The organism is Rufibacter sp. JT3400010, assembly GCF_054956755.1.
Genome location: NZ_JBUDXA010000031.1, coordinates 1 through 56,157, shown reverse-complemented (window position 1 = coordinate 56,157; position 56,157 = coordinate 1). Strand labels below are relative to the sequence as shown.

General features: G+C 51.0%; 30 protein-coding genes. 11 read left to right on the top strand and 19 right to left on the bottom strand.

Translation table 11 applies throughout. The annotated features are described in order from the left end of the window. Nucleotides 1-41 precede the first annotated feature (41 nt). A complete protein-coding gene (locus tag ACY0JR_RS20025) occupies nt 42-575 on the top strand; it encodes a toxin-antitoxin system YwqK family antitoxin (RefSeq protein ID WP_462635945.1) in 534 nt (177 codons plus the stop codon). A gap of 90 nt (nt 576-665) precedes the next feature. Here ACY0JR_RS20025 and ACY0JR_RS20020 read toward each other — a convergent pair whose 3' ends face one another. Further along, complete coding sequence (locus ACY0JR_RS20020) at nt 666-2,174, bottom strand: IS1182 family transposase (protein ID WP_462635944.1); 1,509 nt, start codon at nt 2,172-2,174, stop codon at nt 666-668. Between the two features lie 150 nt (nt 2,175-2,324). Between ACY0JR_RS20020 and ACY0JR_RS20015 the strand changes: the two genes are divergently transcribed. The 3 genes from ACY0JR_RS20015 to ACY0JR_RS20005 all read left to right on the top strand — a co-directional run bounded on the left by ACY0JR_RS20015 (nt 2,325) and on the right by ACY0JR_RS20005 (nt 9,519). Further along, nucleotides 2,325-2,648: a hypothetical protein gene (locus ACY0JR_RS20015; protein WP_462635943.1), complete on the top strand. Its 324-nt coding sequence runs from the start codon at nt 2,325-2,327 to the stop codon at nt 2,646-2,648. Nucleotides 2,649-3,432: 784 nt separating this feature from the next. Then, nucleotides 3,433-6,498, top strand: coding sequence for a beta-L-arabinofuranosidase domain-containing protein (locus tag ACY0JR_RS20010; protein WP_462635942.1), 3,066 nt, complete (start codon nt 3,433-3,435; stop codon nt 6,496-6,498). A 447-nt stretch (nt 6,499-6,945) separates the two neighbouring features. Then, complete coding sequence (locus tag ACY0JR_RS20005; protein ID WP_462635941.1) at nt 6,946-9,519, top strand: DUF5695 domain-containing protein; 2,574 nt, start codon at nt 6,946-6,948, stop codon at nt 9,517-9,519. Between the two features lie 306 nt (nt 9,520-9,825). On the opposite strand, the gene ACY0JR_RS20000 is transcribed toward ACY0JR_RS20005, so the two are convergent. From ACY0JR_RS20000 to ACY0JR_RS19945, 12 genes are all read right to left on the bottom strand, one after another. Beyond that, nucleotides 9,826-10,320, bottom strand: a complete 495-nt coding sequence (locus ACY0JR_RS20000; RefSeq protein ID WP_462635940.1) for a hypothetical protein — start codon at nt 10,318-10,320, stop codon at nt 9,826-9,828. Between the two features lie 141 nt (nt 10,321-10,461). Beyond that, nucleotides 10,462-13,029: an alpha-L-arabinofuranosidase C-terminal domain-containing protein gene (locus tag ACY0JR_RS19995; RefSeq protein WP_462635939.1), complete on the bottom strand. Its 2,568-nt coding sequence runs from the start codon at nt 13,027-13,029 to the stop codon at nt 10,462-10,464. A 135-nt stretch (nt 13,030-13,164) separates the two neighbouring features. Then, a complete protein-coding gene (locus tag ACY0JR_RS19990; RefSeq protein ID WP_462635938.1) occupies nt 13,165-15,570 on the bottom strand; it encodes a glycoside hydrolase family 127 protein in 2,406 nt (801 codons plus the stop codon). A gap of 337 nt (nt 15,571-15,907) precedes the next feature. Next, entirely contained in the window at nt 15,908-17,293 is a 1,386-nt protein-coding gene (locus tag ACY0JR_RS19985) for an aminopeptidase P family protein (RefSeq protein ID WP_462635937.1), read from the bottom strand. A 174-nt stretch (nt 17,294-17,467) separates the two neighbouring features. Further along, nucleotides 17,468-20,659 (bottom strand): beta-galactosidase, LacZ type, encoded by a 3,192-nt coding sequence (gene lacZ / locus ACY0JR_RS19980; RefSeq protein ID WP_462635936.1) that lies wholly within the window; start codon nt 20,657-20,659, stop codon nt 17,468-17,470. Nucleotides 20,660-21,001: 342 nt separating this feature from the next. Next, nucleotides 21,002-22,984: a glycoside hydrolase family 97 protein gene (locus tag ACY0JR_RS19975; protein ID WP_462635935.1), complete on the bottom strand. Its 1,983-nt coding sequence runs from the start codon at nt 22,982-22,984 to the stop codon at nt 21,002-21,004. A 110-nt stretch (nt 22,985-23,094) separates the two neighbouring features. Continuing rightward, nucleotides 23,095-25,311: a S9 family peptidase gene (locus ACY0JR_RS19970; protein ID WP_462635934.1), complete on the bottom strand. Its 2,217-nt coding sequence runs from the start codon at nt 25,309-25,311 to the stop codon at nt 23,095-23,097. 161 nt (nt 25,312-25,472) lie between these two features. Then, nucleotides 25,473-27,245, bottom strand: a complete 1,773-nt coding sequence (locus ACY0JR_RS19965; RefSeq protein WP_462635933.1) for a DUF885 family protein — start codon at nt 27,243-27,245, stop codon at nt 25,473-25,475. A gap of 85 nt (nt 27,246-27,330) precedes the next feature. After that, nucleotides 27,331-28,578 carry an NAD(P)/FAD-dependent oxidoreductase gene (locus ACY0JR_RS19960; protein ID WP_462635932.1) on the bottom strand — a complete coding sequence of 416 codons (1,248 nt, stop codon included), beginning with the start codon at nt 28,576-28,578 and terminating at the stop codon, nt 27,331-27,333. A gap of 1 nt (nt 28,579) precedes the next feature. Further along, nucleotides 28,580-29,581: a 4-hydroxyproline epimerase gene (locus ACY0JR_RS19955; protein WP_462635931.1), complete on the bottom strand. Its 1,002-nt coding sequence runs from the start codon at nt 29,579-29,581 to the stop codon at nt 28,580-28,582. Nucleotides 29,582-29,587: 6 nt separating this feature from the next. Next, nucleotides 29,588-31,051: an aldehyde dehydrogenase (NADP(+)) gene (locus ACY0JR_RS19950; RefSeq protein WP_462635930.1), complete on the bottom strand. Its 1,464-nt coding sequence runs from the start codon at nt 31,049-31,051 to the stop codon at nt 29,588-29,590. A gap of 106 nt (nt 31,052-31,157) precedes the next feature. Continuing rightward, nucleotides 31,158-32,090, bottom strand: a complete 933-nt coding sequence (locus ACY0JR_RS19945; RefSeq protein ID WP_462635929.1) for a dihydrodipicolinate synthase family protein — start codon at nt 32,088-32,090, stop codon at nt 31,158-31,160. 209 nt (nt 32,091-32,299) lie between these two features. On the opposite strand from ACY0JR_RS19945, the gene ACY0JR_RS19940 reads away from it, so the two are divergent. Further along, nucleotides 32,300-33,208 (top strand): AraC family transcriptional regulator, encoded by a 909-nt coding sequence (locus ACY0JR_RS19940; protein ID WP_462635928.1) that lies wholly within the window; start codon nt 32,300-32,302, stop codon nt 33,206-33,208. 70 nt (nt 33,209-33,278) lie between these two features. On the opposite strand, the gene ACY0JR_RS19935 is transcribed toward ACY0JR_RS19940, so the two are convergent. The 6 genes from ACY0JR_RS19935 to ACY0JR_RS19910 form a co-directional block, all read right to left on the bottom strand. After that, nucleotides 33,279-35,594: a S9 family peptidase gene (locus ACY0JR_RS19935; RefSeq protein WP_462635927.1), complete on the bottom strand. Its 2,316-nt coding sequence runs from the start codon at nt 35,592-35,594 to the stop codon at nt 33,279-33,281. 109 nt (nt 35,595-35,703) lie between these two features. After that, nucleotides 35,704-37,332 carry a M1 family metallopeptidase gene (locus tag ACY0JR_RS19930; RefSeq protein WP_462635926.1) on the bottom strand — a complete coding sequence of 543 codons (1,629 nt, stop codon included), beginning with the start codon at nt 37,330-37,332 and terminating at the stop codon, nt 35,704-35,706. 171 nt (nt 37,333-37,503) lie between these two features. After that, nucleotides 37,504-39,474 (bottom strand): glycoside hydrolase family 127 protein, encoded by a 1,971-nt coding sequence (locus tag ACY0JR_RS19925; RefSeq protein ID WP_462635925.1) that lies wholly within the window; start codon nt 39,472-39,474, stop codon nt 37,504-37,506. A gap of 91 nt (nt 39,475-39,565) precedes the next feature. Then, entirely contained in the window at nt 39,566-41,965 is a 2,400-nt protein-coding gene (locus tag ACY0JR_RS19920; protein ID WP_462635924.1) for a beta-L-arabinofuranosidase domain-containing protein, read from the bottom strand. Nucleotides 41,966-42,326: 361 nt separating this feature from the next. After that, nucleotides 42,327-43,919: a RagB/SusD family nutrient uptake outer membrane protein gene (locus ACY0JR_RS19915; protein ID WP_462635923.1), complete on the bottom strand. Its 1,593-nt coding sequence runs from the start codon at nt 43,917-43,919 to the stop codon at nt 42,327-42,329. Nucleotides 43,920-43,937: 18 nt separating this feature from the next. Continuing rightward, a complete protein-coding gene (locus ACY0JR_RS19910) occupies nt 43,938-46,937 on the bottom strand; it encodes a SusC/RagA family TonB-linked outer membrane protein (protein WP_462635922.1) in 3,000 nt (999 codons plus the stop codon). Nucleotides 46,938-48,422: 1,485 nt separating this feature from the next. Between ACY0JR_RS19910 and ACY0JR_RS19905 the strand changes: the two genes are divergently transcribed. The 6 genes from ACY0JR_RS19905 to rlmF all read left to right on the top strand — a co-directional run bounded on the left by ACY0JR_RS19905 (nt 48,423) and on the right by rlmF (nt 56,078). Continuing rightward, complete coding sequence (locus tag ACY0JR_RS19905) at nt 48,423-49,781, top strand: rhamnogalacturonidase (RefSeq protein ID WP_462635921.1); 1,359 nt, start codon at nt 48,423-48,425, stop codon at nt 49,779-49,781. 79 nt (nt 49,782-49,860) lie between these two features. Next, entirely contained in the window at nt 49,861-51,741 is a 1,881-nt protein-coding gene (locus ACY0JR_RS19900; RefSeq protein ID WP_462635920.1) for a rhamnogalacturonan lyase, read from the top strand. 181 nt (nt 51,742-51,922) lie between these two features. After that, nucleotides 51,923-52,654 carry a class I SAM-dependent methyltransferase gene (locus tag ACY0JR_RS19895; protein ID WP_462635919.1) on the top strand — a complete coding sequence of 244 codons (732 nt, stop codon included), beginning with the start codon at nt 51,923-51,925 and terminating at the stop codon, nt 52,652-52,654. Nucleotides 52,655-52,822: 168 nt separating this feature from the next. After that, a complete protein-coding gene (locus ACY0JR_RS19890) occupies nt 52,823-53,902 on the top strand; it encodes an AAA family ATPase (RefSeq protein ID WP_462635918.1) in 1,080 nt (359 codons plus the stop codon). Nucleotides 53,903-54,159: 257 nt separating this feature from the next. Continuing rightward, on the top strand, nt 54,160-54,576 hold the full coding sequence (locus ACY0JR_RS19885; protein WP_462635917.1) for an SRPBCC family protein: 417 nt from the start codon (nt 54,160-54,162) through the stop codon (nt 54,574-54,576). A gap of 482 nt (nt 54,577-55,058) precedes the next feature. Then, on the top strand, nt 55,059-56,078 hold the full coding sequence (gene rlmF / locus ACY0JR_RS19880; RefSeq protein ID WP_462635916.1) for a 23S rRNA (adenine(1618)-N(6))-methyltransferase RlmF: 1,020 nt from the start codon (nt 55,059-55,061) through the stop codon (nt 56,076-56,078). Nucleotides 56,079-56,157: the final 79 nt, after the last annotated feature.

Sequence of the window (56,157 nt, the reverse complement as noted above, 5' to 3'; positions counted from 1 at the left end):
CGGCCGTCGTTTATACGAGGCCGTTGTAGGTAATTTTAAATATGAGAATCTTACTCTTTGCCTTAGGCTTGCTTTGCTTTTTAAGCTGTAAATCTGCCGTTGAAGTTTCCAATTCGTCAAAAACAGCTCCTTTCTCCGAGCCCTACGAAAATGGGAATTTGAAAAGAGTGGGTACAATAGATGTGAGCAATGAGAACTATAGAGATTCTAAATTGAGGACAGGCAACTGGAATGAATATTTTGAGAACGGACAGCTAAAAGAGACTGGCAACTACGCATTAGACACTTACACGACTTGCTGCACCGCTGGTCCCTGTCCAATGTACTACAGTTATAAGATTGGTGAATGGACATACTTTCACGACAACGGCCAGTTAAAAGCAAAAGGAACCTACAGGATTGGCAAAAAGAACATAAAAACCTCTTGTGAGCGTGGCGACAAAATCCATTTCGGCTACCTTACAGATAAATGGAAGTTCTATGACAAGGACGGCAAAGAAATCAAACCAACAGGGGCGCAGATAAAAGAGATTGAAGCAACAAGCTATTTAGATGAGTTCGCTTTGAGAAAATAAAAACTACCTACAACACTGGTAGCTGTTGCACAACTCCTGCTTGAAGGAGAGCGTCTTTTTTGCTTCCGTCTATTTCCCGAATTATTTCCGTTAAAAGTGCCCAAGAAAGGCAGCTGCAAAAGTTCTGGGCAGTGCCATCGCCGCTGAGTGACTTGTTTTTGGCGTAAAACGCAGCAGTTTCCTCAAGTTATAGGCCGTAGCAGCTAAAAGCATTCCTTTCAGGGCCAGTCTAATGCCTCTGGTATTGATCTTCCTCATGCCCATGAAGTTGATGAGTGTGCCCAGCACGGGTTCCACCGTCGCCTGCCTGAGCCCTTTCATCTTTCGCCCATAGCAGCTTTTCAGGCGGGCAATCACCCGTTCGTACTCATCGCGGTAGTAGGTGATCTCCACCTTCTTCTCATGCCCCTTGCCAATGCAGTTTTCTTTGTAAGGGCAAGCCTTACAGTCCCTGCGGGTAGTAAAGTAAATTTTCTTTCTGATGTTGTTTTTCGGTTCTACTTTCACTTTTCTGAACGTGGCTTTCTTTTCCCAGGGGCAGAGCCAGCAGTCCTCTTCTTTGTTATAGGTAAAGCCTTCCGGCCCTCCCTTGTAGGTGCCGTGCGGGGGAATAAATGCCGTAATATGCTGCTCTTCCAACAAGGCATAGTTCTCCCCCGAAGAGTAGCCGGCATCCGCCAATAAGCTGCTGCAGCTCAGGTTTACCTGTCTCAGCCGACGGGTGAGGCCATTGAGCAACTTCGGTAGGCACTGGTTATCTTTCCTGTCGGCCAGGTCCGCCTGCACATGGGTGATGGTGTGGTGGGCGGTATCCACCGAGAGTTGCGCCAGATAGCAGAGTTTGCGGGCCTTGCCGGGCTTCACGGCGATGCGCGCGTCCGGGTCCACCGGTGAGTAATGGGTCTTGTTGCTGGTGTATTTGCTGCCTTTGTTGTGGGCTCCCGGCCGCAGGTCCTGCTTCAGGCTCCAGTTGCGGTTACGGGCCTTGATCTGCTGCAGCTCATCGTGGCTGGCGGATATAGCCTGCTGGTCCGCCGTGGCCTTGTTTTCTTTTGCCTTGCGGTCGGCGCGGCTGATGGCCCTGACCCGCCCCAAATGGGCGTCCAGATCCCGTTGGGGCACTTTGAGTTCCAGAGAGTCCATAGAAGCGTTGGCCTTGATCAGGGCCGAGTCCACCACCTGGGTATGCCCGGCCACCATGCCCTCCTCCACGCACAGGGAGAGCACGCGGGTGAAGACTTCCTCAAAGAGAGACTCAGGCAATAGCTGGCGGGTGCGCGAGACGGTGGAGTGCCAGGGCAAGGGCTCGTCAAGTTGGTAATCCAGAAAATAGAGAAGGTCCAGCCTGAGACCGCAGTGCTCGACGAGCTTGCGGTCGGAGATGATGTTCTCCAAGTAGCCCACCAGGCAGAGCTTAAAGAACACCACCGGGTCAATGGACTGATGGCCGCAGGTGCCATAGTGATGGGTCGTCAGCCCGTAGAGGAACGAGAGGTCGAGCCTGTCCTTGAGCCGCCGGTAGAAGTTCCGCTCCGGCACGTGCGCCGACAGGGAGAAGCGCAGCTCCTTCTCGTCGGCAAAGTGCTTCCTGCCCTGCATCGCGTCAAGGATTTGGTACTACCTCCTTTTACGGCTATATTCAACCAGTTGTGCAACATGCACATTGTGTAAAAATCATGCGTCGGCCTACGGCCTCGCCGTCGTTTATACTAACCGTTGTATGGCATGGGAGTTAAAAGGAAAAACCAGATGACAGCTAAAGAAGTAAATGAAATAATACTAAGCTATTCACTATTGATAACCTTATTTACTTCAATAAGCTGGTACGGCATTCACTACTTGGTACAGGATTGGGAAAAGAAGAAAGCATTTTTCATCATCAATGGTCTAATACTTCTTCTTTATGCTATCTACTTTATCAACGGCAGAATCTATCATTCCGAATATGGAGGTGCTTTAATTTGGGAGTTTTATTTGGCTCTCATATTCCTAGTGCATAATGTAGTACTTCTCATAGTTGCAACAGTTATCAGGACTAAGCTAAGGAAGAAAGGAAATTTTGCCCGATTTTAAACAGCAGAATTAGCAAAAGAGGAATTGACCCAAAACTCGTGCAAACCTACGGACGGACTAAACTGCGTTTTCGACCTGATTTTCGTAAATCAGTTTAAAAACAGAAGAACAAAAACAGAAAAAATCAACGCCCGTGGCAAGCGCAGAAGAACAACGCCATACAACAAAAGTGGCTGTTGCACAACCTTGTTTATATACTAAGGTCTATATATTTGAGGTGATGATTTCGGCGAAACAAGCCAATAATGAGCAATTTTCAAGATCAAATTGAGAGAAATATTGATTTTAGGGGCCTATATATCCTCATAAAGTCACTTCCGTATCTAACTCCTGAGTTGTGCAACAGCCACAAAACCTAAACGCCAGCCTCGGCCGACGGCCTCCGCCGCCGTTTAGCCGAGACGTTAGGCTTATTTGACCACTCTAGTATCACCATGCCCACAGGAAGATTGAACGGACGCAGTTCTTTGATTCTGGAGTTAAGCTTTTGTTAATATTATATGATTATTAGCTAAAATAAGCTTATACAAACATAGTAACAGTCGGTACTTTTAAAAAGAATTATCAAACAAGGCACTCCTTCATGGAATAAGCTGATTTATAGCAGCTTATATCTTTGTTTGTTTTCGGTTGTAAGTGGAAACTTCAACTGGTGTACACTAGGAAAGCACTGTTTCTTAAGGGGAGTGGGTAGAGCAGGAAAGACTTCTTGTACAAGGCCCGTTACATTCATCTCTTCCTACCCAAGTAGATAATTAAGCTTAATTGTGTTTTAGATATGAAAATGAATAAAGTATTCTTGCGTGCCGTCCTGTTTGTCTTAGTTCTGGCCCGGGGAGTGAACATCACTCAGGCTCAGAATGGGGATCAGATACTGGATGGAATTGGGGAAACGGGGATGATTGCCCGCTATGTGTTCAACGGAGACCTCAAGGACTGGTCCCGGAATACGCTGCACGCCAAATTCCAAGGCTCCCAACTAACCTTTGTCAATGACAATAGGTTTGGGAAGGTTTTATCACTTTCCGGTGATAACAATGCTTTTGTCACCCTCCCGGGAGACGCGTTAACTGATTTGGAATCGATCAGTATCTCTGGATGGATCAATGTGCGCTCCAAGCAGCCCGGCCAACGTTTCTTTGACTTCGGGAAGGACGCTACCCGGCATTTCTATGCGGCCCCCGTTGGGACAAAAGACCAGGAAGGCTTTCAGGCATTGATCACCGCGCAAAAAAGCAGTAAGAAAGGAGCTGTTTCCCCCGCTATGGAAGCAAACAAGTGGGTGCATCTTGCCATAGTGGTAGACATTCCTTCCAGGTCTCTGATTACCTATGCCGATGGCAAGCAAGTGGGCGAATTTAAGGACATACCGCGGGAACTGACGGAGGTATTCGGTCGGCAACCACAGCTTTACATAGGAAAATCTCTCTTGCCGGGAGAACCCAACCTGAATGCCTTGGTACATGATTTCCGTATTTACCGGGTTGCCTTGAGCGGCAGACAGGTGGCCACCATCTATAACAATGCCCGCAGAGGCCAGGGCCTCAATGAAGGCTTAGTAAATACCACGGGTAAGAAAGTGGAGGATGACCTGCCCAGTTTCTCCCCCACTGAGGCGCAACTCTACAACAAGTATTTGGTGCAGGTAGCTGATGTGGAGGTAGAGACAGAAGTAGGGAATCTGCCCCGGCTACCGAGCCACGTTCAGGGAACCTACAAGAATGAAATGCAAGGCAAGGGCCCCAAGGTACGGGTGGTCTGGCCAGCCCCCATTGACAATAGTCCTGTTCTTCAGCCCGGCCGCTATACGATTACAGGACGTGTTGCCGGAACAGCTTTTCAACCCAAGGCAGTTGTCACAGTAAAAGCGTCTGCAAAATCAAACAAGCCAGAGTTAAAGCTGGCAGCCTTTGATCTGGGGAAGGTAACCCTGAAAACCGATGCACAGGGCCAGCAAACCCAATTCACTGAGAACCGTGATAAGTTTATCAACACCTTAGCCAAAACGGATCCCAACTCCTTCCTCTATATGTTCCGCCATGCCTTCGGCCAGAAACAACCCGAAGGAGCAAAGCCCTTGGGTGTCTGGGATAGCCAGGAAACCAAGTTAAGGGGGCACGCTACCGGCCATTACCTCACGGCCATTGCACAGGCCTATGCCGGCACGGGGTATGACAAGGCGCTTCAGGCCAATTTCTCCAAAAAGATGGAGGATATGGTGAATACCCTTCACGAGTTATCCCTTCTATCTGGCCAGCCGAAGCAATCTGGTGGCAAGCACGTGCCAGATCCTTCAGCCGTACCCCACGGTCCCGGGAAGTCAGCGTATGACTCAGACCTCAGCGATGAGGGCATCCGGACCGACTATTGGAACTGGGGCGTAGGGTACATCAGCGCCTATCCGCCAGACCAATTCATCATGCTGGAAAACGGGGCCAAATACGGCGGGCAGAAAAACCAGGTCTGGGCACCGTATTATACCCTGCATAAAATCTTGGCCGGTCTGATGGATGTATACGAGGTCAGCGGCAATAAAAAGGCCCTTGCCACTGCCTCGGGCATGGGAGATTGGGTATATGCCCGTCTGAGCAAGGTACCCACCGATACGCTTATCAAGATGTGGAACACGTACATAGCCGGGGAGTTTGGGGGCATGAACGAGGCCATGGCCCGTATGTACCGGCTTACCGGGAAACCCAATCACCTCAAAACGGCGCAGTTATTTGATAACATCAGGGTGTTCTTCGGCGATACCGCCCATTCGCATGGCTTGGCGAAGAACGTAGATCTTTTCAGAGGGCTGCATGCCAACCAGCATATACCACAGGTGGTAGGAAGTATTGAGACGTACCGTGCCACCAACAATCCGGAGTACTACAACATAGCCGATAACTTCTGGTACAAGATGGTCAATGACTATATGTACAGCATTGGCGGAGTAGCCGGTGCGCGTAACCCCAACAACGCGGAATGTTTCGTGGCACAGCCCGGAACTTTGTATGAGAATGGCTTCGCGGCGGGAGGACAGAACGAAACCTGCGCCACCTACAATATGCTTAAACTCACCAGCGACCTGTTTCTCTTTGATCAGCGGGGCGAGTACATGGACTATTACGAGCGTGCCTTGTACAACCATATCCTGGCTTCCGTAGCCGAGGACAGCCCTGCCAATACGTACCACGTTCCGCTCAGGCCAGGGTCTACAAAGCAATTCGGCAATCCCAACATGACCGGTTTTACTTGCTGCAACGGAACCGCCATAGAGAGCAGCACCAAACTGCAGAACTCCATCTACTTTAAGAGCAAAGACAACCAGGCGCTTTATGTCAACCTATTCGTTCCCTCCACCCTGGATTGGACCGAGCGAAAAGTTAAAGTGGAGCAAACCACTAATTTTCCAAAGGAAGACCAGACCCGCCTGACTATTAAGGGCAATGGGAAGTTTGATGTCAATGTGCGGGTACCGGGCTGGGCTACCAAAGGGTTCCTTTTGAAGATCAACGGCAAAGAGCAAAAGCTTGACGCGAAGCCAGGCAGTTACGTAACACTAAGCCGGAAATGGAAAGACGGGGATGTGATTGACTTGAAGATGCCTTTCCAGTTTCACCTGGACCCCGTGATGGATCAGCAGAATATAGCCAGTCTGTTTTACGGACCTATCTTGCTGGCCGCCCAGGAGCCCGAGGCAAGGAAAGAATGGCGCAAGGTAACCCTAGACGCGGAAGACCTGGGCAAGTCCATCAAAGGTGATCCCAAGCAGTTGCAGTTCACGATTGATGGAGTTATGTATAAACCCTTCTATGAATCGTACGGCCGTCATTCTGTTTACCTGGATGTTGAGCTGAAATAGGCCATAAACGTCAATGCGAATGGGGTTGTCACTTCGTGCTAAGCGACGTACCCCTTCGTATTTTCAACTTCCTGTTTCATGGAACCTGGGATAGCTTATCTCTTTCAAGCTAATCAGCACACCTGGACTTAGGAACAGCAGATAGGTCTTGCCATTGCCGCTCCTTAACGGTTTTCAAGCTACGCATCCATTTGTTCTTCTACCGCAGACTTAGTACCGACACCTCCCTACTAACCTTCAACTCTACCCTTCATGACGTTGTTTACGCATAAGACAATGATTGCTTTTAAAAGGCTGTTGATCCAATCAATTCCTGGATGGCTGTTACTACTTGTTCCGTTGCAACCTTTTGCACAGTCATGGAAGGACCTTGCCCAACGGCCATCAACCCTGGATTTAGCACAGGGTACTGTTTCCTTTCAAACGCCTTCTTTTCAGGTTGCGCTGGTGAAGTCCTCCCAAACGGTATCAGCCTTGCACCCCAAGGCAGAACCCGCTTTTGATTTTACCCCAGGTGATAGATTGAACGTGCGCAGCAGCAACGGCATGTACCAACTGGGTGATCTGAATGTACGGCTCCGCCAGGGGCAGTCGGGCCAATGGAAATCTTTCTCCACCGCTTCGCAACGAAAGCCTGTTCAGGCACTAGCTGCGAATGGCGCGGTTCTGGCGGCCGCTGATTTGGCCAATACCCTGCCAACTGACATACCCCTCCAGGTAAAACGGTTCTGGCAGTCAGAGAAGGGACAGTTGGTGCTCCGTTTTGAACTCACCAACCGGACAACTGAACCCGTAGAAATTGGGGCGCTGGGCATTCCTATGATCTTCAACAACATTCTGGAAGGGAAAAACTTAGTGCAGGCGCATGCGCAGAACGTTCTCTATGATCCTTACATTGGGCAAGATGCTGGTTATTTACAGGTAACCCGTCTGCACGGAAAGGACTCCACCCTGTTGGTGCTTCCGTACGGGCAAACTCCTTTTGAGGCGTATAATCCTTTGAATGATGATCCTACCCCCAGAGGGATAGCCTTTGAAGGCTTTTATGAGTGGATGGTGCACAGCAAGGCGTATGCCGAAAATGAATGGGAAAAAGCAGAACCCTGGAATAAACCAACCTCTGCCATTCTGCAACCGGGCGAAACCAAAAGCTACGGAGTTCGCTTTGTGCTGGCTGGCACCCCAGAGACTATTGAGAAGAAACTGGTGCAAAACAACCACCCCGTAGCCGTTGGCATACCGGGGTACGTATTGCCGCAGGATGTGAACGGCAAGCTGTTTATCAACCATAAGAGCAAAGTCCAGAGCATCAAGACGGAACCAGAAGGTGCTTTGGTCATCAGTCCTGCGCCCTCTACTAAAAACGGCTGGAGGGCCTATGCCATCAAAGGTAAGAAATGGGGAAGAGCCAGGCTTACCATCCAGTACGAAGACGGCCTGGTACAAACCGTACACTACAAGGTGATCAAACCCGAGAAGGAAACCGTAGCTGATTTTGGAAACTTCTTAACCACCAAACAATGGTTTGAAAAAGAAGGCGACCGCTTTGGCCGAAGCCCTTCGGTGATCAGCTACGACAATGAGAAAAAGCAGCAGGTGCTGGAGGATAACCGTGTCTGGATAGCTGGTCTTAGTGATGAAGCAGGCGCCGGCAGTTGGTTGGGAGCCATTATGAAGCAATCTGTACTGCCCAAAAAGGCAGAAGTAGACAAACTCCAGCGCTTTGTAAATGAAACTCTGTGGGGCCGCATACAGGTAGCAGAAGGCCCTAATAAATTTGGGGTACGCAAAAGCCTGTTCTATTATGCGCCTGATTCCATGCCCGCGGGCACCTACAATATTCCTCCAAACCTTAAGGTATGGTCCCTATGGCCCAAGAAGGAAGCGTATTCATTGGGGCGTTCCTATAACTATCCTCATGTGGCAGCGGCTCATTGGGTACTGTACCGTTTGGCCCGAAACCACAAAGGGTTGGTCACTGCTCAAAACTGGAACTGGTACCTAAGCAACGCCTATGAAACGGCCATGGCGATGGTTAACTTTGCACCACATTATGCTGAGTTCGGGCAAATGGAAGGAACCATCTTTTACATGATTCTGAAGGATTTAAAGGCCGAGGGGATGCGTGAGATGGCCGGTAAATTGGAAGCAGAAATGAAGAAGCGGGCCATTCACTGGGCTTCGCTTCCCTATCCTTTCGGGAGCGAAATGCCCTGGGACTCCACTGGGCAGGAAGAGGTGTACATTTGGTCGCTCTTTTTTGGTTACGAGGACAAAGCCGATGTTACCCTCAACGCTATTCTTGCCTACATGCCTACCGTGCCCCACTGGGCTTACAACGGCAACGCCAGACGTTACTGGGACTTTTTATATGCGGGTGGTTTGCCCCGGGTAGAGCGGATGATTCACCATTATGGTTCTGGCCTGAATGCTATTCCTGTGCTGACCGAATACCGCAGGCAACCTGACAACTTCTATCTGCTGCGGGTTGGCTACGGTGGCGTTTTGGGAACGCTCTCCAACATCACGGAAGAGGGTTTTGCCCCTGCGGCCTTCCACAGTAATCCAGCCACCCTGCACAACGACAGTTACTCCGGAGATTACGGCCCAGGCTTCTTTGGTTATGCGGTAAACTCCGCTACTTATTTAACGCAACATCCTGACTTTGGGTGGGTGGCTTTTGGCGGCAATGAAAGCGTGAAGAACCAATGGGTAGAAGTGCAACCTACCACCGCTGGCAGGTCAGCGGCATTTATTGCACCTGCCGGTTTGTGGGTTGATTTACAGGCTGGAAAGATGAAAAAGATAGCGTATCATCCAACTACGGGCCAGGTAAACATAACGCTTGATGCAGCAGATCAATTTACCCCGAAGGCGTTTCTGACCATTGAGCAGCCAAGCCGCGCAAAAGAGGGAACGGCCTATAGTGTAAGAACAAAAGCAGCTAAGCTAAGAGGTGGCTATGAGATCGCCCTTTCCAATAAAGAGACAGAAGTGATTTTTGACCGTCCTAAAAAATAAAGATCTATTCAAAAGGTGAACTGAGCTGACAGCCGAATGCATACTACTGGCTCGCAAAAGCTGAATGATTAATTGGGCAGATAGCTGTCGCACAACCCAAGGCAAATGGCGAGTAGCAACAACGCTTGTTTCAAAACGGCACCAAAGGCTTGAAAGAGGCAGGCACAGGGGAAGGAAAAGGAAATAGAGACCAATTGTCTGGTCGGCTTACTGTAGGTAATTACCAAGGAACTGATGTTTCTAGCCTTCAAGGTATCTACTGTTGAAGGTTAATTCGAACCCTTTGTAAAAGGTGGTTTGGGTTCTTTATTCCAAGTTCATTAAAAATGGCATAATGTTCTCGTTGGTGATCAATAAGAAAGTTTCGCCACCCATCACATGATCTTCTGGAGTAAAGTTGGAAAATGAACCAGATGTAATTACTTCACCTTCCTTTGCTCCAGCGTTTTCCTTGTTTTTTGATTCTGCTTCTGATTTCTTTCTTTTTAAAACCAAAGCAACCACCTCGGCAGAGTTAGCCAACCGTCTACCTATGGCAATGCAATCATTGAAAAGATTCTGTTCTTCTGGTTTCAATACCCCGCCCTTTCTGCCTGTCAGATCTTTGTGGTATTGACACAAATCAAAGATCAGTTTAGCCACCAAAAAGTCAGTTTCTACCTTCCAGAACTCCCGCATCCGGTTAGCCTTTGAACCAGTGCCTTTCCTATACTTCTCATGGTTGAAATCCAGTCCCACACTCCTAAGCACAAATGCCTGTAAAGAAGCATCTGTGAAGTTCAGGAGAAAACCTTGCTTCATTCTGAGAAGCTTCTCCAGTTTCTGCTTTTCCTGTGAGGTTAGATTTGCCATATTTTATAGATGTTGGGGGAATCTATTAAATGTAAGTACTCTTCGTTTTGAGCCAGTTTTACAAATAGAGGCGCTAAACGCTCCTTCTTCTCACTTTTTTGCTTTGAGCCGGTAAACCGAAATGGAATATGGCTTCACGCCCACCTCAAAGGAAGAAGAAACATTTAGAAGGCTAGTGGTCTGAGGCACATACTTTTTAGGAGCATTAAAAGAATTCTCCGCCTGGTAATTCTCTGCGGATAAGGTCACCACCTCTCCTACCGGAGAAAGGCCAATTGCCCCTTTCAGGTTGAGGCTGGTCTGGAAAGTCTCGGGGGAGCCATTGACCACTTTCACAATGATGTCACCGGTTTTCTCGTCTACCCCAGAGATACTGTAGAACATATCTGGGATGGTATAGCTCATGAGGAATTTATCATTCAGGTAGCAGTCCACTTTATTGAGGCCCACTTCCAGCCGGATGTCATACCACTTGCCGGTCTCAATTTTCTCGGGCAGTTTGGTGGAGGAAGACAGGTTGGCTACTTCTGTGCCTTCGGTGACCTGTTCAAAGACGCCATACTGGTTCCAATAAGAGCCAATGTGCGCCCGCACCTGCGTTTTGCCATCATCTTTCACCGCAAACGGAATGATGAACGCATTGTACCCGCTCAGTTTACGGCCCTTCAGTTTAAGCGTGTAGGTGTCATAGGATTTATCTTTCAGCATAGCGAAAAGCTGGGCTCCTTCGGCGGTTTGGCCCATAGCACCTTCTTTCACACCCCAGGTGCCCCGCACCTTCTCCCACTCATCTTCGGCTTTCTCAAAGTTGCTGCTGTAGACTATTTTCCCCTTTTGAATCACCTGGATGTCTTTGTACTCCGTCTGCGTATCCCAGGTACTGAGGCCGATACCTCCGGCAAAAGCAGGTTTGGTCACCTTGGCGGGCTGCACCTGAACCGTGGTCGCCAGGTTTTGGTTAGCGCGGTTTTGGTTCATCATCTGGATGGCGTAGTAAGAGATCCGCGCGAAACTTTGCGAGTTGTTGAAGTTGATCAGGTTGACCGGCCAGTCCACATCATTGGTATTGACCAGCAGCGGAGCGTAACTGGACATAGTGACCAGGTCACCGTTACGCTCCATGGCCAGAATGTACACCGCATCGTTAAGCGCCGCTAGCATGTTCCCGCTGCCTACGCCGGCATTGGTGGCGTACTCGCCCACGTACAGGTCCCAGTCGCCTCGTTTGTAGCTGTCAAAGTGATCGTAGTTGTTCATGGCCCAATACGCCGATTTGTAGGCATGTTCATCAGCAATATCCACCTTCTTCATCTCATCCAGGGTATGCCGGTTTACATCACCGATGCCCATGCTGGCAATCACTTTCAGGTCTGGGTATTTGACTTTGATGGCGTCGTAGAAAAGGTTAAACCGGTTGGCGTACCAAGGGCCGTGCTGCTCGTTGCCTACCTCCACGTACTTCAGCGGAAATGGTGCCGGGTGCCCGTTGGCGGCCCGTACTTTCCCCCACTTGGAGTCAGCGGGCCCCACGGCGTATTCAATGGCGTCCAGCACATCGGCAATCACCTCGGGCAATTGGGCATCTGGCAGGAAGGTCCCGCTCCTGAACTCGCAAGCCACGCCGGCATTGAAGACGTACATGGCATCGGCGCCGGTATCTTCGCAGAATTGCAGGAACTCATGGTACCCCAGGCCGTCGCTAGACCAATAGCCCCACGGGCTGAAAGTGCCCGGTCTTTTCTCCACCGGTCCGATGCTCTCTTTCCAGTTGGGAGCACTTTCCACGGTAATTCCTTCCACAAAACAGCCTCCCGGCCACCGGATGAAAGATGGCTTGAGGTCGGCCAGGTACTGCGCCAGATCAGGCCGCAAGCCATTCTCCCGGTTCTTGAAAGTTTCAGCGGGGAAAAGCGAAACGAAGTCCAGAAACAGCGTCCCGGCACTGCCAAAAGAGATGACGAATTTGGCCTTGGGGTCCGAGGCTTTGGCTACCAAGTCACCGCTCAACTTTTGCCAGTTTCCGGCTCTAAAGGAGTTTTCAAATACGTGGCTGGCTAGCACTTTTCCATCTTCGCTCTGCAGCGTTACCGTCAGCGGCCCTTTGTATTTCTTCTCCGCGCGGGCGTAGAAATTGAGCTTGTAGGTTTTACCCTGGTCTACCTTTATGCCCCAGAACCCTTCGTTGACCAGACAGGCTTTACCTGATTTGTCAAGCTCAGCAACGGTTACCTTCAGCGAGTTGGGTGAGGCATCGTTCAAGGGTTTTTCCTGCGTTAGGGCAAGCGTCATATTAGCTCCACCACTGGTTTGCACAGACCAGGCCGGCCAATCAGACTTTAACGTCCAGGGCATTTTCCAGTCGCTGGCTTGTCCGTTGGGCAGGTTGTAGTGCGGCGCCGGGTTAGGGACCAGAAACCCGTTTTGCAAAGTGGTTCCCTTGGGAATTCTAACTTCCTCAAACCCCCGGTTCTGGATCAGCTCGCCGTATAACCCTCCCTCGCCACCATGGCTTATTTCCTCAAAGAAGATCCCATGCAGGGTTGGTGAGACTTTGTTCCCCGGCTTCTGGGCATCCACGGTGATGGTGGCCTGCCTTTGCCCAAAACAGACAGAAAATGTAATGCCCCACAGCAGCAGCGCTCCTACCTTAGCCTTCATGGGAAAACAACTTGTCAGATTTCATTACTTTATGCGTTTTGCGTTCTCGGTCTGTTTTTGAGAAAACTGCTTTAAACCTGGCGCAGGAAACCCAAAGGCATTCGGAGTTTCCTAACCAGCAACAAGTGGAAGTAATTACTTCACAGCCCATTCATGGATACCAGTCGCCGCTTCTTTGGGTAGCTGGATTTCCATCCGCAAGGCGGTGGTTTTCACCGGGGCGAACTTGACCATGTTGTACTTGTCTTTGGCTACCTCGTAAGCCGTGGTGTTTTTCACCGGTACCCACTTATCGCCTTGCTTGTAGAAGATCTGGTACGAGGCCGGGATGGTGCAACCGCCCCACGGACTGTCATCAAACCAATACACCTGCGACTCAGATACCGTATGCTCCCCGTCAAAGTCCAGTTGCACGAACTCCTTGGTGTTTTTGTTCGGCCACCAATGCAGGTAAGGGTAGTTGGAATCTCTGGAATCCTGGGGATCATACTGGTCTACCAGAGAGGCCAGGGTTCTGCTGTTCTTGATGGAGGAAGAGATTTTGCTGGTGGATGCGATGGTAGGCGCCGGCTGCGGCTTGGCGGCCGAGGCTTCATAGGGAACCCACACGGTCATGTCCACTGAGCCGCGGTTGGCCCAAGAAAAGTACGGGATGGCTTTCACCGCCTGCTTTGTTTGCAGCAACGCGGTGGTATTGGCCTGCCGTTTGGTACCAACGCCGTTGGTGTTGATCACCTGCACACCCTTCAGCAGACTCGCCTCAAAGGTTTCCTCCACGGGAGCGTTTTTATCCACCAGAATGTTGTGCACCAAATTGTCTTTGTTATCGGGTCCTTCCAGGCAGTACACCAGGGGGCCACGCTGGAATGAGAACTTCCCGATGTCGTCTTTCACGTTTTTGTTCGCCAGCACCTTCTCGGTTTCCATGGGCAGGTCTAAGGTGATTTTGTCGCCTTTTTTCCATTTTCGCTTCAAAACAGCGTAGCCTTTCTCGGTGCTGTATTGGATGGGTTTACCGTTCAGCTTCAAGACAATCGGCTTCTTGGTGGCATCAGCGAAGGTGTACAGGTCGCCGGGCACCGGCTGTTGCTGGGCCCAACAGGGAATCCGTACCCTAAGGGTAAAGTCCTTGTTTTTCTGCGGGTCTACCTCCAGGTCAACGGTGCCGTTCCAGGGGTAATTAGTGGTCTGTTTCACTTTTACCTGACCCGCGGGCAGGCTGATGTCGCTGGCGCTGGTCATGAATAGGTTCACGTAAAGGTCATTGTTGTTCTGAGCGTACACATACCCAGGCACCGAGGGCAGAAACCGCGTCATGTTGGAGATACAGCAGGCGCAGCTGAACCACTCGCCCCGTTGGTGTTGCCCCATGGAAGCCAGCGGATTGGGATAGAAGAAACGGTTTCCTGTGAGGGAAATGCCAGACAACAGACCGTTATACAAGGTTCTCTCCAGCACGTCTATGTATTTGGAATCGCCGTGCAGCAGGAACATGCGGTTGTTCCAATACACGTTGGCAATAGAGGCACACGTCTCGGCGTAGGCCGACATGTTGGGCAAATCATACGCCTTCCCGAAGGCCTCTCCGGCCCCTGTTGCCCCGATGCCGCCGGTAATGTACAGTTTCTTGTTCACCACATCGTTCCAGATAGCATCAATGGCTTTCAGGTAGCTTTTGTCCCCGGTGAGTGCGGCAATATCGGCCATGGCGGTGTACATATAGGTGGCCCGCACCGCGTGCCCTACCGCTTCCTGCTGATCCACCACGCGGGCGTGCGCCTGGTTGTACTCGGTTCCTTTGGGTCCGCGCACATCCAGAAAGAACTTGGCCAGATCTAAATACTCTTTCTTGCCGGTGATTCTGTAAAGTCTCGCTAACCCGATCTCCACCACCTGGTGGCCCGGATACTTTTCTTCTTTGCCGTAACCGAAGTCCTTCACCAACAGATCAGCATTTTTCAAGGCGATGTTCAGCAGGGTCTTCTTACCGGTGGCCTGGTAATGGGCTACCGCCGCCTCAAACAGGTGACCCGAGTTGTACAACTCATGGCTGAGTTCCTCCTCTTTCTCCCACCGCTTGCTCCCGATCCACTCATGGGGCTTGGCCGCTTTCACCGTCCGGAAGGTGAACAGGTACCCATCCGGTTCCTGCGCATCCCCGATGATGGTGATCAGGGAATCCACGTAAGCGTCCAGCTTGGGATTTTTCTGCACCTGCATGGCGTAAGAAGCGCCCTCTATGACCTTGTAAATATCGGTATCATCGAAGGTGAACTGGCTGAGCTTGTCGCCTTCCATTTTCCCCGCCGCCCGCAGAAAATTGTCGATGCGGCCCTGTTCCCGGCTTTTCTCCAAAGTATGCGGAATGGTCACCGTGGCGTTGACCAGCATCTTGGGCGCCCAGAACTCATCGTGCACATGCACGTGTGTGAACGGCACCGGCTGGATGGGATAATCATTGTGCTGGTGCTGCGCCACTGCGGGTTTGGCGATAATCACAAACCCGGTGAGGGCAATGGCCATGAATCTGTTGAAGAACATAGTGTCAAACGTTAAGGCTTTGGATACTGGGGGAAGAATGGAAAACCAGCACTGGTCTGCCAGTGAAAATGCGTGTCAAGAAGACACCTTTTATACAACCAAATATAGTTTTCCTAAACCACTTCCCCTGACCGGATATTAGCCGATGCTTCCACCATATTAACATAGAGTTAACATCAATCTCTGTCAAATACCTATCAACGGTTTTTTGCCTACTTTCCTAAAAACACCTTGAAAACACAACTGAGCAAAAAGCTGAAAAGCAAAACGGCCACTTACGCGTATGTAAGTGGCCGTTTTTATATCTATGTAGATGTTCCGGTAACTGAAATTGCTCTCAACCCGCAGAACTCCTGAATTCTTCCATATTTCTTGGAACAGGATTTCCCAAGAGCCTGCTTCCCTCCGAGGTGATGAGAAAGTCCTCTTCAATCCTGATACCGCCGAAATCTTTGTAGCCTGCGACCTTGTCATAGTTGATGAAGTCAGCGTGCATCTTCTCCGCCGCCCACAGATCGATCAGATCAGGGTTAAAGTAAAGGCCGGGTTCCACCGTCAAAACGAAGCCGGGCTCCAAGGCGCGGGCCAGTCGCAGAGACTTTAACCCGAATTGGGTACTTTTTTTCTGGTTCTCGGCGTAGCCTACATATTCCTCTCCCAAGTCTTCCATGTCATGGGTATCCAGGCCCAGCATGTGGCCCAAGCCGCAGGGAAAAAACAACGCGTGGGCCCCTTGCGCCACGGCTTCCTGTGTATCGCCTTTCATGAGGCCGAATTGTTTGAGTCCGTCTACGAGCGAGGCACAGGCCTGCAGGTGCACGTCTTTGTATTGCACGCCGGGTTTCAGCATGGCAACGGCTTGCTCGTAGGCCGTCAGCACCACTTGGAACATTTCCTTTTGCAGGGCCGAAAAGGTTTGGTTCACGGGGAAAGTACGGGTCATGTCGCCGGAGTAATGCATGGCCGAGGCCGCGCCGCAGTCTACCAGTACCAATTGCCCTTCCTGCAGTTGGGTAGGGCTGTAATGGTTGTGCAGAATCTGGCCATTCACCGTCAAGATGGTGGGGAAAGCCAGGTTCCCGCCGTCCCTGATAGCGATGGCCTGCAGTTGGCCCGCCAGCTCGGCCTCGGTCATTCCGGCCCGGGCCAGAAGGGCGGCCGTTTTCAGCATCTCGCCGGTGGTGTTGATGCCTTTCTCAATTTCCACCACCTCTTCCGGAGTTTTGATGGACCGCTGGGCCACGATGGCTTTGATCAACGGCACCGATACCATGGACTTAATAGAAGCCGGTGAGGTTTGCAGCCAGGCACTTAGTTTCAATAGGTTCTCCGGCCGGTAAGGCGGCAGAAAGTGGATTTCGCGCTTTTTCGCCAAAGCTTCCGGGAAAAAGGATTCCAGGGAAGACAGCGGATTGGTCGCGAAAACCCCTACTTCGCTGGCTTGCTCCCGGATGGATTTCTGCGGACCCATCCAGACAATATCATCCGGCGTTAGCTCATCCCCGAACATGATTTCAGCATCCGCTTCTACATCCAGCACCGCTACTAATCCGGCACGATCAATCCCGAAGAAGTATAGGAAGGTACTGTCCTGCCGGAAAGGATACCAATTGTCTTTGTAGTTCATGCTGCTCTGCTCGTTGCCCAGCAACACAATCACCCCACTTCCTACTTGCTTTTTCAGCCGTTCTCTCCGGCTTACATACGTTTCTTTGTTGAACATACTTATATCTCATGTCAGATGCCCGAACCTCACCGAAAAGCGCTTCCGATTGGTAGGATTGGGAACACCCTGGTTCTTTAAATTCCTGTTGAACCCCGCTGCCGCTGCAGGCCGTTGATGCGGAGTCGTTTAAGGGCAATTTTACAAAAAACACCTCTAAAACGACCTCTAATGCTATTTACTTTTAAACTGAGCCTGCGGCTGGGCAGATCCCGAGATGGGCTTTATCATGAACTGCATTTCATAGGAGGCGTACGGCAGGCGGTACTTCTCCAAGGGCCAGGAACGCCAGCTGTCTACCCCACCAACGCCCATTTGGGCGAGATCTATATTTAGCTGGGTTTGGGGTCTGGGCTTCAACTCCCCGGCGTGCCGTTGCTGTTTCTCATCTCCATCATCCAAATCCTGGTCGAAGTAATGCAGGGCACTCATGCTGAGGGGCTGGTCTGAGGTCACCAGCAAACCGTTTCCGGCGTTATTTGTGACTTTGTACCAACGGATGTCGGTTTTGTTTCCGGTCTCCTGCGGACGCACATAGGGGAAATACTGCTCCGCTACGGTTTGCTTGTACACACCCAAATGCGCGCTGAAATTCCGGTCCTGGTAGTTCTCGTGCGGACCCCGGCCGTAGAATTCCACAGCGTTGAAACCGGCCGGCAGAATCCACTGCATCCCGAAACGGGGCAGCATCACAACATTTTTGGAAGTATCAGCTTGCAGGTGCTGCCGTACCAGCATCTCGCCGGCATTGTTCAATTGGTACTGCACCGATAGCTGGCCTGACCCTTCCGGAAGGGTGTACACGGCCTCCACCGTTACCACCTTGTCCTTTTCTGAGGACGTAAGTTTCTGCAGTTGAGCCTGCTGCGAAGCGTTTTTCCAGACCTTCAGCTTCGTTTGCAGCCCGGCCCCGAAGTCATTGTCATTGGGCGCCCGCCAGAAGTTGTTTTTCAGGGCAGTACCAGCCTCTAGGTAATTCACACCCTCCACCACGTACTGACTTAACCAACCGGTTTTCTTGTCAAAGCTGATAGAACCAGATGCGAGCGGAATGGTAAGGGTATTGGCCGATTCTTTCACTTGCACGGCTGCTTGTCCTTTCAAGGTCAGTTGTTGCGGGCTGCTCTTGCGCAAGGTCAACTGCTCTGTGGCAATGATATGGCCGGCAGGTACCAATGGCTCGGCGTTCTTGAGTTTGTAGGTTAGATTCAGGAAAACCTCGCCAGAGTTGGGAAGTTTAACGGGCACTTTCACCTGAGCGGTTTTCTGCGGGCCTACTTTCAGATTAGCGATTTCGCCCGATTTCTTTTTGACGCCGTCCACCACTAGTTCCCATTCCAGCTTTACGTTCTCCAGCTGGGTGAACAGCTTCTCGTTGTACACCGCAATGGTGGTGGGGTTCACCAACGAAGAGTGGATGTCCTGGTACACTTTCTTCATTTCCCAGGCATGCGGATACGGTTCCCGGTTGGCGTAAAAAATCCCGTTGCAAAGGAAGTTCTTATCTGAGGGTACTCCTCGGTCCTTTGGACCGTAGTCACCGCCATAGGTGTAAATGGTGTCGCCGGCGGCGTTCACCTCCTGAAAGGCTTGGTCCACGAAATCCCAGATAAAACCTCCTTGAAATGCGTGCTTGTTCTCTCTAATTAGCTTCCAGTAATCGGTGAAATTGCCTAGGGAGTTGCCCATGGCGTGGGCGTACTCACACATGATGAAGGGCCGCTCTGGCACGGGGTTAGCCTTGGCGTAGGCTGCCATCCCCTCGGGGGTGGGGTACATGGGCACAATCGCGTCTGAGTTCCACTCCCAGGTAAAGGTCCTGTAATCCGCTACGGCGCGCTCATATTGGACCGGACGGGAAGCATCACGGGCTTTCATCCAGAGGTAAGACCGGTAGAAGTTGTACCCGTTTCCGGCCTCGTTTCCCATACTCCAGACAATAATAGACGGATGGTTTTTGTCCCGCTCCATCATGCGTTGTACCCGCATCAGGTGCGCGTCTTCCCAGGAGGGTTTGTTGGCCACGGTTTTGGTGATGTCATAGCCCATGCCGTGCGATTCAATGTTGGCCTCGTCTACCACGTACAGGCCGTAGGTATCGCAGAGCTCGTACCAATACTCATCGTTGGGGTAATGGCTGGTGCGCACGGCGTTAATGTTGAACTGCTTCATGAGTTTAATGTCGCGCAGCATGGCTTCTTTGGAAATAGTTTGCCCCGTTTTAGGATCGGTTTCGTGGCGATTCACGCCTTTCACCAGCACTGGCTTGCCGTTGACCAGCAGCTTTCCGCCTTTGATTTCCACCTCTCTAAAGCCCACCCGCTGCGGAATGATCTCGGTGACAGTGCCTTTCTCGTCTTTCAGCCGGATGATGGCGTGGTACAGATTCGGGGTCTCAGCGGACCACAATTTGGGAGCGGTCACTGCCAGATTGAAAACGGCGGAGTCTGAGGTAAAAGTGATCTGTTGTTGCTTGATGAGTTTCTTTCCCTCTAACAGCTGAAAGTCAGCGGAGATGGGCTGAGTGGGTTTCTGGTTTAGTTTAAGCTTTACGCGCAAAGAAGCGTTCTTATAGGCATCATCCAGATCAGGGGTTAGTTCCACATCATACAGGTGCACCGGGTTGCGGGCCAACAGGTAACAGTCGCGGGTGATGCCGCTGAGGCGCCACATGTCCTGATCTTCCAGGTAGGTACCATCACACCAGCGCATAAGTTTGAGGACAATCAGGTTCTTGCCGGGTTTTAGGTGAGAGGTGACATCAAAATCAGAGGGAAGTTTGCTGTCTTCGCCGTAACCTACGTAAGTGCCGTTCACCCATACCGCCAGGTTTGATTTGGCCGCCCCGATGTGCAGCACCACCTGCTTGCCTTTCCAGTTCTGGGGCAAGGTGATCTCGCGGCGGTACACAGCCGTGGGGTTTTCCTGCATGGGCACCACCGGCGGATTGGGACGCATTAGGTACGTAAACTCAAATCCGGCGCTGGAATAAATAGGGAAGCCATAGCCATTTACCTCCCAGTTTCCCGGTACCTGGAAGGTTTTCCATTGGCTGTCGTTGAAATCTGTCGCTTCAAAGCGAGCGGGCAGATCTGCGGGGTTCTCCACCCATTTGAATTTCCAGTCGCCGTTTAAGTTCAGGTAATTGGCAGATGTTTTCCAGTCCGCTTTCTGCAAGGCTGCCTCAGTCTCATACACTTCATACGAACTGTGCATAGGCATTCGGTGCTCCTCGTTCCGGCGTTCGTCCAGCCACATAGGAGCCTGCGCCCGCGCCGCTATACCGGTAATTAGGAACAACAAAGGAGCTATTCTTTTGAAAAGAGAAAGTAGCGAAGGGGAAGCAGGATGAGAAGAAAAAATCATGATGTTTAATCGAATGATGCCAGCTTGAGCTTTAAGGCTGTTTTACCAAAAGAAAGTCTAAAACTGGCAGAAATTATTTGTTAGTAGAATGTAGTTTCGGATGTAATCTACTCCATCCGTTTTTATCAAGTAAATGGATTAAAATAAGCAGACCTCCTCTTCTCTTTGTCATTTTGAAAGGATCTTAGTGGCAAGCGATAGTAGCGTCTAAACATAGCTTCACAAGTTCGCCCACAAGATCTTTCCAAGATGACAAGAGGTGTAATCAAGAGGTGTTATTTAATTTGCACCAATACCTAGGTTAAGCCAACTTTTGAAAAATCAGCCCTAAAACGGGGAAGGTTATTCCACCGGCCGGAGGATAGCGGCCCAGCCGCCACCACCGCTCATTTTCACCTGGATCGTCTCCCCAGCTTTTACTGTTTTGGTTTCGATTTTGTAGTCCTGCGGATGACGATCGGCGTTGATGCCGTCGCGGAGGATTTCCATCTGATACGTCTTTCCGTCCAGGAACACGAGCGGAAGACTCAGGTCCCGGGCATCCCAGTTGGTCATGCCGCCGATGTACCAGTTCTTACCGTTTTTCCGTGCCATGGCCACATACTCCCCGGACTTCCCAGCAAGCGCCACAGTTTTGTCCCAGGTGGTGGGAATCTGGCTGATGAACCTGGTGCACTCCGGGTCCTTGAGGTAGTTGGTGGGGCTGTCGGCGAGCATCTGCAGCGGACTTTCGTAAATCACGTACATGGCCACCTGGTGCGCCCGCGTGCCCTGGCTCATGGGTTGGTTAAACACGTCTTTGAAGCCCACCTTGGTGGTATTCACCATGGCGCCGGGCGTGAAATCCATGGGTCCAGCCACCATGCGGGTGAAGGGCAGCGTGACATTGTGCGTGGGGGTGATGATGTCGCTCCATTTGTTGTTCTCCAGCCCTTTCACACCCTCGTAACTCAGCACGTTGGGGTACTTCCGGTTCAGCCCTACGGGTTTGTAGGCGCCGTGCAAATCCACCAGCAGTTGGCGCTGGGCAGCGGCTTTGGCTACGCGCTCATAGTAATTGACCATGTACTGATCACCGCGCGCCATGAAATCTACCTTCACCCCTTTCACACCCCATTTCACAAACTGGTCCAGAATCCCGTCAATGTCTTTGTCCAGGGTGTTCCAAAGGGCCCACAAGATCACGCCCACCTTCTTGCTGTTGGCGTACTGCATGAGCGCCTCCAGGTCCAGGTCTTTGTTGGGCGCCATCAGGTTGGTGGTGGCCGCCGACCAGCCCTCGTCCAGAATGATGTACTCCAAGCCGTATTGGGCCGCGAAGTCGATGTAGTATTTGTAGGTATCGGTGTTCACGCCGACCCTGAAATCCACGCCGTAAATGTTGTTATAGTTGTACCAGTCCCAAGCGACTTTCCCAGGCTTGATCCAAGCGGTCTGCTGCAGCACGTTGGGAGTGGCCAGTTTGTACACCAGTTCCGTTTCTAGCAGGCCTTTGTCATCAGTGACGATGAGCGTACGCCACGGAAACATTCTTTTGCCGGAGGTGCGGGCGATGTACCCGGCTTTGCGGGTGATCTGCTCGCTGCGGTCACTTCTGGGTTTCAGTTGAGACTCCAGAATCACTTTGGGAAAGGCTGACGTGAGCCGTTGGCCGCCTGTTCCGAACAGAAACAAGTTAGGATAATCGTACAAATCAGATTCGGTCAGGAGCACTTTGGTGCCCTTCGCAGAGGTAAACATCAGGGGCAAGTACCCGTACTGCTGGCTGCTGATGGAGGCTAGCGTGGTGTCTTTGAAAGTAGCCTCGTAATGCGACTGAAACTCTGGGTCTTTTTCCTGAGGCCAGTACACTTGGTAGTTGCCACCCATCTGGAAATCGGCGGTTTCGTGCTGTACCTCGATTTCCTTAGTGGGGAGGTTGGTTTCAAACCGGTACGCGGCACCATCGTTATAAGCCCGGAAATGCACCAAGTAGCCGCCTTTGCACTGCAGTTTCAGCTCGTTGTAGACATCGGGGATCAAGCGGTTCTTCACCGGCACTACCGCCGTAATGGATTCCTTTACTGATTTCCTGCTGTCCTTCTGCACCTTCGGGTTAATGCCCAACTTCTCCCCTGAAATCAGGGTCATGCTCAACGGACTCGGCAACAACACGGTCTCCCCTTTCCGGGCCACCGACCACTTGATCACATCCGTGACGCTTACTTTTATCTGGATGTTCTTATCGGGAGAGGTAAGCAAATAGTCTTTCGCGAAAGCGGCTGTGCAGGTGAACCAGAGACACAGCAGTAGGGTCAGAATTTTCCCGAGGAGGTTTCGTTGCATGAAATTTTATTTTGTTTTACTAAAGAATTGACCAGATACATTTTTAAGCTGATTTCAGAAAATCAGCTTAAAAATGTATCTGGTCCAATGTAGGACAGCAGGATGAATGCTTATTTTCCGCCCGGCGGACAATATTGCCTCAGGTAATTGGTAAACAAAGTGGCCAGGTGTTCAGAGGTGCCTTCGCCCTCTGAAATGCTGTGCGACCTATTGGGATACGGCATCATCTGAAACTGCTTGTTGTGCTTGATCAACTCGTTGATGAGCTGCTCGGCGTTGTTATAGTGCACGTTATCATCGCCGGTGCCGTGGATGTAGAGCAGGTTGCCTTTCAGGTTTTTGGCGTGGGTGATGGGCGATCCGTTCACGAAATCTTCAAGGTTTTCCTGCGGCAGCCCCATGTAGCGCTCCTGGTAAATGTTGTCATAGGTAAGCTGGTTGCCCACTGCCGCCACGGAGATGCCGGTTTTGTAAATCTGCGGGTATTGGAACAGCAGGTTGAGCGTGGCCGAGCCGCCGCCGCTCCAGCCCCACACTGCCACCCGGGAAGTATCAAGGAAAGGTTGCTTCAGAATCTCCTGCGCAGCCATCGCCTGGTCTTTGATGTTGAGTTGGCCCACTTTGCGGTAGATGCTTTTGCGCCAGTCACGGCCCTTCGGACCGGGCGTGCCCCGGTTGTCCACGGACACGTACACGTAGCCATCATCCGCCATGTTGCCTTGATAAAGGTTGTTCCTGCCGGTGCCATAGCTGTCCAGCACCGTTTGGCCTGCGGGCTCGGTGTAGACCTGGAACACCACCGGGTATTTCTTCTTCGGATCGAAGTTGGTAGGCTTCACCATCCAGGCATCCATTTCCACGCCTTCGGAAGTTTTTACCTTGAAGAACTCCACCGGTGAATTGGCTTTATTGGATTGGGCCAGGGCCTGTTCTACCGCACTGGTGCCACCCAGGGCTTTATGGTCGGGCAGGGAGATGGATTCTGAGGCGGGTCTGGTGTAATGGCTGGAAAAACTGTGGAAGGCAAACTTGGCGTTGGGTGACACGGTGTACTGGTGCGTACCAGGTTGCGAGGCTGGGGAAAGCCGTTCCAGTTTGCCTTTGCCGTTCAGCTTCACGCGGTACAGGTATTTCTGGGTGGCATTCTCCGGCGAGGCCATCACATACACGTAGCCTTCCGGCTCGTTCACGTTCACGATGGACATGACATCATAAGCGCCTTTGGTGATTAGGGATTCCTTTTTACCGTCGCGGCTTACGCGGTACAAGTGACGCCAGCCGTCTTTCTCGCTCGCCCACAGGAACTCTTTGCCGTTGTTCAGCCAGTCCCAGCCGCCATTGTTGTAATTGCTGTCCCAGGTGGAAATCACATCAATCCAGGCTTGGTCTTTTTCCGAGTGGATGTTGGTGGCTTTGCCGGTAGTAGCGTTGCAGAGGAACAATTTGCTCTCGTTCTGCTTGCGGTTCAGTTGCTGCAAGATGATCTCGTTGGCATTGGCAGCCCACTCCATGCGGGGCACGTAATTCTGGCGGGGATCACCGGGCACGTCCATCCATTTGGTAGCGCCGGCGGCCACGTCTATCACGCCAATTTTGTAGGGCGAAGGGGCTTCCCCAGCCGCCGGATATTCCACCGGCAATACCTTGGAGTAAACGCCATCGGTGAGGTTGAACATGAAGTAATCTTTCACGTCTGAGGCATCTATCTGCCAGAACGCGATCTTCTTGCTATCAGGGCTCCAGCGGAAACCATCGCGGCAGGCGAACTCCTCTTCATAGACCCAGTCAAACGTACCGTTGATGCGTTTGCGGGTGCCGTCAGTGGTGAGCTGTTTTACCTGTTGCGAGGCGATGTCCTCTGCATAAATATTGTTCTCGCTCACGTACGCCACCTGCTTGCCGTCTGGCGAGAACTTGGCGAACATCAGCGAGGAGACCGGCCGCCCGGCGCCGAGCTGCTGCAACTTCTTTGTTTGTCGGTCATAGACCCAGTAATCGCCGCGGGTGTGATAGCGCCATACTTTTTGGGTATTGGTAAACAACAGCACTTTCTGTTCATCGTCTGAGAAAGCGAAACTGCGCACCCTCAAAGGCTCGGTTTTCCCGGCGGGCACTAACTGGCCCTTCTCCACCAGCACCTGTTTGGTTTTACCTGGCAAAGTATAGGCGGTTATGCTCCCCTCCTCCGGCACCACATAGGTATTCCCAGATTTAAGCCAAAACACGCCGCCCCGCTGCTGCGCGAAACCCGGAAGGCCCAAAGCCAGCAGTAGAAGAAGTAAGAGGAAAAGTGGTTTTCTGGAAGAGTGGCGTGGCCTGTTATGCATAGATTTATTGAAGAGGATTCAACTGCAGTATCGTATTTTTTAAAAGAGCCTCCAAGTGCTTGTTTAGGACAAACCTTGTTTTGGCCTACTTTCCAATAAATGGGCTTAAATCAAAGGTTGAAAAGGATGCCGCACCATAGGACATACCTATTCCAACGTACTTATTTTCTGGAAGCGGATTTTCCGTTGGCATTGCCGTAGAAGCGCCAGTTAGAAACAAAATCTTTGGGTAGTTGCTGGTTGAGCAGGATGGCGCGGACCATCTCCACTGGCATGTTGTTTTCCTGGATAACGGCATCATGAAACTGCTTGTTTGTCATTTTGCCGCTCTGCACCAGTTCTTTGTGCAGAGCGTAGAATTGCAGCCCACCGATCATGTAGGCCAGCTGGTACAAGGGACTGTACCGGCCCTCAAAGGAGCGGCGCACCTCGCCTTCGGCATTGGCGCGTTCGTGGCCTACGCGGTCCACCAGGAAGTCAATGCACTCCTGCGGGGTCCATTTTCCCAGGTGATAATTCAGGGAGAAGATGATGCGGGCGCAGCGGTGCATCCGCCAGAAAAGCATGCCAACGCGGTCCTCGGCAGAGCGGGGAAACTTCTGGTCCCAAAGCAGCATCTCCCAGTAGAGCGACCAACCTTCGGTCCAGAAGGGCGTGTTGAAGTCTCTGTAGGCTTTGTAGCGGTTGTTCATGAAACCCTGTAAGTGGTGACCGGCGATAAGCTCATGGTGCACGGTGGCGCGGGAGAAGTGCGGGTTGTTGCCGCGCATGCTCATGAGTTTGTCTTCATGGGCCATGGTGCTGGTGGGATAGGAGATGATGAACGTCTCGCCGCCCAGGAAAAAGGGGTTCACCAGTTGCCGCTCGGGGCTCATCATTAGCATGCGCCAAGTCTCCTCGGCTACGGGCGGAATGGTGATCAAATCCTTCTCTTTCAGGAACGCCACCGACTGGTTGTACAAATCCAGCATGGCTTCGGGCTGTTTACCCGCGGGTACGTACAGATTCTTGACTTTTTCCAAAGCAGCGTGCCAGTCTTTCCCAAACCCCATCTCCTGCGAGGCTTTGAGCATTTCCTGATCGCACCAAGCGAATTCCTTATTGGCGATGTCAATCAGTTCCTCGGGGGTGTAGGGGATCATCTCATACTGAAGCTGACGGATCAACTCGTCTTTGCCAATAGGGTTGCCCACGATGCCGCTCTGGTCTATCTTCTGGCCTTTGGCGGGAATCTTGCCTTTTTTCTCGGCCAAGGCCGCGTACTGGGTGAGCAGGGTGTCTACTTTCTTGTAGGGTTCTTTGGTCCACCAAGAGAAGCTGGGCTCGTAGTCATAGTAGAACGTGTAGACACTTTTTAGGGCATCTTTCAAGTCCAGCGTGACACCTTGCAAGCGGTAGGACAGGTCCCGGTCTAACCGCGGTTCAGCCTCCAAAGCAGTTTTAGAAATGGTTAGGCTTTTCTCAATCAGGTTCAGCTCGGCGGCAATTTTCTGGCCGTCCACGTTTAGGCCGCGGCGGCGCGGTTTCTCCAGGGCGTAGATCTTTTCGGCGAACGGCACCCATTTGCTGATCTGGCTGTACTCTTGGGCGGCCACGTCCAGCAGGCGCAATTCCTCGGCCAGGTTCCGTTTGGTGAGCAGATAATCTACTCTGCTGCCGGTGTTTAACTGATCGTAATTTAGGGTGTTCAGCTGCTGCTGGTATTCCTGGTATAATTTCTGAAAACGGGCCGTAAACTCAGGTGAGTTCTCCATGAAATAGAACCGCCGCAGACTCCCTTCATCGGCTTTCAATTTTACCAGCAGGTTGTTCACCTCGCTTGTCTGCTCATACAAAGCATTAGAGCTCTGGGCATGGATGGTACCAGAACTGAGGAAAGTAAAGGCAAGGGGTAAAAAAGAAAGCTTCAGGAAACGGGGGCAACGGTGGGTCATGGTTTTCAGAAAGGGCTTAAGGATCTTAGGTGAACAGGGTAACGGAGGTTCCCCTCTCCCTGGGAGAGAGGAACCTGCTAAGATGTTAACTGTACCGGTCCGGCGAGAAGGCGTCTATGGCCACCGATGATTTCCGGTTCATGAGTTCTTCGGTGAGCAACTTGCCGGTAGCCGGGGCCAGGCTGAGGCCCATCATGCTGTGGCCGGTACCGAACAGCACATTGTTCCAGCGGCTGGTAGCGCCAATGTAGGGCAACCCATCCGGCGAGCACGGACGCAACCCGCTCCAGATTTTGTCTTTTTCTGGAAAATCGGCTTGAAAACCGCCGTAGTACTTGGAGATGGAGTTGTGAATCCCTCTCACCCGATTCAGGTTGATGCTGGTGTTGTCATTGGTGATTTCCATGGTGCCGCCAAACCGGATCTGATCCCCAAACGGCGTCACCGCTACCCGAGCCTCGGTAAGGATGGCGGGCCGCTGGATGGCAGGAGAATTCTTCGTGAGGAAACTGTAGCCTTTGCCGCCCAGCATGGGCATGTTGATCTTGAGTTTACGGGCTACCTCGCCAGCCCAGTTACCAGCCGCGATGATCACCTGGTCAGAGGCAAACTCGCCTTTGTCGGTGATCACAGAAGTGACGGAACGGCCCGAGGTGGCAAAGTCCAGTACCTCGGCGTGGCGCACGATCTTCACGCCTTTTTTCTCCAGGTGCCTGATTAAGTAAGCATGCAGCTGCGCCGGGTTCAGGTGCGCATCTCCGGGGAAAAAGACCCCACCGCACACGTCCATTCCGGCGTACGGCTCCATTTGTCGCACTTCGTCCGGAGACAAGATGTCGGTTTCCAGACCGTGTTTGCGGGCCAGGTGCGCAAATTCTACTTCTTCATGGGCGGCTTCCTCGGTTTTAAACAGCATCAAGAGTCCTTTTTCCTGGAAGCCTACTTCCGGCGAGTTATGCTGCCCGGCGAATTCCCCGTACAGGCTTCGGCTGTAGAGACTCAGGTTTTTCAGGTACGGAATGCTGTATTCCACGTGCTTTTTAGTGGCCGCTTTGTAGAACAGCAGGCACCACTGCGCTAAGCGATAATCCAACCGGGGATGGATGTAAAACGGGCTGGTTGAGGAGAGCATCCACTTCATGCCTTTCGCAATGATGCCCGGCGAGGCCAGCGGCACGATGTGGCTGGGCACGATCATGCCGGCGTTCCCAATGGAGCAACTGTTGGCCATGTCTCCTTTGTCCAGGATGGTGACCTCGAAGCCTTCTTCTACTAAGTAATATGCTGTAAAAAGGCCGATGATGCCGCCCCCCACAATGGTAACTCTACTCATATTAAATCACTTGGAATCCGTGGACATAAGGGTCTTCATCATCAAAGAAGATGGTGTTGAGCCCTGTAACAATAGCCCAGCCTTCAATGCCGGGCAGAATGGCTGGTTTGCCGGCGACCGTAGTTTCGCCTTCAATGGTGCCGTTGAAAATAGATCCGATGTAGCTTTCATGCACAAACACATCGCCGGGTTTCAACTTGCCTTTAGCGTACCACTGGGCCATGCGCGCCGAGGTTCCGGTGCCGCAGGGCGACCGGTCAATGGCTTTGTCGCCGTAGAAAACCGCGTTACGGGCCGTGGAGGTGGGTTGCAAGGTATCGCCGGTCCAGAGCACGTGCGACATGCCTTTGATGGTGGGATTCTCCGGATGCACGAAGCTGTACTTTTCGTTCATCCGCTCCCGGATAACGCGGCTCCAAGCAATCAGCTTATCGGCGGTAAACTCCTGCAGGCCCGGGAAATTCTCCTGCGGATCAATGATGCCGTAGAAGTTTCCGCCGTAGGCCACATCAATGGTCAGTTCGCCTAGGTCCGGACATTCCACCGTCAGACCCTCGGCGGCCAGGTAGGAGGCCACGTTGGTCAATTTTACGGATTTTACCTTTTTTCCTTCCTGTTTGTATTGAATTTTCACCAGGCCGGCCGGAGCTTCCAGGCGCAATTCGCCGGGCGTTTTAGGCGTGATCAGGCCTTCTTCAATGGCAATGGTCACAGTACCGATGGTGCCGTGTCCGCACATGGGCAGGCAACCACTGGTCTCAATGTACAAAACCGCTACATCATTCTCCGAATCATGCGGCGGGTACAGAATGCTCCCCGACATCATATCATGGCCGCGGGGTTCAAACATGAGGCCTTTCCGGATGTAGTCAAATTCTTGTAAGAAGTGCTGGCGCTTTTCGCTCATGTTGGCGCCTTGTAAAACAGGTCCGCCGCCAGCTACCAGGCGTACCGGGTTTCCGCAGGTATGGGCATCAATACAGAAAAAGGTTTTTCTTGCCATAAGGGGTTAAATGCTGTCTTTGGTGAGTTGTCCATCCACGGTACGCCAGATGGAAAGGGGGTTCTGATCTTTTAATTCATTGGGCAGGAGTTCCTGCGGTGCCGATTGGAAGGTAATGGGCCTAGCAAACCGCTTGATGGCGTTGGTCCCCACCGAGGTGCTGCGGCTGTCTGAGGTAGCCGGGAACGGTCCGCCGTGGGTCATGGCGGGGCTTACCTCCACGCCTGTCGGCACGCCGGCGAACAACAGTCGGCCGCATTTCTCGCGCACGGTGTCTACCAGGTTTCCAGCGGAAGCAAGTTCATTGTTCGTTCCCCAGATGGTACAGGTCAATTGGCCTTGCAGCACTTCTGCCGCTTGCTCTAATTCCTGCAAGTCTTTGTAGGTCACCACCAAGGTAAACGGACCGAACACCTCTTCCTGCAAGGCCGTGTTTTTCAGCCACTCGTTTACAGTAGTTCTGGCCAGGGCAGCGTTGCCGGTCAATACATCTTCCTCGGCGGTTACCAGGGTCTCTACTCCGCTTTCTGCCAAAAGGCGGGTTAAGCCTTGATAGTAATTCTTGGAGATGCCTTCATGCAGCATTTTATCGCCGGTAGATTCGCTTAGTTTTTGGGAAAGGAGATCCAAAAAGGCTTCTGTGGTTGAGGACTGGGGGTAAAACACCAGACCAGGACAGGTGCAGAACTGCCCTACGCCCTGCAATACAGAGGCAGCCGCCTGTTCCGCTAAAGCGGCTGTTTCTGATTCCGCTTTTTCGGGTAGCACTAAAATGGGGTTGATGCTTCCCATCTCGGCATACACCGGAATAGGTTGCTCCCGCTGGCTGGCCATGTCAAAGATGGCTTTGCCGCCTTTGTAAGAACCTGTGAATGCCACCGCCTTGGTTTTAGGATGCTTCACCAGCTCCTGCCCTACCTCAATACCGCCGCTGACGTGCTGAAATACACCAGCCGGCAAGCCGCTTGACTCAAGGGCTTTCTGAATAGCCCCAAACACCATCTGCGAGGTTTTAGGATGACCCGGATGCTCTTTGTACACCACCGGGCAACCAGCCGCTAACGCCGAGGCAGAGTCTCCGCCAGCGGTAGAGAAGGCTAATGGAAAATTGCTGGCACCAAACACCACTACCGGCCCCAAAGGGAACAGCATACGGCGTAAATCGGCTCTGGGCAGGGGTTTTCTGTCGGGCAAGGCGGGGTCAATGGTGGCTTCCAGCCAATCACCCCTCTCCAGAAGATCAGCGAAAGACTTGAGTTGGTTTGTGGTCCGGCCCCGTTCTCCAGTCAATCGCGCCAAGGGCAGATTGGATTCCTGGCTGGCCACCTGCAACAGTTCCTCGCCTAGTGCTTCTATCTCAGTAGCAATTGCTCTCAGGAAATTAGCTTTGGTCTTAGCGGATGCTTTTTTATAAGAATGAAAGGTGTTCTCTGCGGTTTGAAGTACCTGGTCTAACGACGTATTGGGCATTATTTTACCTCCGTTTTAATTGGTCCTGACCATTATAGGTCTTGGACAGCTAACAAGATGGCCCTATAATACCTAAGCCCACGTGCATTCACATGGGCTTAGGTTTCTATAAGGATATAAGATGTTTTTCTTTTTTGAAATCAGGCAAAACCGGACGGTTCTCCAAGGCCTCGTTAATGATGGCCAGAACTTGTTCGCGTTCAGCACCTTCTAAAGGCAGACGCGGCAGACGCACTGCTTCGGTTCCCAGATTCGTGCAGACTTCTGCTAGTTTGATGTTCTGCACCAGTTTAGGATGGATGTCTAATTCCAACAGCGGATAGAACCACCGGTTAATGCTTACGGCTTCCTCTAAGCGGCCCGCTTTTACCAGGTTGTAAATGGCTACGGTCTCAGCGGGGAAAGCGCAGACTAAACCAGCTACCCAACCATCGGCACCCAGCACCAGGCTTTCCAGGGCAATGGTATCTACGCCCGAAAGAACCTTAAATCTATCGCCGAAACGGGTCTTCATCTTGGTGATGTTGCCTACGTCGCGGGTAGATTCTTTCACCGCCTGAATGTTGTCTTCGGAGGCAAGCTCTTCAAACATGTCCAAGGTTACCAGAATGCGGTAGTCCACGGGGTTGTTGTAAATCATGATAGGTAGTGGCGTGGACTGGGCGATTGCCTTAAAATAAGCCACAGTTTCCCGGTCATCGGCTTTGTAGCGCATGGGCGGCAACAGCATCAACCCACTCGCGCCGTTTTTCCGGGCATCCTCAGCCGCCTGAATCGCTTTGGCAGTGGACTGCTCGGCCACGTTCATGATCACGGGCACCTTCCCGCCCACAAAAGCCACTGTTTCTTTTACCAGGGTTGCTTTTTCTTCATCTGTCAAGGTGCTGGCTTCCCCTAAGGTACCCCCTAAAATGATACCTTCCACCCCGGCATTCAGCTGAGCCTCAATATTGGTCAGAAATGCAGGAATATCAAGTCGGTCATGCTCCGTGAACTTGGTGGTGACAGCAGGGAAAACTCCTTTCCATTGTACATTCATGGCGTGCTTTTTTTATGTTACTGTATTAGATTTTACGATTTCTAGACCTTTATAAGAGCTTAACAAAACTACCTCAAAGGGGCTGAAGGGAATTCCTACATTTTACCCATTGGTGATACAGAATTATCAATTAGGCTTTCTGTGCAGATTTATCAATTATGTTGGTTAAATTTAGGTACGTTCTTCGTTTACTTTTTCTCACCCATGCCATGAAACCCTTACATTTCAAAATTCCGAGAACATCTGGGGAATCCGTCCGGATTCAGTATGATGCACAGCGCCATTTCTACGAGAACCTGCATTTTCACCCGGAATTGCAGATCATGGTGATTTGTGAAAGCACCGGAACCCGTTTTATTGGCGACAGCATTGGCAATTTCAAGGCCGGTGATATCATTCTTTTAGGTTCCAACCTGCCCCATGTGTTCCGGAACGATAAAAAATACTACGAACCAGACTCTGAACTGAAAGCCATCAACATCTCGGTCTTTGTGGACCTTGCGTCTTTTGAAGATAATCTTTTTTCTTTACCCGAGGCCCACGCGCTGCAGAAATTATTGCTCAACAGCAAGCGGGGCTTACTCATTGGAGGAGAAACCCGCAAGAAGGTGTTGGCCCTGATTCAGGACATGCGCGCGATGAAAGGGTTTGACCGGGTTATCCAAGTGCTCATTATCCTGAACCTCCTCTCCAACTCAGATGACCTGGAAACACTTTCTTCGGTGGGTTTCAACGCGAACCTCAATGAGTCTGATAACCGCAAGATCAATGATGTTTTCAACTACATCATGAACAACTTCACCGAAGACATCAAACTCAGCGATGCCGCCAACGTGGCCAACATGAGCGTGAATGCGTTTTGCCGCTATTTTAAGCAACACACCCAGAAAACGTACTCCCAGTTCCTGAACGAGATCAGGATTGGCCACGCCTGCAAACTTCTGATTGAAGACAAATGGAACATCAGGGAAACGGCGTTTGAATGCGGGTATGACAACATCTCCTATTTCAACCGCCAGTTCAAAGACATCACCAACTTCACACCTACCGAGTTTGTGAAGCTCCACAACACCAAATTCACCAGTGACTTTTCTTTGGTAGAAACTACCCAAGTGTAGCGTCTGGAATTTGGGTTAACTGATTTGTCAAATTCTGTTTTGAAGCCGTTTTAAAATTTTCGGGCTAAAATCAGGATTTCGTTTTTTCCTGGTCTTTGATCTCCCAGGCGGGCGGGTCTATGCCCAGCAGGTGCTTCACGAAGTAATCGCGACGCTTGTGCTCCCCGTATTCTCCGCCGGACGAGTGGCCCATGCCGGGCACCATCAGGAAGTCAAAGTTCTTGTTGGCTTTGATCAAGGCATCTACCAGTTGCAGCGTAGACGCAGGATCAACGTTGTCGTCCAGTTCGCCCAAAATCAACATGAGTTTGCCTTGCAGTTTATGGGCGTTGACAACATTGGAAGACGCGGCGTATTCTGGCCCAATGGGGAAACCCATCCACTGCTCGTTCCACCACATCTTGTCCATGCGGTTGTCATGGCAACCCGCCGAAGAAACGGCTACTTTGTAAAACTCCGGATGGAACAACAAGGCTCCAGCCGAACTCTGCCCTCCGGCCGAGGTTCCATAAATTCCCACCCGGCTTAAATCCAGGGAAGGATACTTCTGAGCAGCAGCTTTCATCCAGGCAATGCGATCTGGGAAGCCAGCGTCTTTAATGTTTTTCCAGGCAACGTCCTGGAAGGCTTTGGAACGGTTAGAGGTTCCCATGCCGTCAATCTGCACCACCACAAATCCCAACTCGGCCAGTTCCTGCATGTGCCTGGTGCCGGAGTTGAACGTCTTGGGTACAAACGCGCTGTGCGGCCCGGCATAGATGTATTCAATGACTGGGTAAGTCTTAGCGGGGTCAAAGTTGGTCGGCCGAACCAAGATTCCCCAGATATCGGTTTGCCCATCGCGGCCCTTGGCCGAAAACACCTCAGGTGCTTTCCAGCCAGATTTTGGCAATTCAGAGGCATCGGCTTTCTCCAACTCCATCACCACTTTTCCGTCGGCGGCACTTCTGAGCACCGTCACCGGCGGGCTGTCTACTCTTGAATAGCTATCCACGAAGTACTTGAAATCAGGTGAGAACGTGCCGGTGTGGTGGGCATCCTCTTTGGTGAGGGCGGTCAGGCCGGAGCCGTCAAAATTTACGCGGTAGTACTGCACCAGGTATGGGTCCTGCCCCGCCTCGCGTCCGCTGCCTTCAAAAACGATGCTGCGGTTTTTCTCATCTACGTTCACCACTTCACGCACGACCCAATCGCCTTTGGTGATCTGGTTTTTCACTTGACCAGTGGCCCCGTCTATGAGGTAAAGATGGTTCCAACCATCGCGCTCAGAGGCCCAGATGATCTCCTTACCATCACCCACATCCTGCCGGAATTTCTTGCCGCTGTAGTCAATGAAGGTTTTGCTTTCCTCTTTAATCAGGTCCCGCACCTTACCCGAGGCAGCATTCACTTCCAGCACCTTGTAGGCCTGGTGTCCCCGCTGGTTATACTCTACCGTAAACGCCCGCCCATCTTTCCGCCAGCTGGGGTTAGAGAGGTCATATTGCTGGCCTACCCCGAAAAGAGAAGGATCAACAGCAACCTGCCTTTTCTCTTCAATCAAGAAAAGCTGGGGTGCTCTTTGCGGCAGCGCATCGCCGGGTTTCAGGTAATTGCGGGTATGTAGTTTAGGCTGCAACTGGTCTAAGGGCGATGATTCAATCAAGTATAACAGATGCTCCTTGTTGGCCCTCACCCGGTTGGTAGCTAGTTTCTTTGAATCCGGGGACCATTCCAGAAAAGAAGAATAGTACTCTCCTGCCGAACCGTCAAAGCTTAACTGATGCTCCACTTTCTTGTCTTTTGCAGAACGGATGTAAACGTTGTAATTCTTGATCAAGGCCTCCCACTGTTTGTCCGGAGAAAGTACCGGCTTGTTGCCTTGGTCACTCCAACGGTCTCCCCAATAACGGTTATCTCTTTCCTCGGCTTTGCCCAGGTTCTGCAGTTTGTATGACCCTAAGTTGGTTCGCCACCTGGCTCCTTCGGCTACAAACTCCAGGGCTTTGCCATCCTCCACCAACGTGATCTCCGTGAAAGGCAGGTTGTAGGCCTCCACCGGTTTGCCCAGTGCCACAGACAATTCCTTCGCTAGTTTCTGCTGGTCAAAGGCAGGCTTTTTGGAGCGCTTCTGAGCATTCACCAACATGAATTCTTTCCCTTTTGGTGTCTGCCGGATGTACCAGAAAGAATCTTTCCCCTTCTCCCAACTGAAGCGGGACGGCGCATAGAACACCTTCGTGTTCATGGCCACTTTCAGTTTCTCCGCCCGCTCATAATCAACTTTGGTTCCCTGCGCCTGCACAGCGCCAGAACCCAGAAGCACGAGGGCACAAACCAGAACCTGTTTCAATGCCGCGGAATACTTACTAGGCGAGGTTGTAGAAAGGCGGAGGAAGAGATGCATAGTTGGATGTAATTAGTGGATGTGTATGGCAAGATGTCTTTATTACAAGCAATTTCTGTTCAGCATATTAGCATGTCCTGATACCATATTAGCAGACCTGCTGTAAAACCTAGATGCTTTCCTTTCTGGAGGACTCCACATAGAAATTCGGGTCCAAGGTGAGTTCTGTTCCGGCTTTCACGCCGCTGAGTTCTTTCCAGGCGGTACCCGGCTCCAGCCATCTCTCTTTGCCGTTCAGGTACACTTTTACAGGTAGGTTGAACCCGTCTACGGTGTTGGTCCAGCGGTACTTGAGGGAATTTCCGGCAAGCTGATATTCTAGCTTAGGAATCCGGATGTCGCGCAAGTATTGGTTGAAGACTGGGGTGAGGTCACGGCCCACTTGTTTGCTCAGGTAGTTCTCAATCTGCTGGGTGGTCACGGTCTGGTGGTAGAACTCTTTGTTGAGCCCCCGCAGAATATCGCGCCACTTTTTGTCATTGTTGACTACCTGCCGAAGCGTGTGTAGCATGTTGCCACCTTTGGGATACATGTCGCCGGAGCCTTTGTGGTTCACGTTGTACTCGCCGATGATGGGCTGCTTGTTCCCGATGGCGGCCCGGGTTCCGATCACGTATTCGCGGCCGGCTTTCTTCCCGTAGTAATACTCCACAAAAAGGTTCTCAGAGTAGTTGGTGAAACTCTCGTGGATCCACATGTCGGCGATGTCTTTGTAGGTGATGTTGTTGGCGAACCACTCGTGTCCCGATTCATGGATGATGATGAAATCGAACTTCATGCCCCAGCCGGTGGACCCGCTGGGGTCCTTGCCCCGGTAGCCGTTTTTGTACCCGTTTCCGTAGGTCACGGCACTCTGGTGCTCCATGCCCGTGTAAGGTACCTCAATCAGTTTGAAACCGTCCTCATAGAACGGATACGGCCCGAACCAGTGTTCAAACGCCTTGAGCATGCGGGGCGCGTCTTTGAACTGTACCTTGGCTTTCTCCAGGTTCTCTTTCAGCACATAATAGTCCAGATCCAATAGGCCTTTCTCGCCTTTGTATTTCTCGGAGAAATGCACGTAGTCGCCAATGCTCAGATTCACCCCGTAGTTGTTGATGGGGTTGGCCACAAACCAGTGGAAGGTTTTGGTACCGTCTGTATTCTTGGTCACACCCCGGAGTTTCCCGTTGGAGACATCCATCAGGTTCTCCGGCACGGTCACGCTGATCTGCATGCTATCGGGCTCATCGTACATGTGGTCTTTGCAGGGCCACCACAAGCTGGCGCCGTCGCCCTGGTTGGAGTTCGCCACGAATGGTTGGCCATTGGCGTCTTTTTTCCAGGTGATGCCGCCGCTCCAGGGTGGGTTCTTGCTCACCACCGGTTTGCCGCCGTAATACACCTCCACGGTGTTCACCGCACCTTTCGTCTGTTTCTGATCTAACTGCACAAACCAAGCGTTTCCGTCGCGGGTGAAGGTGAGTTCTTTCCCGTTCTGTGTTACTTTTTCAATCTGCATGGGTGGCTGTAAATCTACCTGCAGGCGCTGATTGGGCGAGAGAACTTTGTAGGTGATGGCGTTCATGCCTTGGATGGTGCTATCGGCGGGGTTCACCTTCACGTTGAGGTGGTAATACTCCAGATCCCACCAGGCCCGCTCCGGGGTGATACTTCCCCGCAGGGTATCCTGTCGGGTAAACGTTTTGGTCTGCGCCTGCGCGGCGGTAGCCCATAGCAGCAGAAAAAAGACTGACAAAAAACAGATTCTCACGCTAAGTGATTTAATATATATAGGAAAACTGATCAGGTGTCTCAGGCCCGATTTTCAGAAAACAAGCCCAAAATAGATATTGCAAAACTCAGGAGTACACCCTGGCCCAGACCTGGCGAAAAGCATGGATCCAAGCAAGCGTGCCTCTACCTTTTATCACTGGGTATAATTTAACATGATGCCGTTGATCTTGGTGGGTAACCAGACCTGCATGGGGCTTTTGCCGCGGTTGGCCCAGGAATAGTAAGGGATGGCAGTGATGGTTTTCCTTTGGGTAACGGTAGACAAACCATCGGCACTCACGGAGATAACCGGCACTTCGGCTTTCAGAGCCACCACCCCGTTTAGGAGCTGTTTATTGAAAGTAGCCTCAAAACGGGTATCCTCGGGCACCACCATGTTCCAGGCTTCCTGGCCGTTGTCCACGCCTTCCACGCAGTACACCAGCGGTCCGCGTTGCAGGGCGATTCTGTTCTGGTTGTAGGTCAGGCTGTCTTTGGCCACTACCTTTTTCACCTCCATAGGTAGGTTCAGCTCCAGGTGATCGCCTTTTTTCCATTTGCGGTCCACTACAGCGTAACCCCGCTCCATCTTGTAGGGCACGGCTTTCCCGTTCAGTTTCAACGTGAATTTAGAAGGGGTCTTGTCAGAGAAACGGTACAGATCGCCGGGCACCGGATCCCCCTGCACCCAACCGGGAATGCGCAGGTGCAACGGGGCATTCGTAGCCTTGGCGGGATTCAGTGTGATGTCCACTTTGCCCTCCCAGGGGTAATTCGTTTTCATTTCCAGCGGAAGGTTCCCGTTGGGGGTATTGAGGTTGGTCTGGCTCCCGATGTACAGATTCACCCATACCCCGTTCCCGGACTGCGCATAGACGTAATTACCCAGCGAGGCGATGAGGCGGGAAATATTGGCCGGACAACAGGCCGTCCCGAACCACTCGCTGCGTTGGTGGTTTCCGCGTGAGGCCAGCGGATTTCCGTAGAAGAACCGGTCGCCGCTCAAGGACAAACCATCCAGCGCCCCGTTGTAAAGGCTGCGCTCCAGCACGTCTACGTACTTGCTGTCTCCGGTCATGGAGCTCATGCGCTGGTTCCAGAACACCATGCCCACCGAGGCGCAGGTTTCGCAGTACGCATGCTCATTAGGCAGGTCATAGTCTTTGGAGAAACCTTCGTTGCGGCCCGAAGATCCGATGCCGCCGGTGATGTACATGTTGCGATAGACCACGTCTTCCCACACATTTTTCATGGCGCCCATGTAGGCTTCATCGCCTTTCAGGGCAGCTACATCTGCGGCGCCGGTGTACATGTACATGGCCCGTACGGCGTGCCCGGTGATTTCCTTCTGCAGTTTCACCGGCACCACATCCTGGGCGTAGGCGGTGTCTTTCCAGTCGGTCCAGGTGTAACCTTTGGCCAATTTACGGCCGCGTTCTTCCAGGAGCCAATCAGCTAAGTCCAGGTACTTTTTGTTTTTGGTGGTTTTGTACAGCTTCACCAAGGCCAGTTCCAGTTCCTGGTGCCCGGTCACCCAATGCTGCTTGCCCGGCCCGAACAGCGAGGCAAAATGGTCGGCGAATTTGATGGAAACATCTAAGAGTTTGCGTTTGCCGGTAGCCTCATAATACGCCACAGCCGCTTCTATGAGGTGCCCGCCGTTGTAGTCTTCGTGCATGCTCATGTCGGTCCACCGCTTCTCGGGGAACTGGAGTGTGTAATAGGTGTTCAGATAGCCATCGGGTTGCTGGGCTTTCGCGATGAGGTCAATCCACTGATCAGCTTTCTTCTCCAGCTCAGCCGAGGGCTTGTTTTTGATGGAATAGGCAATCGCCTCCAGGGCCTTGTAGACATCGGAGTCATCGTAGAAAATGCCTTTGAACTCGCCTTTCTTCAGGCCAGCCATGATCTCGAAGTTCTGGATGCGGGGCGTTTTCACCTCGGTTTGCTCAATACAGACCGGAATCGTAACGTCGGCCACCTGGTCAATACGGGGCTTCCAGAAGGCATCGTTGATGGTGACTTTGGAGAAGTTGACCGGCGCGATATTCCTGATGCTTCCCTGCGCGAACGCCCCCGTCTGTACGAGGCAAATGGCCAGTAGTCTAAGTAGGTTTTTCTTCATTTTAAGGGTCTTTTACAAAAAACAGAGCATAAACACCTGATGTAAAAAAAGGACCAGTGGTAACGGTAAACCTGATCCTCCTGATGAGATTTTATTTGGCAGAGGCTCTCCCGGAGGCCACGTTTTCTTTCACCATTCGCACGCCATACACCGGACCGGCGCTGTTCTTCGGCTTGGCCTGCAGGGTGACTGTTACCTGCTGCTTGCCTTTCACCAGCTCCTGCGGTATGTCATAGGAGATGTCGTAGAACTTGCTTTCCTTGTACTTGTTGAGGTCCTCAGAGGCAATTTTCACCCCATCCACCAGAATATCAAAGTTGCGGTCGCGGTTGTCCATGCCCCAGTAGGTAGCCATGAGGGTGTTCTTGGCGTTGGGCGCCACTTTCATCTTGAACACCAGCTTGCCGCCCTGTTTGGTGGCCCGCCACTTCCGGCCGTGGTCTTCGCCGTTGAAGATGCTGTCACCGGTGAGTTCATGGTCGCGCTCGGGCTGCATCTCCCCTACCCGCAGGATGTCCACGGTGCGTGCTTCCAAGTCTCTCTGTTTCTGCTTTTCCTCTTCGTAGACTTTCTTCTGCACGGCCCACTTCTCGGGGGTGAACACGTCCCAGTACACCGTGTAATATTCATTACCCGTCTGATTGAACGGAATGAGATTCACCTGCTCCGGCACGGCGATGCCCGCGGTCTGGAACCGGAGTTTCTCTTCATTGAGAGTTCTGATCCATCTGTTGGCATTGGTTTCGCTGGTGACCAGCACAGGAACCCCGGTTACCGGCTCCGGCTCTTTTTCACCTAACACCCCGGCCAGCAACACCGGTCCGTAGAACACGGCTTTGCGGTTGGGGTTGTCAGGCAGGACCTCGGTGTAGAAATCAGAGGTGGCGGTGAACTCCACTTTGTCATTGTTTTTCCACTTGCGGTTCAACACGAAGTACCCGTCTTTATCAGCAGCCACCTTCTGGGTTTCGCCGTTCACTTTCACCTCCAGGTTTTTGGCCCAATGCGGCCTGCGGATTCGGAGGGGGAAAGAAGTCGTTTTTTGGGTTTGGACGGTAAGGGTGGTGTGGTCTTTGGCCGGGAGCTCGGTTTCTTGTTTGATTTTTACGCCTATCTCTTTCCAGTCCAGCTCTGAGGGAATAAATAGGTTCACGAACAGACTGCCGTCTTCTCCCCGGAAGTAGATGCTCTCGCCGTATTTCACGTGATTCTCCATGCCCGATCCAACGCAGCAGGTGAAATCTTCAAAGGGCGTGCTGTAAAACTTCTTGCCACCCATACGCAAAGGCACAAAATACGTCATCATACCATCGGCGTGGTTCTGAGAAGCCAAGATGTGGTTATAAAGCGCTTTCTCGTAGTAGTCCATCAAATGGGCCGAAGGCTGCAGGGCAAACAGGTGCCGAGTCAGTTTCAGCATATTGTAGGTGTTGCAGGTCTCGGTGGTGTTGTCGGTGAGTTTGTCGCTTAGTTTGCCAGGCTCGCTCAGGTACTCATAGTTGCTGTTTCCGCCGGTAGCATAAGAATGGTTCTGGGTCACGGTTTTCCAGAAGAAATCGGCAATGGCCAAGTCCTTTTTATCCCCAGTGAGCTCGTAGCGGCGGGCACTGGCGATGATCTTGGGGATTTGCGTATTGGAATGCTTGCCGGGAAGGATGTCCTGTCCTTTAGACAAAGGATCCAGGATGCTTTTGTCATAGAACCTATAAGACAGGTCCAGGTACTTTTTGTCTTTGGTGATGGCGTAGGTGTTGACCAGGGTCTCGGCCATGCCGCCGTACTCGCACACCATCATCTCCTGCATTTTCTCGTCGCTCAGGCCTTTGATGGTTTCCCCGGTCCAATCGGCGATGCCTTTGTTCACTGCCAGGGCTTTCTCGTTGCCGCAGTACTGGTAGGCATCCAGGAGGCCGGCCATGATCTTGTGCACGGTATACCAGGGCGCCCAGGCGCCGTTCAGGTCAAAGCCCCGGGATTTAATATTGCCGCTGGCTACCTCGGCCCACATCTTATCCTCATTGGGAATGGCGCCCACATACCCGGTTTTGCGGGCTTTCTGGGTTTCCACTAACTCATCCACGATGTAGTTCACTCGGTCCAGGTAGGCTTTGTCTTTGGTAGAAGCATACTGCATGGCACACGCCGAGAGATAGTGCCCCAGACTATGCCCCGCCAGACCTGAGGATTCCCACCCGCCGTACTTTGGCCCTTTGGGTTTGAGACCGGCATGGGCGCGGAAATCAGACAGCAGTCTGTCTGGCTCAATCTTCAGGAGGAAATCGGCGTCCGCTTTCATGGCCTCCTTGAAAGGGCTTTCCAGCAGTTTCACGTCCTGCAGGTTGAACGCGTAAGCCTTTATACCCACCACCGGCTTGATCTGCATTTTGGTGTTGTTCCACTCTGGAACATAAGACTGGGCCTGAGCTGTATTGAAGGAGATCAAACTGCCGATGAGCATGGGCAGGATAGACCATCTTTTCATTTCGTTCATAAAGTTGGGGTCTTACTTGATGATACTGGTTCTAACCACCTGGACCGGCTAATTGCTTTTTCAGGTATAGCCAGGTGGATTTATTAACTCTTTCTGCGCAGGCTAAAGCATTTTCCGCCTCAACGGTTATGTTTTAGGTCTTAATTCAAGAAAACAGGCCCAAAACATTCTTCCGCTGAAATCTTCTAATGCAATAAACACCAATACATTTAAAAGAAACTTCAGCATGTTAGCCAATGGTAATACTATGTTAACAGCGGTTTAACAAACCCGACATGAAGCAAAAAAATATGCCCACCCCCTGCCTCTTTTTAAAGAGACTGGAGTGAGCAGATTATCAATCAAACAAACAAATTATTTACTAATAGCTGGGGTTCTGCACCAGTTTAGGGTTCTTGCTGATTTCGTCAGCCGGAATGGGGAACAGAGCTTTGTTGGGACTGGTAGGACTATGGTTAAACCAAGCTTTTCTCCCGAACACCCCAAATCGGATCAGGTCCTGTCTCCGGTGGGCTTCCGCGGCAAACTCCCATCCTAATTCGTCTAACATCCTCCCGAACTGGATATCGCTTCCGCCGCTTCCAGGGCCAGCCTGAATGTTTCCGTTCACATCCTGCAATCCGTAGTCATAGGTACTGCCTTGCATTAGGTCGGCTCCGGTCACGGTGGCTTTGGCTGGGTTAGTATCTCTGAAAGCGCGCTGGCGCACCTGGGTCACCAAAACGGCGGCTTCATCTGCCCGGCCCAAGCGCAAAAGGCTTTCAGCTTTCATCATGAGCACATCAGCGTAGCGCAGCATTGGGAAATCATTGTCCAGTGAACCGGTAGCTCCTTCTTTGATTTTATACTTCCCAATCCGGTAGCCATCGTTTGACTTTGTGGCTGCCATACTGGGTAATAGTTTCTTGTAATCAATCACAATTGCCCCAGTGGTAGCATCTTTTTGAGGCCCCATGATCCAGGTGTCCTTTAAACGGCCATCCTGGGCATCATAGGTGTCAATAAACTGCGGAACGGCAGCATTTCCGCCCCACGGCCCGGCCTGCATCTTGTACACGAACCGGCTGGCCGGGTCCAGGGTTTTCATATGGACAATATTACCATCGCCATAGATTTGATCATACGGAATGGCAAAAATGATCTCCGGAGAATTCTGATTGGTGTAAGTGAAAACATCAGAGTAATTGGGATCCAGCGAGTACTTCTGACTGGCAATAATGTCATTACACTGCTCAATACTTTTTTCCCACTGGGGCGTGCCGGTGTAGACGCCGGCATTCAGGTAGATTTTGGCCAGTAAGGCTTTCACTCCCCACTTGTTCAGCTGCCCATAAGTGGCAGAAGGATCAGCGCTTAAGAGAGGCATTACCTCTAGCAGCTCCGTTACCACGAAGTCGTACACTTGTTTCCGTGATTTTTGATCTGGCAGTTGAACGTCTTTGTAATCTGTCACTATGGGCACATTGCCATGGTTATCCAGTAAAAGGTAGTAGGCAAAGGCTCGGGCGGCCCTCAACTCTGCCACCAATGCCTCTTTCCCGTTTTCAATGGCAATCTCTCCGGCATCAATCTGCGCCAGTACCCGGTTGGCTTTGGTAATGCTATTGTAAGCACTTAACCAGGTATTCTGAGGTTGCCATTCCTGCGCGGTCCAGGCATGGGTGTGCATCCGCAGATACGTACCCCCATCATACCAGCCATTGGGGCGGGCAGGCGTGGCAATGGCATCTGCGCTTTCTTCCTGCAAATCAAAGTACCCTTGCCAGCCCATCATCAAGCCTCTGAAGGAAGCATATACCGGTGCAATAATGGCCGGAATATCTTTTTCCGTGGGTTTGAAACTGTCAGCGAGAACCTCTGAATAAACGTCTTCATCCAGGTTGGTGCAGGCACTAATACCACCCATTGCTCCTAAGGTAGTAGCCAGGGTATATACTATAAATTTCTTTTTCATGATCGTACTAATAAGAACTTAGAAGGATACATTAAGGCCAGCCGTGAACGTGCGGGTAGTAGGATATTTGTCACGCTCATCATTGCCTGGAGCGAACCCAGAATAGCTAACCCCTTCCGGATCCAGTCCTTTGTAACCAGTGATGGTAAACAGGTTCAAGCCAGACACATAGACTCTTGCATTTTTCACAACCTTGATCAGGTCTTTTGGCAAGGTGTAGCCAAAGGTTACGTTATCAATTTTCACGTAGTCTCCTTTTTCAATGTAGTGGCTTACATACACCAGGTCGTTATTGAGCCGTTTTCCGTAAACCGGGTCATAAGCAGTTTTAAGCATGTTATATGATGTATTTTTAGGGTTTTCATAGAACATGCGCTGGAAGTTCAGGATGTCGTGCCCAAACGCTCCTCTAATGTTTACAGACAGGTCAAAGTTTTTGTACCTGGCCGAGTTGTTCCAACCCAGCACATGCTTAGGAATGGCATTGCCATAGTATTGACGGTCCTCCTGGGTGGCCTCACTGATAGGAATGGTTTCTCCGGTTTTGCTTTCTACCAGCCAGCCGCCGTTCGCATCCACCCCTACTGTTTTCCAGACATAGAAACGACCGATAGGCTCTCCAACCGCTACCCGGTGAGTGAAATCCTGAATGGGTTCACCGGTATAACCAGCATCAAAATACTCTACTGTATTGTCAAACTGGTCGTTTGAAAGGGAAATAAGTTTAGTTGTATTGGTTGAATAAGTCAAATTAGAGTTCCAGGTAAAATTTTGGGTTTCAACGGGAGTAAAATTCACCAATGCCTCAAACCCTTGGCTGCGGAGTGCCCCCGCGTTAATGGTCATGTAGCTGTACAAGTAAGGAGGCGACGGAACCTGGAAGGTATACAGCAAGTCTTCAATGTCACGCCGGAAGAAATCAAGGGAACCACTGATGCGGTTTTTCAGGAAACCAAAGTCAAGGCCTACGTTGTATTCCCCTTTTCTTTCCCAACGTAGATCTGGGTTGAAGTTACGGACTGGAGTGAAACCCCTCACCCATTTCCCTCCAATAAAAGCCCCTTCCGCTTCGCTGAAGTTGTAGCTAATCTGCGACATATACGGGCTGTTGGCAATGGTACCCGTTACTCCGTAACCTGCTCTCAATTTAAGGTCTGACACAAACCCTAATGTTCTCATAAAGCCCTCCTGGCTGATTCTCCAGCCCACCGACACTGCCGGGAAGGTACCCCACTGGGAGTTAATCCCAAACTTTGATGAGCCTTCACGCCGCACACTGGCCATGAACAGGTATTTGTCGTTCCAGTTGTACGTGACACGCCCAAAGAAGCCAATGAGTTTCCAGTTGTCTTTGTAGCTCCCCATGCTAGACAGACCAGCCTGCACCGCTTGGCCAACCCCTAAATTGTTCCAGCCGTAGGCATCCGTAGGGAAATTCCAGTTATCGGCGTTGAACCCTTCATTGGTCTCATCTTGCCAGCTATAGCCACCTAATACGCTGAAGGTATGCGCCCCTATGGTCTTCGCATAGTTAGAAGTGAGTTCAAGCAAATTGGTCCGGCTAGCACCGGTACTTCTGCCCGCATTGCTGTTTCGGTTATCCAACCAGGTATCTGAGTGGTTGAACGTAGAGGCGTACCCGTTTAAGGAACTTCCCTCAATATGGGACCCCAATAATTTCAGGTGTAAATCTTTGATGGGCGAATAGTCTAAGCTTCCGCTCATTCTCATTTCCTTGGTGGTGGTCTCCCGGTCAAACTCCTCTATCCTGGCCACAGGATTCAGGTAGAAGTACCCGTCGCGTTCCTGCCATTCACCGGTTTCCGTTCTTACCCGGTCCGTTGGGTTCCGGATGATCGCCTGCCGGTACGCATACCCGTCACCGCCGCCTTGCACATAAGAACCTACCGTATTGATTAACTGAATATTCGCCTTTAGTTTTTCATCAAACATGGCGTGGTTTATGTCTGCCCTGGCAACGAAACGTTCCTGCCCTGTCCGTTTCATGATACCTTCCCAGTTTCTGTAGTTGAGCGAGCCGGTGAAGTTTGTAGCCGAATTTCCGCCGAAGAACGTCAGGTTGTGGTTCTGGCTAACGGGTGTCTGCATGATCTCATCCAACCAATCTGTGTTGCCGCCATAATCATCATAATCAATCCCTTCTTCCTGAATCAGGCGGCGGTAATCATCTCCCGTCAGCAGTTCAGGCCTTCTGGCTATTTGTTGTACACTGGTATAGGCGTTGTATTCTATGGTACTGCGGTCACTTTGGTTTTTACGGGTAGTGATTAGGATTACCCCTCCGGTAGCCCGGGTTCCGTAGATAGCCGCCGCCGATCCATCTTTCAAGACGTCTATTGACTCAATGTCTTCCGGAGCTACGGTATTTAAGCTGCCAGGCACCCCGTCAATGATCACCAATGGATTGGAACTCCCATTAATGGAGCTGATGCCCCGCAGGTTAATTTGTGTATTTGCATTAGGGTCTCCGCTGGGAGTGGTTACCCGCAAACCGGCCACTTTTCCTTGTATTAACTGGGCGGCATCGCGTACGGCACCCTTCACAAAGTCTTCTCTGTCTACTCCTGCCACGGCACTGGTCACATCGCCCTTCTTCTGGGTTCCGTATCCAATCACTACTACTTCCTCTAAAACCTGCCGGTCAGCCTTGAGGCGGATATTCAACTGAGATTGGTTGCCAACCAATACTTCCTGGGGAGTGTATCCTATATAACTGAATATAAGGACAGCATTTTCAGGAGCAGATAACTGGTATTTACCATTTACATCTGTCATAACTCCCGCTGTCCCTCCTTTTATGGAGACAGAGACCCCTATCAGCGGCGAACCATCTTCGGCAGAAGTCACAGTGCCTGATACCGTTCTATTTTGCCTTGTTACCACGCGTGGGTCTCTCACCCCAGCATAAGCGCTTTCCTGGTGAATACAGGGAAGAACGGTGTACAACATCACGGTACCCGACAATGCGAGAACCCTATTCGTAAATTTCCATTTCATAAAGCCAATTGTTAAAATTCAAACAGAAAGAATCACATGCCCTTCAGAAATGAAGGTGCCATCAACCAGTGCCTAAAGGCAATGGGGTCACCATCTGGGAAATTGACAGATGGAGGGGTAAATACCGGCAGCCTAAGCTGGATTTTGACGCTTCCCACCAGCAGTGTGGGTGTCAAAAAGAAAGGAAGTGCTGCTGCACACCTCCTACCCAAAGGAAAAGTGCAAAAAAGCCATTACCCTTGGAATGGGCGCAGGCGGGAGCACAAGAAAAGTGGAACATCTGAGCTAATCAGATCTCTTCTGCAGGTTTTAATTGAAAGTCTCTGTTGGCAGTATTTTCAAGCAAATAAGTGAGGCTAGAAGTCCTGCAATCAAAGAACACATCTACTATGTGGGCATAGTCCTGTTTCAAACAGGCATACAAGAACTTACATGGCAGCTCCCTTATCATGTAATTCCTGACACTATTTAGAAAAGGTAAGCTTTTAGCAAGACTACCTCTGCATCATCATACTCTTGACTCCTTTCTCCTGGTCATCAAGAATGTAATCAGCGCTTTTAGTTTAAAGAAGACAAGGTCTCATGATTTATCCTCCATGTTAGTGTTTGTTGGTTTTAACTAGTTGTATTACCTACTAATTTTGGATGCTGCACCTTTACAAATCTACTCTTTCCAATAAAGCAACCCCTCTTCTGGATTATCTAATACAGATACTATATTAACATCATGTTACCAACCCTTGAATGAGAGCTTTGTCAAGCTTCCTAAACGAGTGTGTTTGTAAAGTTTGACAAAGCCTAACTCCTTCACATTTATAGGAAAATCGGCCAGGAAGGGAAAGATGGGAAAGTATGTTGCCTATTATAAGGCATCAACCAAGCAGCAGGGGCAGTCCGGACTTGGGTTGGAGGCGTAACGCTCGGCTGGGCGCTATTTTATTAGTGACAGCACTTTTGAGTACCGTCGTACATGCATATACAATTCTTTAAGAACTGTATCAACTATGCCCAATAGAGTTGGGGGAAAGGGAAAGTACTTAAAGAACAATACTATTGTCCTCAGTATCGGCGGAAAGACTCCAAGTATTTACAGAATACATCCGGTACAACAATAGAATTGCAGACGAAAGGAAGTAGTAAACCGACATACATTAAAATGAAACATTATATCTCGTGCTATGAAGGAAAAAGGTATTGCAGTCAAATCAATATAAAGGCTGCCAACTCACCGATAAGGGATTTTCCCCCTCTAGATAATCTGAGTATATACCTTGCAGAGTACACCCGCACCATGCTTGGTGCGCACAACACCTAAACTTCCGCCTTTAACCGACGGGCTTGCGTTGTCAGTGGTACACGAAACCGCGTGTACAGGATTCCACAGGATTCTCACCGGAAGTGTTCTTGTTATATTGGGCCATAAACGGAGAACGGCGTAACGCTTGCAAACGCCTAGCATCACTCTCCCTCTAAAAACAGCGTATTATGGTTTCAAAAAAATGCAGCCTTGCCCTGCTGCTCCTACTTTCCCTCACGCTCCAAGTGATGGCCTTCGCCAAGGAAGTCTTCCCAGACGGAACGCCTATACCAGACTGGTTCCGGCAAAACAAACCCACCGATATTACCAAACTGGGCAAGCAGTACCGTATTACAGACTTTAACCTCAAAAACGACAGTACTGTCCTTCAGACCGCCCTTTTACAGGCCGTAATTGACAAAGCGGCTGAAAACGGCGGCGGCGTGGTCATCATTCCCAAAGGGACGTTCCTGAGTGGCTCACTCTTCTTCAAACAAGGCACGCACCTGTATCTGGAAGAAGGCGGAAAGTTGAAAGGCAGTGATGACATCAGCAATTTCCCGTTGGTGCCAACCCGCATGGAGGGACAAAGCCTGAAGTACTTCGCAGCGTTGGTGAATGCCGACGGCTTGGACGGATTCACCATCTCGGGGAAAGGAACTATTGACGGCAACGGACTACGCTACTGGAAATCCTTTTGGCTCCGGCGGCAGTTCAACCCCGCCACTACCAACATGGATGAAATGCGACCAAGGCTGGTGTACATTTCCAACTGCAAGAACGTGCAACTGTCTGGCGTACGGCTGATCAATTCCCCTTTCTGGACCACGCACTTATACAAAAGCGAAAACGTAAAGCTGCTGGACCTCTACATCTACTCTCCTAAAGAGCCGGTAAAAGCCCCCAGTACCGATGCCGTAGATATTGACGCCTGTAAAAACGTGCTCATCAAGAACTGCTACATGTCTGTGAATGATGATGCGGTGGCGTTAAAAGGTGGCAAAGGCCCGCGGGCCGACAAGGACGAGAAAAACGGCGGCAACTACAACATCATCATTGAAGACTGCACCTACGGTTTCTGCCACGGCGCTTTGACCTTCGGAAGCGAGTCTATCCATGACCGCAACATTATTTTGCGCAGAATCAAGGTAAACCACGCAGAGCGTCTGCTTTGGTTCAAGATGCGTCCAGACACTCCCCAGATCTACGAACATGTGTTGGTGGAAGACATTGAAGGCCAGGACATAGGCAATTTCATCTTCATCCAGCCCTGGACTCAGTTCTTCGACCTCAAAGGAGAACAGGTAGCGGGCACCTCCAAAATCCAGAACATCACCATGCGCAACATCAAGCTGAGTTGCAATAACTTTTTCAACGTGGGCGCTTCCAAGGATCCCTCCCCTGCGCAAGGCTTCGGCTACAGGATGTCAGACTTTAGGTTTGAGAACATTGAGGTAACCGCCAAAAATCATCTGGAGATAAACACTTCCCTCATAGAAAACTTTAAAGGGAAGAATGTCACGGTGAACAAGAAGAAGCTTTTCTAGAAAGGTTTATCACTTTAAAACGCAGGTACTTTCTACCATTTCATGACCTGGGTAAGCACCTCATTTCTTAGCGTAGCATATGAAAAAAATCTTTCTATACCTGTTCTTCTTTTGCCTGACCGCTACTGGTTACGGCCAGCGTATCATGGAAAACCTGGACCGTGGGGTAGTAGCCGTTCGGCATAGCCCAGATTCTGTTTTCATTAGCTGGCGTTTATTGGGAACTGAGCCCCAAAACCTACCCTTTAACCTTTACCGCACCTCTGGCACGGGGAAACCGGTGAAGCTGAATGCGCAACCCATCACGGGCGGCACTAACTTTATAGACACCAAAGCGAACGTAGGGCAAAACACCGCCTACACCGTGAAAGCCCTGGTGAACGGTAAAGAAACGGCCAGCAGCAAACCTTTCGTGATTCCCGCCAACGCGCCGGTAAGCCAGTACCTATCCGTTCCGCTGAAGACACCCGCCGGATACCGGCCGCACGACACTTCAGTGGGTGACCTGGATGGTGATGGCGAGTACGAACTGGTGATCCACCAAGTGGGCAAAGGACTAGACAACTCCTTCAATGGGTTTACTGACAAACCCATGCTGCAAGCCTACAAACTCAACGGCACCTTGCTTTGGACCATAGACCTGGGCCGCAACATACGCGAAGGCGAACACTACACACAGTTCATTGTGATGGACCTGGACGGGGACGGCAAGGCCGAAGTAGCCATGAAAACCGCCGATGGCACCATAGACGGCAAAGGAAAAGTGATTGGCGACTCCACCAAAGATTACCGCAGCAAAGTGCCCACAACCCTGGGCAAAGTGCTGGAAGGGCCTGAGTTCTTTACGGTATTTGACGGACAGACCGGTGCGGCGCTGGCCACCACAGACTACATTCCCTCCCGCAATCCTACCAACGGCTGGGGCGGCCCCGGCGGAAACGGGGGCAATGACAACAGCGGCAACCGGGTAGACCGTTTTCTGGCCTGTGCCGCCTATTTAGACGGAAAACTGCCGAGCGTGGTCATGTGCCGCGGTTATTACGGCCGTACCGTGCTCGCGGCCTGGGATTTTAGAAACGGAAAACTGACCTCCCGCTGGGTGTTTGATACCAAAGACGGCAAAAACCCTTTTTCGGGCCAGGGAAACCATAACTTGACGGTAGCCGATGTGGACGAGGACGGCAAAGACGAAATTGTGTACGGCTCTATGGTAGTGGATGACAACGGAAAAGGACTGTTTACCACCGGGTTCCGCCACGGCGATGCCCTCCACGTGAGTGATCTGGACCCTGACCGTCCCGGCCTGGAAGTGTTCGGTCCCCATGAAATTGAAGACCATGCCAAAGGCGACTCGGGCTACGTGAAAGATGCCGGTCCTGGCGTAACCGTTTACGCGGCCCGTACCGGCGAAGCGTACTTCAAAGGCTCTATTGACACCGATGTAGGGGGCGGCGTGGCCGAAAACATTGACCCAGACAACAAGGGCGCTGAAATGTGGTGGTCAGGCTCCGGCGGATTGTACTCCATGAAAGGCACTAAAATAGGCCCCACTCCTACCGGTGGCTCCTGGCTGATTTGGTGGGACGGTGATTTTACCCGCGAACTGATGGGTGGCGGCAAAATCAGCAAATACAAAGGCGGCACCATCTTCAGCGCGGGCGCGGAAAGAGGTAATGGCAGAGGAAACCCAAACCTGACTGCTGACCTGTTCGGGGACTGGCGGGAAGAGTTCATTTTAAGCTCGGGGCCCAATGAACTTCGCATCTACACCACCACCGTTCCTACCAAGCACCGACTTTATACCCTCATGCACGACCCGCAGTACCGGCTCAGCATTGCTTGGCAGAATGTGGCGTATAACCAGCCGCCGCACCTGAGCTTTTACCTGGGTGAGGATATGAAGCAAGCCCCTAAACCCAAGATTATACTGGCTAAAAAAGCTAAACCAACTTCCAACTAACAGTAGACGTGCCTCCTAATTACGCTTTTCACGGCTGTCATTAGGAGGCATGTGTTTTAAGGCTGTTTTCAGGAATTAGGCCTAAAAGCAGCTTGAAAGTTTCTTCCCCTTGATGAGTAAGTAAAGATCTATGGTATAGCTGACTGTTTAATTAGAAGTCGCATTTACGTATTTTTACTTTATGGAAGGTACGGAAGAAAATAAGAGAGGAAAGATTCTATCGGCTTACGAAGCGCTGGCTGAAAGTTATGATCGCCTGATTGACCACAAACCCCACAATGCCTACTATGACCGGCCCAACACCCTGGGGCTAATGCCGGAGGTGCAAGGGAAATCCATTCTGGATGCGGCCTGCGGCCCAGGTAAATACGCCGAGGTCCTTCTTGCTCAGGGAGCTAACGTAACCGGGTTCGATTTTAGCCCTAGTATGGTAAAACTAGCCCAAAAACGGAACAAAGGCGCGGGCACGTTCTTCGTCCATGATCTGGCGGAGCCGCTTCTCATGGTGGAAGACGCCTCTTTTGATATTGTCCTCTGTGCCCTGGCCCTGCATTATCTCCCAGATTGGACGGTGACCATTCAGGAATTCCGGAGGGTTTTGAAACCCGACGGGCACCTGGTCATTTCCATTGAACACCCTTTTACAGAATACAACTACTTCCAATCTACCCGGTATTTTGAGGTGGAACCCGTGCACTGCATCTGGAACGGCTTCGGGCAACCCGTTGAGGTGCATAGCTACCGAAGACCCTTGGGTGCCAGCTTAGCTGCCTTAACCGACAATGGCTTTTTACTGGATAAGCTCCTGGAGCCCAGGCCTGTACCTGAATTTGAGAAACTAGACCCAAAACACTTCAAAGAGTTGAACGCCTTTCCGGGTTTTATGTGCATCAGGGCGGTTCCCAGAAAGTGAAATGCTGCTTTAATGCGGGAAAGGAAATAGCAGCATCGTGTTTCTTTTGAAGCATATTGCTATCTTCAAGCTTTGTGTACTTCGCTTCCCAGGCCTCATGGATATCGCCGCCTCGCGAAACTCCTCCTAGTGAAGTCACGCATTCAAGCTCAATAACTAAAAAGATAGATGCCCCATCTGATTGATGCCTTTGATGATTATAATGACTTTGCCAGGACTCGTTATTATATCATCTGTTTTGATAAACTTCCTTCTACCCTGCGGTTTGAAACACCCTTCAAGGAAAGCAAAGAGTCCATGGAACGGATTATGGCTGCTTTCAACGCCGAGCAATTGGAGTTGAAGGAGGTGTTCAAGAACTGGAGTACCGAGGATGACAAGGATTCTGATTCTTCGCAGGACTATCCGTTCCAGTACTTGTTGAAAAGTTCGGCCAAAGGCCTGCTTCTTTGGGTTTCATTAGTAAACAATGAGCTGTTTGTAGAATTCCTCTACGATGCCACAGATCCTGAGCTGGAACAGGAAGTAGTTGCCTTGAATAAAAACCTGCGGGCTGAGTTTGGCACCAACAAGTCCCCTACCTTCAAGGTACTGACCCATAGTTCCAATCATTTTGATACCGAAGACGTCAAAAGTGAATTTCTGCAAGTCAATATTGAGGAACTGTACAATGATGATTTTGTGGAGATCAACGCCATTATTGAAAAGTCTTTGGGACAGGAAAAGTCTGGGTTGATTTTGCTGCATGGCGTACCCGGCACCGGAAAGACTTCTTATATCAAGAACCTGCTTTCCCGCTTCCATGAGAACAACTTCATCTTTATTCAGAATGAGTTTGTGCAGGACCTCTTAAAGCCAGATTTTATCTCTTTCTTATTAAAGAACCGAAACTCTATTCTGGTCATTGAGGATGCCGAGAAAGTGATTACCACCAGAGAAAGCATCAGTGAAAACTCAGTGGTATCTACCATTCTGCAACTAACGGACGGGCTCTTCAGCGATTTCCTGAATATCAAAATTATTTGCACCTTCAATACCAACATTGAACGGGTAGACAAAGCGCTTCTCCGCAAAGGCCGGTTAATTGCCAATTATGAATTCAAGCCTCTGGCGGCAGAGAAAGCGAGAAAATTGCTGGCGTCTTTAGGCCATACAGTAACTAATACTGAGATGGCGTTAGCCGACATCTTCAATTTTGAGGAGAAAACTTTTGATACAACGGGCAATAAAAAGAAAATAGGCTTTTAGTTTGATTCTGGTTGAGGTTCTAACGGATGGGAGGCACAAGCAGGAGTAGTTTCTACCAAACCTTTGAGGTCTTCAAGAACTCAACCATTTTGGGCTTGTTTCCGCAGATTAACTCTTAACCGATTGAGCAGGGCGCTTACCTTCGGGCGAGGGACTGGGTTAAAATCCGGGTATGCTGTGTAGGACCAGATTTTGAATGCAGCAGAGGCAAAATGATAGCACAAACATCTATAAACCACCTAAAACAACTTAACACTATGGAAGGAACCAAAATTACCGTGCAGACTACTGTGGCAGCAGACATTCAAAAAGTGTGGGCGTATTGGACATCGCCGCAGCATATTGTGAACTGGAATTTCGCGTCTGATGACTGGCATTGCCCCCATGCCGAAAATGATGCGCGGACTGGTGGCAAATTCTCCTCTACCATGGCCTCCAAAGACGGGAACATGAGCTTTGACTTTGAAGGCACCTATGATGAAGTCATTGACCAGCAAAGAATTGCTTATTCTCTGGCCGACGGAAGACAAGTGACCGTTGCATTTGAAGACCTGGGCGACCAAACCAAAGTGACGGAAAGCTTTGACTCAGAAAACAGCCATTCAGATGAGATGCAAAGAGCCGGGTGGCAAGCTATTCTAGACAACTTCAAAAAGTACGTGGAGGCTAGATAGGAATTGTGTAGTTGTAGAAAGCAATTAGAACAAAACACTCGCTCGCCTCTGGCGAGTGTGAGCTACCTGCGGCGTCCCGCCGCTTTGTGTACGTTTATTCAAAGCGAGCAGAGAAACGGCCAGAGGCCGATAGTAGCTCACACTCGCCAGAGGCGAGCGAGTGAAATCACTACTTTATGACAACTATTACAGTCTCTGCATTAGTGCCATTGTTGGTGTTATCACCAACAATCCTTTATCGGCTCTTTTCTCAAAACTGCCATCAAACTGATCTGAGTAGAAGTTGCTGGTGATAACACCAACAATGGCGAAATGAGCAGAAATCAGGGACCTGTTCTCACCCCATTTATAAGCCAGAGCAAAGAACCCAAGCTGGAAACAGCCTGATACTGGATGGTAGAAGTAGAAAACTTTCCGCCCAATTCCGTATAACAGAAGCTGACCTTCCGGCTAAAGTAATTTGTGCTGCCAATACCCCGTACATGCTTCCCAAAAAGAAAGAACACCCCAAGGAGAAATCAGAGTTACACCCCAGGAACAAGCACCGGGAGCGCTATGACTTTACCCAACTGATCAAGAGCAGCCCTGAACTTGGTCGGTTCGTAAAGCTGAATGACTTTAAAGACCGGTCCATTGATTTCTTCAACCCCGAGGCGGTGAAAACCCTGAACAAAGCCTTGCTGAAGCATTTTTACGGAATCAAATACTGGGACATTCCGCCTAACTATCTTTGTCCGCCCATACCGGGAAGAGCCGATTACATTCACCACCTCGCTGATTTGCTGGGCAGCCAGAACCCGGTGGGCAAAGGGCATAAAATACCCACAGGAGCGCACATCAGATGTCTGGACATTGGCGTGGGCGCCAACTGCGTGTACCCCATCATTGGCCATACAGAATACGGTTGGTCGTTTGTAGGAGCAGACATTGACCCGGTTTCCATTGAATCTGCTAGTAAAATAACAGCGCTAAATCCCTCTCTGCAAGGCTATATTACTTGCCGGTTACAGGCCTATTCCAAAGATATTTTCAAGGGGATTATTCAAAAAGATGAACGTTTTGACCTCACGCTGTGCAACCCTCCTTTTCATACCTCGGCGGCAGAGGCGCAGTCTGGCTCTCTCCAGAAACTGAGGAACCTGAAGGGGCAAAAGATCACAAAATCTGTCCTCAACTTCGGGGGACAAAGCAATGAGTTATGGTGCGAAGGCGGAGAAGCCAAATTCATAGCAGATATGGTTAGAGAGAGCAAACACTTCTTTGATTCCTGCTTCTGGTTTACCACGCTGGTCTCCAAAAGTGCCCACCTGAAAGGTGCCTACAGAACCCTGGAACTAGCCGGGGCGGCCGAAGTGAAAACCATCTCTATGAGCCAGGGAAACAAAATAAGCCGCTTCATAGCCTGGACCTTCCTTACCCCAGAACAACGAAAAGCCTGGATAGCTTCCCGGTGGAATACGGGCGATAAATCAGCAGGCAAGAAGAACATAAGCGGCTCTTAAGAAGCAATCTACAGGAGTCCTTGCCCTTGCCTCCTACGGCCGTTTTCGATTTATTTTTCCTAAAGCAGCCACCAAACAC

Bases quoted from the DNA above. Each gene is read 5' to 3' on its own strand.
- ACY0JR_RS20025 (WP_462635945.1), top strand. From the start codon at position 42: ATGAGAATCTTACTCTTTGCCTTAGGCTTGCTTTGCTTTTTAAGCTGT.
- ACY0JR_RS20020 (WP_462635944.1), bottom strand. From the start codon at position 2,174: ATGCAGGGCAGGAAGCACTTTGCCGACGAGAAGGAGCTGCGCTTCTCC.
- ACY0JR_RS20015 (WP_462635943.1), top strand. From the start codon at position 2,325: ATGACAGCTAAAGAAGTAAATGAAATAATACTAAGCTATTCACTATTG.
- ACY0JR_RS20010 (WP_462635942.1), top strand. From the start codon at position 3,433: ATGAATAAAGTATTCTTGCGTGCCGTCCTGTTTGTCTTAGTTCTGGCC.
- ACY0JR_RS20000 (WP_462635940.1), bottom strand. From the start codon at position 10,320: ATGAAGCAAGGTTTTCTCCTGAACTTCACAGATGCTTCTTTACAGGCA.
- ACY0JR_RS19995 (WP_462635939.1), bottom strand. From the start codon at position 13,029: ATGAAGGCTAAGGTAGGAGCGCTGCTGCTGTGGGGCATTACATTTTCT.
- ACY0JR_RS19990 (WP_462635938.1), bottom strand. From the start codon at position 15,570: ATGTTCTTCAACAGATTCATGGCCATTGCCCTCACCGGGTTTGTGATT.
- ACY0JR_RS19985 (WP_462635937.1), bottom strand. From the start codon at position 17,293: ATGTTCAACAAAGAAACGTATGTAAGCCGGAGAGAACGGCTGAAAAAG.
- lacZ (WP_462635936.1), bottom strand. From the start codon at position 20,659: ATGATTTTTTCTTCTCATCCTGCTTCCCCTTCGCTACTTTCTCTTTTC.
- ACY0JR_RS19975 (WP_462635935.1), bottom strand. From the start codon at position 22,984: ATGCAACGAAACCTCCTCGGGAAAATTCTGACCCTACTGCTGTGTCTC.
- ACY0JR_RS19970 (WP_462635934.1), bottom strand. From the start codon at position 25,311: ATGCATAACAGGCCACGCCACTCTTCCAGAAAACCACTTTTCCTCTTA.
- ACY0JR_RS19965 (WP_462635933.1), bottom strand. From the start codon at position 27,245: ATGACCCACCGTTGCCCCCGTTTCCTGAAGCTTTCTTTTTTACCCCTT.
- ACY0JR_RS19960 (WP_462635932.1), bottom strand. From the start codon at position 28,578: ATGAGTAGAGTTACCATTGTGGGGGGCGGCATCATCGGCCTTTTTACA.
- ACY0JR_RS19955 (WP_462635931.1), bottom strand. From the start codon at position 29,581: ATGGCAAGAAAAACCTTTTTCTGTATTGATGCCCATACCTGCGGAAAC.
- ACY0JR_RS19950 (WP_462635930.1), bottom strand. From the start codon at position 31,051: ATGCCCAATACGTCGTTAGACCAGGTACTTCAAACCGCAGAGAACACC.
- ACY0JR_RS19945 (WP_462635929.1), bottom strand. From the start codon at position 32,090: ATGAATGTACAATGGAAAGGAGTTTTCCCTGCTGTCACCACCAAGTTC.
- ACY0JR_RS19940 (WP_462635928.1), top strand. From the start codon at position 32,300: ATGAAACCCTTACATTTCAAAATTCCGAGAACATCTGGGGAATCCGTC.
- ACY0JR_RS19935 (WP_462635927.1), bottom strand. From the start codon at position 35,594: ATGCATCTCTTCCTCCGCCTTTCTACAACCTCGCCTAGTAAGTATTCC.
- ACY0JR_RS19925 (WP_462635925.1), bottom strand. From the start codon at position 39,474: ATGAAGAAAAACCTACTTAGACTACTGGCCATTTGCCTCGTACAGACG.
- ACY0JR_RS19920 (WP_462635924.1), bottom strand. From the start codon at position 41,965: ATGAACGAAATGAAAAGATGGTCTATCCTGCCCATGCTCATCGGCAGT.
- ACY0JR_RS19915 (WP_462635923.1), bottom strand. From the start codon at position 43,919: ATGAAAAAGAAATTTATAGTATATACCCTGGCTACTACCTTAGGAGCA.
- ACY0JR_RS19910 (WP_462635922.1), bottom strand. From the start codon at position 46,937: ATGAAATGGAAATTTACGAATAGGGTTCTCGCATTGTCGGGTACCGTG.
- ACY0JR_RS19905 (WP_462635921.1), top strand. From the start codon at position 48,423: ATGGTTTCAAAAAAATGCAGCCTTGCCCTGCTGCTCCTACTTTCCCTC.
- ACY0JR_RS19900 (WP_462635920.1), top strand. From the start codon at position 49,861: ATGAAAAAAATCTTTCTATACCTGTTCTTCTTTTGCCTGACCGCTACT.
- ACY0JR_RS19895 (WP_462635919.1), top strand. From the start codon at position 51,923: ATGGAAGGTACGGAAGAAAATAAGAGAGGAAAGATTCTATCGGCTTAC.
- ACY0JR_RS19890 (WP_462635918.1), top strand. From the start codon at position 52,823: ATGCCCCATCTGATTGATGCCTTTGATGATTATAATGACTTTGCCAGG.
- ACY0JR_RS19885 (WP_462635917.1), top strand. From the start codon at position 54,160: ATGGAAGGAACCAAAATTACCGTGCAGACTACTGTGGCAGCAGACATT.
- rlmF (WP_462635916.1), top strand. From the start codon at position 55,059: ATGCTTCCCAAAAAGAAAGAACACCCCAAGGAGAAATCAGAGTTACAC.